Origin of the sequence: Bradyrhizobium sp. 164 (assembly GCF_023073715.1) — a bacterium.
Taxonomy (GTDB): domain Bacteria; phylum Pseudomonadota; class Alphaproteobacteria; order Rhizobiales; family Xanthobacteraceae; genus Bradyrhizobium.
In genome coordinates this window covers 109,224-164,934 of sequence record NZ_JADPKA010000046.1, presented here as the reverse complement: position 1 = coordinate 164,934, position 55,711 = coordinate 109,224, and the positions used below count along the sequence as shown (strand labels likewise).

54 protein-coding genes and 1 tRNA gene (1 of these 55 running past the window's edge) are annotated in these 55,711 nt (G+C 64.4%); 28 read left to right on the top strand and 27 right to left on the bottom strand.

From position 1 onward, the window contains the following. Nucleotides 1-214 precede the first annotated feature (214 nt). Both IVB01_RS16995 and cysE read right to left on the bottom strand, forming a co-directional pair. On the bottom strand, nucleotides 215-433 hold the full coding sequence (locus IVB01_RS16995) for a DUF3126 family protein (protein WP_007602550.1): 219 nt from the start codon (nucleotides 431-433) through the stop codon (nucleotides 215-217). A 126-nt stretch (nucleotides 434-559) separates the two neighbouring features. Further along, nucleotides 560-1,384 carry a serine O-acetyltransferase gene (gene cysE / locus IVB01_RS16990; protein WP_247280072.1) on the bottom strand — a complete coding sequence of 275 codons (825 nt, stop codon included), beginning with the start codon at nucleotides 1,382-1,384 and terminating at the stop codon, nucleotides 560-562. A gap of 276 nt (nucleotides 1,385-1,660) precedes the next feature. Here cysE and IVB01_RS16985 point away from each other — a divergent pair, with 276 nt between their 5' ends. Beyond that, entirely contained in the window at nucleotides 1,661-3,037 is a 1,377-nt protein-coding gene (locus IVB01_RS16985) for a hypothetical protein (protein ID WP_247280073.1), read from the top strand. Here the strand turns inward: IVB01_RS16985 and IVB01_RS16980 are convergent. Both IVB01_RS16980 and IVB01_RS16975 read right to left on the bottom strand, forming a co-directional pair. Continuing rightward, nucleotides 3,023-3,778, bottom strand: coding sequence for an alpha/beta hydrolase (locus IVB01_RS16980; protein ID WP_247280110.1), 756 nt, complete (start codon nucleotides 3,776-3,778; stop codon nucleotides 3,023-3,025). The two genes, IVB01_RS16985 and IVB01_RS16980, sit on opposite strands and share 15 nt — an antisense overlap. A gap of 165 nt (nucleotides 3,779-3,943) precedes the next feature. Further along, nucleotides 3,944-5,080: a hypothetical protein gene (locus IVB01_RS16975; RefSeq protein WP_247420733.1), complete on the bottom strand. Its 1,137-nt coding sequence runs from the start codon at nucleotides 5,078-5,080 to the stop codon at nucleotides 3,944-3,946. 305 nt (nucleotides 5,081-5,385) lie between these two features. Between IVB01_RS16975 and IVB01_RS16970 the strand changes: the two genes are divergently transcribed. Both IVB01_RS16970 and IVB01_RS16965 read left to right on the top strand, forming a co-directional pair. Continuing rightward, nucleotides 5,386-5,631 (top strand): zinc-finger domain-containing protein, encoded by a 246-nt coding sequence (locus IVB01_RS16970; RefSeq protein ID WP_007602543.1) that lies wholly within the window; start codon nucleotides 5,386-5,388, stop codon nucleotides 5,629-5,631. 19 nt (nucleotides 5,632-5,650) lie between these two features. Continuing rightward, the gene (locus tag IVB01_RS16965) at nucleotides 5,651-6,853 is read left to right on the top strand and encodes an FAD-dependent monooxygenase (RefSeq protein ID WP_247280075.1); all 1,203 of its coding nucleotides are present in this window, start codon (nucleotides 5,651-5,653) and stop codon (nucleotides 6,851-6,853) included. A gap of 25 nt (nucleotides 6,854-6,878) precedes the next feature. On the opposite strand, the gene IVB01_RS16960 is transcribed toward IVB01_RS16965, so the two are convergent. Next, the gene (locus IVB01_RS16960) at nucleotides 6,879-7,301 is read right to left on the bottom strand and encodes a twin-arginine translocation pathway signal (protein WP_247280076.1); all 423 of its coding nucleotides are present in this window, start codon (nucleotides 7,299-7,301) and stop codon (nucleotides 6,879-6,881) included. A 173-nt stretch (nucleotides 7,302-7,474) separates the two neighbouring features. On the opposite strand from IVB01_RS16960, the gene IVB01_RS16955 reads away from it, so the two are divergent. Further along, a tRNA-Leu gene (locus tag IVB01_RS16955) sits at nucleotides 7,475-7,563 on the top strand. Between the two features lie 114 nt (nucleotides 7,564-7,677). Here IVB01_RS16955 and IVB01_RS16950 read toward each other — a convergent pair. Then, nucleotides 7,678-8,967 carry a hypothetical protein gene (locus tag IVB01_RS16950; protein ID WP_247280077.1) on the bottom strand — a complete coding sequence of 430 codons (1,290 nt, stop codon included), beginning with the start codon at nucleotides 8,965-8,967 and terminating at the stop codon, nucleotides 7,678-7,680. Between the two features lie 370 nt (nucleotides 8,968-9,337). Here IVB01_RS16950 and IVB01_RS16945 point away from each other — a divergent pair, with 370 nt between their 5' ends. Then, nucleotides 9,338-10,588 (top strand): multidrug effflux MFS transporter, encoded by a 1,251-nt coding sequence (locus IVB01_RS16945; RefSeq protein WP_247280078.1) that lies wholly within the window; start codon nucleotides 9,338-9,340, stop codon nucleotides 10,586-10,588. A gap of 181 nt (nucleotides 10,589-10,769) precedes the next feature. Here IVB01_RS16945 and IVB01_RS16940 read toward each other — a convergent pair whose 3' ends face one another. Beyond that, the gene (locus IVB01_RS16940) at nucleotides 10,770-12,410 is read right to left on the bottom strand and encodes a glycosyltransferase family 39 protein (protein ID WP_247280080.1); all 1,641 of its coding nucleotides are present in this window, start codon (nucleotides 12,408-12,410) and stop codon (nucleotides 10,770-10,772) included. A gap of 206 nt (nucleotides 12,411-12,616) precedes the next feature. Next, nucleotides 12,617-14,227 (bottom strand): ABC transporter substrate-binding protein, encoded by a 1,611-nt coding sequence (locus IVB01_RS16935; RefSeq protein ID WP_247280081.1) that lies wholly within the window; start codon nucleotides 14,225-14,227, stop codon nucleotides 12,617-12,619. Between the two features lie 268 nt (nucleotides 14,228-14,495). Between IVB01_RS16935 and IVB01_RS16930 the strand changes: the two genes are divergently transcribed. From IVB01_RS16930 to IVB01_RS16895, 8 genes are all read left to right on the top strand, one after another. Then, nucleotides 14,496-15,626, top strand: a complete 1,131-nt coding sequence (locus IVB01_RS16930) for a M20/M25/M40 family metallo-hydrolase (protein ID WP_247280082.1) — start codon at nucleotides 14,496-14,498, stop codon at nucleotides 15,624-15,626. Nucleotides 15,627-15,858: 232 nt separating this feature from the next. Further along, the gene (locus IVB01_RS16925) at nucleotides 15,859-16,800 is read left to right on the top strand and encodes an ABC transporter permease (protein ID WP_247280083.1); all 942 of its coding nucleotides are present in this window, start codon (nucleotides 15,859-15,861) and stop codon (nucleotides 16,798-16,800) included. 19 nt (nucleotides 16,801-16,819) lie between these two features. Beyond that, on the top strand, nucleotides 16,820-17,707 hold the full coding sequence (locus tag IVB01_RS16920) for an ABC transporter permease (RefSeq protein ID WP_247280084.1): 888 nt from the start codon (nucleotides 16,820-16,822) through the stop codon (nucleotides 17,705-17,707). 129 nt (nucleotides 17,708-17,836) lie between these two features. After that, nucleotides 17,837-19,486, top strand: coding sequence for an ABC transporter ATP-binding protein (locus tag IVB01_RS16915; protein ID WP_247280085.1), 1,650 nt, complete (start codon nucleotides 17,837-17,839; stop codon nucleotides 19,484-19,486). Between the two features lie 276 nt (nucleotides 19,487-19,762). Further along, nucleotides 19,763-21,268 (top strand): M81 family metallopeptidase, encoded by a 1,506-nt coding sequence (locus IVB01_RS16910; RefSeq protein ID WP_247420734.1) that lies wholly within the window; start codon nucleotides 19,763-19,765, stop codon nucleotides 21,266-21,268. Nucleotides 21,269-21,281: 13 nt separating this feature from the next. Then, complete coding sequence (locus tag IVB01_RS16905; RefSeq protein ID WP_247280086.1) at nucleotides 21,282-22,454, top strand: M20 aminoacylase family protein; 1,173 nt, start codon at nucleotides 21,282-21,284, stop codon at nucleotides 22,452-22,454. Then, nucleotides 22,447-23,868 (top strand): amidase, encoded by a 1,422-nt coding sequence (locus IVB01_RS16900; protein ID WP_247280087.1) that lies wholly within the window; start codon nucleotides 22,447-22,449, stop codon nucleotides 23,866-23,868. The genes IVB01_RS16905 and IVB01_RS16900 overlap by 8 nt, the downstream gene beginning before the upstream one ends. 139 nt (nucleotides 23,869-24,007) lie before the next feature. Next, nucleotides 24,008-24,898 (top strand): crotonase/enoyl-CoA hydratase family protein, encoded by an 891-nt coding sequence (locus tag IVB01_RS16895; RefSeq protein WP_247280088.1) that lies wholly within the window; start codon nucleotides 24,008-24,010, stop codon nucleotides 24,896-24,898. Nucleotides 24,899-24,989: 91 nt separating this feature from the next. Here IVB01_RS16895 and IVB01_RS16890 read toward each other — a convergent pair whose 3' ends face one another. Beyond that, nucleotides 24,990-25,967, bottom strand: a complete 978-nt coding sequence (locus tag IVB01_RS16890; RefSeq protein WP_247280089.1) for an NADPH:quinone oxidoreductase family protein — start codon at nucleotides 25,965-25,967, stop codon at nucleotides 24,990-24,992. Beyond that, on the bottom strand, nucleotides 25,967-26,575 hold the full coding sequence (locus IVB01_RS16885) for a 2-hydroxychromene-2-carboxylate isomerase (protein WP_247280090.1): 609 nt from the start codon (nucleotides 26,573-26,575) through the stop codon (nucleotides 25,967-25,969). Before IVB01_RS16885 ends, IVB01_RS16890 begins: the two co-directional genes overlap by 1 nt. 105 nt (nucleotides 26,576-26,680) lie before the next feature. On the opposite strand from IVB01_RS16885, the gene IVB01_RS16880 reads away from it, so the two are divergent. Continuing rightward, nucleotides 26,681-27,703, top strand: coding sequence for a methionine synthase (locus tag IVB01_RS16880; RefSeq protein ID WP_247494697.1), 1,023 nt, complete (start codon nucleotides 26,681-26,683; stop codon nucleotides 27,701-27,703). Nucleotides 27,704-27,721: 18 nt separating this feature from the next. On the opposite strand, the gene IVB01_RS16875 is transcribed toward IVB01_RS16880, so the two are convergent. The 3 genes from IVB01_RS16875 to IVB01_RS16865 form a co-directional block, all read right to left on the bottom strand. Continuing rightward, entirely contained in the window at nucleotides 27,722-28,339 is a 618-nt protein-coding gene (locus IVB01_RS16875) for a hypothetical protein (protein WP_247280092.1), read from the bottom strand. A gap of 113 nt (nucleotides 28,340-28,452) precedes the next feature. Further along, a complete protein-coding gene (gene gpt / locus IVB01_RS16870) occupies nucleotides 28,453-28,980 on the bottom strand; it encodes a xanthine phosphoribosyltransferase (RefSeq protein WP_247280093.1) in 528 nt (175 codons plus the stop codon). Nucleotides 28,981-29,022: 42 nt separating this feature from the next. Then, a complete protein-coding gene (locus IVB01_RS16865; protein WP_247280094.1) occupies nucleotides 29,023-29,760 on the bottom strand; it encodes a molybdopterin-binding protein in 738 nt (245 codons plus the stop codon). 277 nt (nucleotides 29,761-30,037) lie between these two features. Between IVB01_RS16865 and IVB01_RS16860 the strand changes: the two genes are divergently transcribed. From IVB01_RS16860 to IVB01_RS16840, 5 genes are all read left to right on the top strand, one after another. Continuing rightward, a complete protein-coding gene (locus IVB01_RS16860) occupies nucleotides 30,038-31,456 on the top strand; it encodes a circularly permuted type 2 ATP-grasp protein (RefSeq protein WP_247280095.1) in 1,419 nt (472 codons plus the stop codon). A 2-nt stretch (nucleotides 31,457-31,458) separates the two neighbouring features. Next, nucleotides 31,459-32,403, top strand: coding sequence for an alpha-E domain-containing protein (locus tag IVB01_RS16855; RefSeq protein ID WP_247280096.1), 945 nt, complete (start codon nucleotides 31,459-31,461; stop codon nucleotides 32,401-32,403). A gap of 124 nt (nucleotides 32,404-32,527) precedes the next feature. Then, the gene (locus tag IVB01_RS16850; RefSeq protein WP_247449060.1) at nucleotides 32,528-33,376 is read left to right on the top strand and encodes a transglutaminase family protein; all 849 of its coding nucleotides are present in this window, start codon (nucleotides 32,528-32,530) and stop codon (nucleotides 33,374-33,376) included. A gap of 171 nt (nucleotides 33,377-33,547) precedes the next feature. Beyond that, a complete protein-coding gene (locus tag IVB01_RS16845) occupies nucleotides 33,548-34,306 on the top strand; it encodes a proteasome-type protease (protein ID WP_247280098.1) in 759 nt (252 codons plus the stop codon). Between the two features lie 24 nt (nucleotides 34,307-34,330). Next, a complete protein-coding gene (locus tag IVB01_RS16840) occupies nucleotides 34,331-35,089 on the top strand; it encodes an SDR family oxidoreductase (RefSeq protein WP_247280099.1) in 759 nt (252 codons plus the stop codon). A gap of 159 nt (nucleotides 35,090-35,248) precedes the next feature. Here IVB01_RS16840 and IVB01_RS16835 read toward each other — a convergent pair whose 3' ends face one another. Then, entirely contained in the window at nucleotides 35,249-36,487 is a 1,239-nt protein-coding gene (locus IVB01_RS16835; RefSeq protein WP_247280100.1) for an MFS transporter, read from the bottom strand. Between the two features lie 184 nt (nucleotides 36,488-36,671). Here IVB01_RS16835 and IVB01_RS16830 point away from each other — a divergent pair, with 184 nt between their 5' ends. Then, entirely contained in the window at nucleotides 36,672-37,922 is a 1,251-nt protein-coding gene (locus IVB01_RS16830) for a nucleoside transporter C-terminal domain-containing protein (protein ID WP_247280101.1), read from the top strand. Nucleotides 37,923-38,056: 134 nt separating this feature from the next. On the opposite strand, the gene IVB01_RS16825 is transcribed toward IVB01_RS16830, so the two are convergent. Then, nucleotides 38,057-38,584 carry a cupin domain-containing protein gene (locus tag IVB01_RS16825; RefSeq protein WP_247280102.1) on the bottom strand — a complete coding sequence of 176 codons (528 nt, stop codon included), beginning with the start codon at nucleotides 38,582-38,584 and terminating at the stop codon, nucleotides 38,057-38,059. Nucleotides 38,585-38,748: 164 nt separating this feature from the next. Next, nucleotides 38,749-39,036: an usg protein gene (locus IVB01_RS16820; protein WP_247280103.1), complete on the bottom strand. Its 288-nt coding sequence runs from the start codon at nucleotides 39,034-39,036 to the stop codon at nucleotides 38,749-38,751. A gap of 379 nt (nucleotides 39,037-39,415) precedes the next feature. On the opposite strand from IVB01_RS16820, the gene IVB01_RS16815 reads away from it, so the two are divergent. Together IVB01_RS16815 and groL are read left to right on the top strand one after the other, a co-directional pair. Then, nucleotides 39,416-39,730, top strand: a complete 315-nt coding sequence (locus IVB01_RS16815) for a co-chaperone GroES (protein WP_247280104.1) — start codon at nucleotides 39,416-39,418, stop codon at nucleotides 39,728-39,730. Between the two features lie 42 nt (nucleotides 39,731-39,772). After that, nucleotides 39,773-41,413 carry a chaperonin GroEL gene (gene groL, locus IVB01_RS16810; RefSeq protein WP_247458406.1) on the top strand — a complete coding sequence of 547 codons (1,641 nt, stop codon included), beginning with the start codon at nucleotides 39,773-39,775 and terminating at the stop codon, nucleotides 41,411-41,413. 175 nt (nucleotides 41,414-41,588) lie between these two features. On the opposite strand, the gene lepB is transcribed toward groL, so the two are convergent. The 4 genes from lepB to IVB01_RS16800 all read right to left on the bottom strand — a co-directional run bounded on the left by lepB (nucleotide 41,589) and on the right by IVB01_RS16800 (nucleotide 43,339). Then, nucleotides 41,589-41,882, bottom strand: coding sequence for a signal peptidase I (lepB, locus tag IVB01_RS35370; protein WP_346015466.1), 294 nt, complete (start codon nucleotides 41,880-41,882; stop codon nucleotides 41,589-41,591). After that, nucleotides 41,812-41,994: a S26 family signal peptidase gene (locus IVB01_RS35365; RefSeq protein ID WP_253075131.1), complete on the bottom strand. Its 183-nt coding sequence runs from the start codon at nucleotides 41,992-41,994 to the stop codon at nucleotides 41,812-41,814. Before IVB01_RS35365 ends, lepB begins: the two co-directional genes overlap by 71 nt. Then, nucleotides 41,925-42,335 carry a S26 family signal peptidase gene (locus IVB01_RS35360; RefSeq protein WP_253075130.1) on the bottom strand — a complete coding sequence of 137 codons (411 nt, stop codon included), beginning with the start codon at nucleotides 42,333-42,335 and terminating at the stop codon, nucleotides 41,925-41,927. The genes IVB01_RS35365 and IVB01_RS35360 overlap by 70 nt, the downstream gene beginning before the upstream one ends. Nucleotides 42,336-42,505: 170 nt before the next feature. After that, nucleotides 42,506-43,339, bottom strand: coding sequence for a LysR family transcriptional regulator (locus tag IVB01_RS16800; RefSeq protein WP_247280760.1), 834 nt, complete (start codon nucleotides 43,337-43,339; stop codon nucleotides 42,506-42,508). A 128-nt stretch (nucleotides 43,340-43,467) separates the two neighbouring features. Between IVB01_RS16800 and IVB01_RS16795 the strand changes: the two genes are divergently transcribed. Both IVB01_RS16795 and IVB01_RS16790 read left to right on the top strand, forming a co-directional pair. After that, on the top strand, nucleotides 43,468-44,061 hold the full coding sequence (locus IVB01_RS16795; protein ID WP_247280759.1) for a cysteine hydrolase family protein: 594 nt from the start codon (nucleotides 43,468-43,470) through the stop codon (nucleotides 44,059-44,061). A gap of 11 nt (nucleotides 44,062-44,072) precedes the next feature. Next, nucleotides 44,073-44,702, top strand: a complete 630-nt coding sequence (locus IVB01_RS16790) for a glutathione S-transferase N-terminal domain-containing protein (protein WP_247280758.1) — start codon at nucleotides 44,073-44,075, stop codon at nucleotides 44,700-44,702. A gap of 7 nt (nucleotides 44,703-44,709) precedes the next feature. Here the strand turns inward: IVB01_RS16790 and IVB01_RS16785 are convergent, their stop codons facing one another. Continuing rightward, nucleotides 44,710-45,816 carry a DUF2778 domain-containing protein gene (locus IVB01_RS16785; RefSeq protein WP_247280757.1) on the bottom strand — a complete coding sequence of 369 codons (1,107 nt, stop codon included), beginning with the start codon at nucleotides 45,814-45,816 and terminating at the stop codon, nucleotides 44,710-44,712. Between the two features lie 671 nt (nucleotides 45,817-46,487). Here IVB01_RS16785 and IVB01_RS16780 point away from each other — a divergent pair. Both IVB01_RS16780 and IVB01_RS16775 read left to right on the top strand, forming a co-directional pair. Continuing rightward, nucleotides 46,488-47,012, top strand: a complete 525-nt coding sequence (locus IVB01_RS16780) for a FecR domain-containing protein (RefSeq protein WP_247280756.1) — start codon at nucleotides 46,488-46,490, stop codon at nucleotides 47,010-47,012. Nucleotides 47,013-47,073: 61 nt separating this feature from the next. Next, a complete protein-coding gene (locus IVB01_RS16775; RefSeq protein ID WP_247280755.1) occupies nucleotides 47,074-48,963 on the top strand; it encodes an adenylate/guanylate cyclase domain-containing protein in 1,890 nt (629 codons plus the stop codon). Nucleotides 48,964-48,968: 5 nt separating this feature from the next. Here IVB01_RS16775 and IVB01_RS16770 read toward each other — a convergent pair whose 3' ends face one another. The 4 genes from IVB01_RS16770 to IVB01_RS16755 all read right to left on the bottom strand — a co-directional run bounded on the left by IVB01_RS16770 (nucleotide 48,969) and on the right by IVB01_RS16755 (nucleotide 52,543). Continuing rightward, entirely contained in the window at nucleotides 48,969-50,471 is a 1,503-nt protein-coding gene (locus IVB01_RS16770; protein WP_247280754.1) for a glycosyltransferase family 39 protein, read from the bottom strand. A 6-nt stretch (nucleotides 50,472-50,477) separates the two neighbouring features. Further along, nucleotides 50,478-51,611, bottom strand: coding sequence for a glycosyltransferase family 2 protein (locus tag IVB01_RS16765; RefSeq protein ID WP_247280753.1), 1,134 nt, complete (start codon nucleotides 51,609-51,611; stop codon nucleotides 50,478-50,480). Between the two features lie 259 nt (nucleotides 51,612-51,870). Next, nucleotides 51,871-52,074: a hypothetical protein gene (locus IVB01_RS16760; protein ID WP_247280752.1), complete on the bottom strand. Its 204-nt coding sequence runs from the start codon at nucleotides 52,072-52,074 to the stop codon at nucleotides 51,871-51,873. 88 nt (nucleotides 52,075-52,162) lie between these two features. Then, on the bottom strand, nucleotides 52,163-52,543 hold the full coding sequence (locus IVB01_RS16755; protein WP_247280751.1) for a hypothetical protein: 381 nt from the start codon (nucleotides 52,541-52,543) through the stop codon (nucleotides 52,163-52,165). 100 nt (nucleotides 52,544-52,643) lie between these two features. Between IVB01_RS16755 and IVB01_RS16750 the strand changes: the two genes are divergently transcribed. Beyond that, on the top strand, nucleotides 52,644-53,480 hold the full coding sequence (locus IVB01_RS16750) for a DUF72 domain-containing protein (protein ID WP_247280750.1): 837 nt from the start codon (nucleotides 52,644-52,646) through the stop codon (nucleotides 53,478-53,480). Between the two features lie 8 nt (nucleotides 53,481-53,488). Continuing rightward, on the top strand, nucleotides 53,489-53,950 hold the full coding sequence (locus IVB01_RS16745; RefSeq protein ID WP_247280749.1) for a DUF488 domain-containing protein: 462 nt from the start codon (nucleotides 53,489-53,491) through the stop codon (nucleotides 53,948-53,950). Between the two features lie 130 nt (nucleotides 53,951-54,080). Here the strand turns inward: IVB01_RS16745 and IVB01_RS16740 are convergent, their stop codons facing one another. Together IVB01_RS16740 and IVB01_RS16735 are read right to left on the bottom strand one after the other, a co-directional pair. After that, a complete protein-coding gene (locus IVB01_RS16740; RefSeq protein ID WP_247418795.1) occupies nucleotides 54,081-54,986 on the bottom strand; it encodes a PhzF family phenazine biosynthesis protein in 906 nt (301 codons plus the stop codon). A 158-nt stretch (nucleotides 54,987-55,144) separates the two neighbouring features. Beyond that, nucleotides 55,145-55,711: the end of an adenylate/guanylate cyclase domain-containing protein gene (locus tag IVB01_RS16735; RefSeq protein ID WP_247451544.1), read on the bottom strand. The gene runs 741 nt beyond the window's last position; only the last 567 of its 1,308 coding nucleotides appear in the window; its start codon lies off the right edge, out of view — the gene reads right to left on this strand; its stop codon occupies nucleotides 55,145-55,147.

Here is a 55,711-nt window from a genome sequence, read left to right as displayed (position 1 = left end):
GAACGGCGGCGAAACAATCACGACATATTGGGGCGCTGCATTCGCAGCTCGCGTGTCCCGGACGCGCTGCAGCGTTCTTACGCTGCTGCGACGCCGAGCCGGGATCCAGAAGGCACCGCACTCCGCTGCTGCATGGGGCCCCGGCTCTGCAGCGCATCGCCGAAGAGGCGCTGCGCTGCGTCCGGGGCACGAAGCCGAAGTCTCCGTGTCACCACTATTCCTGATCGACGAGATCGTCCTCGAGGATCGCCATCTGGAACTGGAACGAGCGATCGTCGTCCTCATCGTCGACGAAGAGCACGCCGATGAACTCCTCGCCGATATAGACCTCGGCGGAATCGTCCTTCTTCGGCCGCGGCACGACGCGAATCTTGGGATTGCCGAATACGCGCTTCAGATACGCATCGAGCTTTCTCACTTCCTTGACGTCCACGGCAAGTCTCCAATCGAAATCTAACGTGGCGGGGTTTACGACGAGACGCGACGAACCGCCAGCATGAATTGCCAACGAAATTTGGGAGGGAAAGGGTCGGAAAATCCTGTTCCGATCAAACGAAGATCAAAGTCCCATGGCGTTGATCATCTGATCCATGGTGCGCGACGGCTCGGCGCAGCCGGCTTCACCGACGATCTTGGCGGGGACGCCCGCAACCGTGACGTTGTGCGGTACCGGCTTGACCACGACCGAGCCGGCGGCGATGCGTGCGCAATGGCCGATCTCGATGTTGCCGAGGATCTTTGCGCCGGCGCCGATCAGCACGCCATGGCGGATCTTCGGATGACGGTCCTCGTTCTCCTTGCCGGTGCCGCCGAGCGTGACACCGTGCAGGATCGAGACGTCGTCCTCGATGACAGCCGTCTCACCGCAGACGAAACCGGTGGCGTGGTCGAGGAAGATGCCGCGGCCGATGCGCGCTGCGGGATTGATATCGGTCTGGAACACCGCCGAGGCGCGGCTCTGGAGGTAGTATGCGAAATCCTTGCGGCCCTTTAGATAGAGCCAATGCGCCAGGCGATGGGTCTGGATCGCATGAAAGCCCTTGAAGTAGAGCAAGGGATCGATGAAGCGCGAAGTCGCGGGATCGCGGTCGTAGACGGCAACGAGATCGGCGCGGAAGGCGTTGCCGAGATCGGGATCGTCGCGCAGCGCCTCGTCATAGGTCTGGCGCACAAGATCGCCCGACAGCGCGGAGTGATCGAGCCGGTCGGCGAGACGGTGAATCACGGAATCTTCCAGGCGACTGTGATGCAGCACCGTCGAATAGATGAAGGTCGCAAGCTCGGGCTCGCGATGGACGATGTCTTCCGCCTCGCTCCGGATCCGGTCCCAGATCGGATCGAGCGATGCGAGCTTTCCTCCCGGATTGACCTGATGCACTGACATGGGATCTGCTCTTTCGAATGGGCTCGTTTTGTTGGTTCTATAGCACAGTCTAGGCGACAAAGTCCTGACCGGCTTGCCTGAGAGTGAACAGTGCCTTGCCTCGACACACCAAGCCAAAGTACTGATATACAAGACTTTCTTCTGACGCCCCCAAGCGGCAAGGTCGGCTCAAGGTGGCCAGAGTTTTGCCAAATTCAAGCCGGGCCGCGTCAAACTATTGGTGAATTCTCCCCCAACCGTTATTGCGGGCATGGTCCGAGCGAGGACGGAGCAGATTTGAGCATCACCACCGACCAATTGCGCGCGCGCGCCGCTGACACGTTCTGGCTGCGGCTGGCCGCAATGGCCCTGCCCCTCCTGATGATCGCGCCGGCGTTCTGGAACGGCTATCCCTTGTTGCAATGGGATACCGGCGGCTATCTGGCCCGCTGGTACGAGGGCTATCTCGTCCCCAGCCGCTCCACCGTGTTCGGCCTCTATCTGCACTATGGCGAGGGTTTTGATTTTTGGATCAACCTCGCGGTCCAGTCGCTGGCGACGCTGTGGCTGTTGCAGCTCAGCTTGCGCGTGCTCGGCCTGATGCAGACCTTCCGCTTCGTCCCGATCAGTCTGCTCCTGATCCTGTCGACCGCCCTGCCCTGGCTGGCCAGCATGCTGCTTACCGACATCTTTGCGGGACTGTCGGTGCTGTCGCTGTTCCTCCTGGTCATCGGACGACACCGCACCTCGGTGCCCGAAAAAATCGCGCTGTTCGTCCTCACCGCCTTTGCCGCAGCGACCCACAGCGCAACGCTCGGCGTGCTGCTCGGTCTGTGCGCCGCCGGCTGGATGGCGCGGCCGCTCCTTGGGCCTCGCCTTCCGTTTGCGGGACTGGCGCTGGCGAGTCTCAGCATCGTCGCGGGCGGCCTGATGCTGACGTCGGCGAATTATGCGCTGTCGGGCAAATGGACCTGGACGCCCGGCGGCTATGGCGTCGCCTTCGGTCGCATGATGCAGGACGGCATCGTGGCGCGCTATCTCAACGACCATTGCCCGCGCGAACACTACAAGCTCTGCCCTTATCGCAACGAGCTGCCGGCGAGCGCCGACGAATTTCTGTGGGGCAAGAGCATGTTCAACACCCTCGGCCGCTTCGATGGGCTGAACGAGGAGATGGGCTACATCGTCGTGCATTCACTCGCGGACTATCCGGCCTGGCAGGCCGGCGCGGCGCTGCGGGCGATCGGGCAACAATTGCTCCATGTCGCAACCGGCGAAGGCACCAACGGCTGGATCCCGCACACCTACGGCATCATCGAACGTTACGTGCCTTCGCAAGTCGCGCCGATGCGCGCGGCGCGACAGCAGCACTGGGCCGTCAATTTCGACGGCGTCAACTGGCTGCACGTCCCCGCCGCGCTGGCCTCGATGGCGGCACTCGTCGTGCTGCTGGTGCATGCGCTTGCCAAGCGTCGGCTTGACGATCTGACGCTGCTGGCAGCAACCGTGTCGCTGGCGCTGCTCGGTAATGCCTTCATCTGCGGCGTGATCTCGGGCCCGCACGACCGCTATGGCGCGCGGATGGCGTGGCTTGCGACCTTCGTGGTGCTGACGGCCCTGTTTCGCTCATTCGGCGACGACGCGCTGGCGGATGAGATCTCAACCGCGGCGTGAGAGGAAATCGAGCACGCCGGTCTTGTAGACCTTATCGCCGACCGCCCGCATGTGATCGCGGCCCGGGATATCGAGCACTTGCGCGCCCGGGATGATCGCACCGAGTGCGCCGGCAGAGCCTGCGACGTCGTCGGCGGTGCCGACCGCGATCAGCACCGGCACCTCGATGCGTGCAGCCTGCTGCCTCGTCATGAGGTCACGCGTGCCGCGGAGGCAGGCGGCGAGTGCACGACGGTCCGAGCGGGTCTGATCGGCGAAGGCGCGGAAGGTGCGCCCAACGGGATCGGTGACGTCGTCGAGCGAGGGCGCCTCCAGCGCCTTGGCGACGTTCTCACCGGGGCCGGTGCCCTCGATCAGACCGCCGATGCCGATGCCGCCGAGGATCGCCGAGCGCAGGCGCTGCGGCTCGTGGAGCGCAAGCCACGCCGCCATCCGTCCACCCATCGAATAGCCCATAATGTCGGCCTGCGGGATCGCGAGATGATCCATCAGTGCCAGCACGTCGCCGGCCATTATTGGGATCGAGTATTGCTGGGACTCGTAGAGCTTCGCACTCTCGCCGTGGCCGCGATTGTCGAGTGCGATGACACGGCGGCCGTTCTTGCGCAGTTCCGAGACCCAGGTCGGATAGACCCAGTTCACGTTCTTGCTGGAGGCAAAGCCGTGCACGAGAATGATCGGGTCGCCCTCACCTTCGTCGAGATAGGCAATTTCAACGGCGCCGTTGTGGAAGCTCGGCATCATCAGTTCCGCAGGTCTTGAGGGGAAAAGTCGATCTTAGAGCACGATCCGGACAAGTGTGCAGCGGGTTTTTCCGCTCCACAAACGCGGAACGCGTTTGCGCGGAGATCATGCTCAAACAATAGCCTCTATCGCGGCTACGAATGACCTCAATCTCATCGCGCTTCAGACCCTGAGGGCTGCATCCGCCAGAGCGGCCTCGGCGGCCCCCTGCGCCCGGCGGAGCCGCCGCGCGCGCCTGCGATCACACCAGGCCTGGGTCAGGCGCTCGGTGGTCGCCTTGATCGAGGACAGCAGTCCCAACAGGGTCAGTGCCGCGCCGAATAGCCAGAGCGTCAGATCGAACGCACCGCCAATGAGGAGCAGCGCGCCGCGGCCAAGCAGTTTCATGATGGCGCGGGTCTTGCCGCCCTGCGCTTCCGCGAGCCGCGCCGCGCGCGCCACATCTTTCGGGCCTTCGGCGATCCGCAACGTGTCCATCGCCCCGCGCGTGCCGGTCTTTCCGGCGACGCGCGTGACGTCCTTGCCGAGCCGAACCAGCGCGCCGGCCTTTTCGGCGCGGAACGCAGCCTTGATCGCACTCACGGTCTCGCCCGGGCGCAGCACCGAACCCTTGGCGACCGCGTTCTGAAGCATCGGCGCGTCGACGATCTCGCGCGCGGACCGGCCGGCCCACACGGCCAGCCCCTCGCCGAGCCGCCCCACCTTGCGCGCGTCCTTCACCAGCGTCAGCCCGGCGCGCACCGGCGCGGCACCACCGACGGTGACGTAGGTCGCCGCCGTCACCGCAAGGCCTGCCGCCGCCAGCCCCAGCACGAGGCGGTCGGTATCCTCGCCCATGGCGAGGTGCTTGCCTTCGCGGACGACGTCCCTGATGTCGCCGATTACGAAGAGATCGCCGGCCACCGTTCCCGACAGGCTCGCGACGTCGTCGGCATTGCCGGTGACGAGACCGGTGGCAAATCGTTTGGCGAAATGGGGGGTGGAATTCTCGGCTTTGACCGCATCGCTGACGCGGTTCAGGAGGTCGTCCGGCAGCGCGATGTTGCGGTCACGCGCGAGCGCGACGAAACTGTCGGCGAGATCGGCGTCGCCTGCGGCGAGCGCAGCCTCGATGTTGTCCTGAACAAGGCGATCGTTCTGCCGCAGCAGCGCATCGAGCTTGAGCTCGGAGAGCACCGCGGGATCATCCTGGGCGGCGAGAAGCGCGCCGGCCTCGCGGGCATGCGGCGCAACCTGCGCGAGCAGGAACGCGCATGCCGCGACACCGGTCAACGCTGTGCTGATTCGCAGCCATTTCATGCGGAAAGCCTGGACGGTCCTAAAATCGTTGACGCCTGACGCTTCGTCTGTCGTCGCAATTGCGCTCGCCCACAGACATAGTACGCCGAAATTGCGACACAACGTCCCCGACGAAAGAAGGGCTTCTCTCAAGCCGCAAGATTGTGTCGAATTTGCATGAGCAAATGAGCATGGGGCAATTGCGGAGCTTTCGGTTCCGCTGGACTAGCAATCATCTACACCCGCCAGTATGGTCCGCGGCGCCTTACTAATGCCGCGTCAGTTTGATTGTATCTGCCGCCATTGCCACTCCAGGATGAACTACGATGTCCGACCATGTCGTCCCGCACTTCCATAACGATGCCGGTGTTCCCGTCATCGAGATCGGCTCGCAAGAGTTCATGTGCGTGGGCGCCAATCCTCCGTTCGATCATCCGCACGTCTTCCTCGATCTCGGCAACGACAACGAGATCATCTGCCCCTATTGCTCGACGCTGTACCGCTTCGCGGCCGACCTGAAGGCGGGCGAGGCCCGTCCGCCGGAATGCGTGCTGAAGGACAAGGTGGCCTGACCGCTCTCATCGGTCAGGGGTGGCGCTCTCCCGAACGATTGTCATCGCCGGTGCCGGCATCGGTGGCCTGACGGCCGCGCTGACGCTCGCGGCCTGCGGCTTCCGCATCGTCGTGCTGGAAAAAGCCGAGCGCCTCGAGGAAGCCGGCGCCGGTCTGCAACTCTCCCCCAATGCCAGCCGCGTGCTGGTCGAGCTCGGCCTGACCGAACGCCTCAAGCTGGGCGCCGTGACCCCGGAGGCGGTCTCGATCATGAGCGCGCGGGCCGGCGGCGAGCTGCTGCGCATGCCGCTTGGCGAGGCAGCCTCCGCGCGCGCCGGCGCTCCCTATTGGGTGGTGCACCGCGCCGATCTGCAATCGGCGCTCGCCGGCGCGGTGTCCGACCATCCTGATATCGACCTGAAGCTGGGCGCAACCTTCGAGGACGTCGCGCCTCACACCAAGGGGCTGACGGTGGTCCATCGCAGCGGCACGATCCGCCGCAGCGATCTTGCGAGCGCATTGATCGGCGCCGACGGCATCTGGTCGACGGTCCGCCAGCATCTGTTTCCCGACGTGCAGCCGCGCTTTTCAGGCCTGATCGCCTGGCGCGGCACGCTCGATGCGACGCAACTGCCGAAGGACTACACCGCGCGCCGGGTGCAGCTCTGGATGGGCCCGAACGCCCATCTCGTGGCCTATCCGATCGCGGGCGGACGCCAGATCAACGTGGTCGCGGTGCTGCCGGGCACGTGGAACAGGCCGGGCTGGAGCACGCCCGGCGATCCTCCCGAGGTCATGGAGGCTTTCGCCGCACCGCGCTGGCCGCCACCGGCGCGGATGATGCTCGCCGCGGTCGAAGCCTGGCGAAAATGGGCGCTGTTCGGCGTGCCTGACGGCTGCCCCTGGAGCAAGGGTCCCGTCGGGCTGCTCGGCGATGCCGTGCATGCGATGCTGCCGTTCGCAGCGCAGGGCGCCGGCATGGCGATCGAGGATGCCGCCGTGCTCGCCCGGCATTTGAGCGTCGAGGCGGCCGAGAGCACCGCCGGCATCACAGCCGCGCTGACGCAATATGGCCGCGCGCGCCAAGCGCGCGTGCGGCGGGTGCAGCGGACCGCGCGACAGCAGGGCCGCATCTATCATTTCAGCGGGCCGCTCGCGATCGCGCGCGATCTTGCGATCCGCGCACTCGGACCGGACCGCATGCTGGCGCGGCAGGACTGGATCTACAACTGGCGGCCCTGAAGCGAGGCACCGCCGGCGCGGTGCCTCAGCGGATCGCTTTTCCGGATTTCGACGCCGGCTTGGCAGCGGATGACGGTGACGTGGCGGGCGGTGTCGGCTCGGGCGGTGTGTCCCGGCACCTGTTGCGGCGCCAGGCCTCGTCGGCAAGTTGGGCCTGGCCCCGCACCGCGATGTAGTCGTTGCGATAGGCAAGCTCGGACACGACCGCGCCGCCAGCGCCGGTCTCCGCCTTGTCCATCAGCCTCTGCAAATCGGCCGTGCGGTTGGCGAGCGCCTTGCGCTCGGTCTCGAGCTGCTTGCAGTCGTACAACTCGTATTTGCCGGGATCGGCGAAGGCCGGCGCGACCGTCTCGCTCATGCCGGCGCAGCCGGACAGCGCGACGCCGGCCGCAAGCGGCGCGAGGAGCGCGCCGAAGCCGCGCAGGAGACAGGAAAACGAAGCAGCCATGTCGGATAAATAGCCCCCGTGGATTGAGAATGCCTAAAGCAACAACAGATGTCCGGATTGAGGCTTTGCCTTGTGCGCCCGGCTCGCTTAAGGAAGGACCGACCATCCGGCCGGCAAGACGCCAATTCCAGACGGCCGGGAGTGGCCTTAAGTGATTGATCTCGTTGGATCAAGCGGGCATGGCGGAATTGGTAGACGCAAGGGACTTAAAATCCCTCGGCGCGCAAGCGCTGTGCCGGTTCGACCCCGGCTGCCCGCACCATCGGTGCTGATGACGCTCGCCTGCGTGCAGATCCGCAAAGCAGGCAACCGAACCGGCTGGAGCGCGGCGGCAAAGCGCCCTTGTTCTGACGCACTGCGGACGCGGCGACGTTGCTCATGGTTGCGCGCCTTCCGTCTCAAGGCGCTTCGGCTCGGCGCGAAAATCGAGCAGCAGGATCCAGAAGCATGACAGGGAAACGACGAGAAGGGCGAAAGTGCCCTCGATCATCGCTCCCAAAAGCGACATCAGCGCCGGAACGAGGAGTCCGATCGAGAGACATGCGGCAAGCGCCAGGGCCGGAAGATCGACGATGAGGATGGCAGCATAGAGCGCAAGCTCGAAGAAGGCATATTCCTTGAGACGCGGCGAGCTGAGATAGAGCGCAAACATGGCGAGCATCGTGACGCGCATGGCCGCGCGGGGATGATCCATCAACCAGCGATCCAGCCGCTTCAGAACCGATGCCCCTTCCCGCGCAGGTTGGCTTACGGCCACGCGGAAGATGGACAAAGCGAACGGCACGAGCACGAGCGCTAACGCGGCGCACGCATATGTCGCGAATATGACCGGCTTGCTTTCACCGAGGCCGGCATGATCCATGAGGTTTCGCGCTAGCAGCAGCAGCGACGGATTGATCTCGAAGAGATCGACGACGTGTTGGTCGGGGATTTCTCGGGCCATCGCAAGCCGCCAGCTTGCGAACAGATCGGGATATTCCAGCCCCGATATCAGGATCGGCAATGCGAAGCTGAATGTCGCCACCGCGATCAGCGCCAGCTTGCGGCCGCACGGCAGAGGCAGGAAGTAAAGCGCGGCCAGAACGGGAAAGAACACCAACTTGAACGACATCACGAAACCGAGCAACGCAGCGCCCGCGACGCGGAGCAAAGAGTTGCGGCCCTCCAACGCTCCGGAGGATGGCGGAGGAAGCAGGAGCCTCAGCGCGATCGCGGTCAGCAGTCCGCTCAGGATCGCGAAGTTGCCCGAGGCCTGCACCCATTCGAAACCGACGAACGCGCCGAGCGCGCACAGCACCTTGAGCGCAGCATCGCGCGCGCTCGGGCCCCTTCGGCCGAGCCTGGGTAAGAGGAGGCCGCAGAGCACGGCGAGGACGAGAAAGATTCCTCTGTAGTGATCGAGCAGAAAGCCGCCCGCGCACAGGGGGCGAAAGACGTCCAGCGTCACCGGCAGATAGGGGTAGGAGAGCTTGGTGCCCTTCAGGTTCTTGACGAAATAAGGATCGAGTCCGCCGACATACGCGTCGACCGCAGCGCAATTCACGCGAATGTCCCAACCATAGCCATATTTCAAATCGAGCCTGGCGTCGTTAGCGAGATTGCCGAGCACCAGCAGCGTCGTCAGCGCGATCAGGCCGGCAAGCCAGACGTTGCGCCTCGTGGCCATGTTGGCCGTGGGCTCCAACCATCGTGCTGCACCTGACATCTGGGACATCGGCGGATACCTTGTTTGGCTTGTTTCTCTCGGCGCCGCTGCGGCGCGTCATCATCTCAGCCGCACTCTGGGCAGGATGCGTTTCGGTTTTATCCTGCCAGAGGGACAGGCCACGCCGGACGCCAATCTTTAGGACGGGATGGTGAATCACTGGTTTTCCGGCCGGCGTGAGATTGCGCGATCCGCGGGATCCAGCGGCAGGGAACACTGGTCTCTCACCAATTCTTGTCCGCTCCGGCTGCGCCTGACAGCTATCCCGAAACGGGGGTTGTGCAACGCAACATCGGACTAAATAAAGCTCTCAATTTCAGAGGTGAGCTTCTTGTCCGACGTCAATGCCGATGATTGGGTGTCCTCCGGGCACCGTCCCATGGGTTTTCCCGAATTCGTCATCGTGATCGCGTCCATCATGGCGCTGAATCCGCTTGCGATGGACATGATGCTGCCGGCGCTGCCCAACATCGGCGCCGCCTTCCAGATTCCTATCGCCAACCATCTTCAACTGGTGCTGTCGACCTTCCTGGTCGGCTTCGGCGCGGGCCAGTTCGTCATGGGCCCGTTGTCGGACCGTTTCGGCCGCCGCCCCGTGCTGCTCGGCGGCATGGCGGTCTATGCGGTGGCGAGCGTGCTGGCAGTGGCAGCACCCTCGTTCGAGACGTTGCTGCTGGCGCGCGCGCTGCAAGGGCTCGGCACCTCGGCGACGCGCGTGATCGCGACCTCGATCGTGCGCGACTGCTACGTCGGCCGCCGCATGGCGAGCGTGATGTCGCTCGCGATGATGGTATTCATCGCGGTGCCCGTGGTCGCCCCCTCGTTCGGACAGGCGGTGCTGCTGGTGACGGCCTGGCGCGGCATTTTCGTCGTGCTGATGCTCTACGGCCTGCTCGCGCTCGCATGGTGCGTGCTGCGGCTGCCTGAAACCCTTCCCGAGTCCGAGCGCAGATCGCTGGCGCCCGCCGACGTGCTCTCGGCGTTCCGCCAGACCGTGACGAATCGCCAGACCATTGGCTACGCCACGGCGGCCGGCAGCGTCATCGGCGCCCTGTTTGCCTACGTCTTCTGCGCCCAACAGGTCTTCTCCGGCATCTATCACCTCGGCCATTACTTCCCGCTCGCCTTCGCGGCGATTGCGGCTGGCACCGCCATCGCCGGCTTCCTCAATGCGAGGCTGGTCGGTCGGCTCGGCATGCGCGTGATCTCGCACGGGGCACTCATGCTCTACACCGCGGTCGCGGGCGTGATGCTGCTCACCGAAAGCCTCGGCGTGCTGCCGCTATCCTTGTTCATGGCGCTCTCCGCCCTGATGATGTTCTCGTTCGGCATGATGATCGCCAACTTCACCGCGCTCGCGATGGAGCCGCAGGGCCACATCGCCGGCACCGCGTCCTCGCTCTACGGCTCGATCACGACACTGATCGGAATCGCGGTCGGCATGGCGATCGGACAGAGCTTCGACGGCACGCTGCTGCCGTTCTCGGTCGGCTTCTTCCTGTCGACCCTTGCGGCGCTTGCGATCGTGCTGGTGGTGGAGAAGGGGCGGCTGTTCAAGCCGCATCATCGCCCTGCCATCTGAGGAACTTCCCGCTCCCCTCGATGTTGTACCGCAGCAATTCGAGAGGATGACGAGATGGGACTGAAACACCGCGAAGACCGCGAGCCGGACAGCAGGAGCAGGAGCGTTCAGAGCCGGCCGCTGAGCGGACCACGTCCACGACGCCTTTGGCGAGCGAAGGGCTCGAACAGTTGCGCGACAGTCACTGCTGATCACGAAGTCTGGTCGGTCGCCGCCTGCTGGCGCTGAAATCATCCGCAGCGGCCTCGTGCGCCGGCCCGCTTCCCCGCGGGGGCACCATCAGCACGACCACGTGCCACGCCAGACCGCGCCGGCCCCACAAATTGGCCTGTACCGTGAACTCGCGTCGGACGACGTGTTCGGCTTTCGAGGACGCCCATTCCATCCAGCGGCCGCAATAGTCCTGGCCGCGGAAACACGCCGCGGCCCAGCCTCGGTCGGGCGTCGTCTTGCGCTGCAAGCCCGAACCGTATTCAGACTCGAACGGTCGTGCATAATACGGATGATCGGGGCTGTAGAACGCCGTCGCAAAGGCCAGCGAATCATCACCACTCACGGCGCTGAGCGGCGTACCGGTCAGCTCGCGCCACTCGCGCGTCAATTCGCTAGCCAGCTGCGCGTAGAAATTCCTGCCTTCTTCGTAGCCGTGATCGTTACGATAGACGGCATGGATCGGCGCGGCGACCAGGACGGCGGCGAGCGCGACGCCAGCCACGATCACGGTGAGATTGACGGTGTAGAAGCGCTCGATCGGATAGCGCGCGCCGCAGACCACGAGAACGGCGAACAGGAACAGCCCCTGCAAGGCCCACAGCGAGGGCAGATCGGTGCCCATCATGAGGGATGTCATTATCGGCAGCGCGATCGTGCCTATGGCAACGTGGAACAGAAGTCGCAGTCCCGGACCCATTGCGGCGAAGTCGGCCGGAAACTGCTTCAATCGCGTGCCGGCGATGAATACCCACGTCACAGCCGACACGATCATCGCCGCCGCCAGCCCGAGCAGGAAGTTCCTGGCTTCGCCGAGCGAGCTTAGGACATTGCCGTTAGCGTGCGCCAACGCATAGCTGAAAGTCGGCGCCCCCGTCGTCGCCAGCCAATAAACGTGTGGTGATAGCGCCGCCAGGCCGACGACCACCGATATCCAGGGCGAAGCGGAGGTAAAATAGGCGCGCCGCGCCGGGTGCGCCAGCGCGGCAAACGCGAAGCTCGCGACGAGAAAGATCGAATAATACTTGCCGACCATTGCCAGCGCTGTCGTGCATCCTAGCGCGACCGCCCACGATACTGCGCGCGTCTCGAACGCACGCAGGAAGCACCAGGTCGCCAGCGGCCAGACCGCGAGCAGCACGGCATTGGCATTGAAGCGCTGAGCATGGAACTGATAGGCCGGCGTCAGCATCAGGAGCAGCAGCACCAGGACGCGCTTGTGTCCGGTCACGAATTGCCGTGCGATCCGGTCGACGAAGTACAGTGCAAGCCCGGCATTGGCCATTGCCATCAATTGCAGCGACCAGTCGCTGAGCGGGAACACGGAAGTCCAGCCAGCGGCAATCCAGCCCATCAAGGGCGGATGCTTGTGATAGCCCCAGGCGAAATGCCGCCCCAGCGTGCAGGCCTCGAGCGTATCAGGGTGCAGACCGCCTCCGGCATAGGCGATCGCCAGATAGAGCGTCCAGATCGCAACGAAGCAGGCGATGAGAAGCGGCACGGCCCAACCCGCCTCGACGCCATCCAGCCAACGCAGGAACGGTCGCCGCCAACGCGCCGGCGCGCGATCGGACCGTTCGGCCCTCGCCTGGAATGCAAAATCGATCGGCACAGGAACTAAATTCGAGAGGAAAAGTGATGCGTGAGGACAAGGACATCTATTTCAGGATTGAAACAAATAGCAATGATTGGAAGTCAGAAGGGTTAAGAGCTCCACCGGTTTCAAACTGACGCGAGGCTGACAAACGACAACGGCGCCGCTCATGACAGCGGCGCCGCAGGATCATCGAGCCAATGGCGCGAGGATACGTCTTCCGCTCACTCCGACTTGTCGACGTTCCAGAACAGCGGCGTCGCCGGGCCGTCGAGCACGCCGGTCAGCGATTTGCGCCAGCCGCTCGGCAGGAGATACTGCCCCAGCGGGATGTAGATCACCTGTTCATAGGCTTCCTTCTGGATGTCCGCGGCGATCTTCTTCTGCTCGTCGATCGAGGACGCGCGGACGAAGGCATCCTTGAGCTGCTCGATCTTGGCGTCTTCCGCCCAGCCGAACCAGCCGCCCTTCTTGCCCTGGCCGCCGATCGAGAGATTGGCAATCGGGTTGGAGACGTCGGCCGCGACCCAGTTGGTGAAGAACATGTTCCAGCCACCCTCCTTCGGGGGCTTCTGGCTGGCGCGGCGGCTTACCACCGTCTGCCAATCGGTCGCTTGCAGATCGACCTTGAAGCCGGCCTCGCGCAGTAGCTGGGCCGCAACGATAGGCTGCGCCTTGAGCGTCGTGACATCGCCTGGGGCCATGATCACGACCGGGGTGCCGTCATAGCCGGACTCGGCGAGCGCCTTCTTGGCCTCCGCCATGCCGTTGCCCTTCACCAGGGTCTCGGCGCCCACCTCGGTTGCGAGCGGCGTATCGCACACGAAGAAGGCACCACAGATCTTCTGATATTTCGGGTTTCCGACCAGCGCGTCGAGCACGTCCTTCTGGTTTATCGCCAGGAAGGCTGCGCGGCGTATTTTGACGTTGTCGAACGGCGGATGCAGGAAGTTCATGCGGCCGAGCGTCTGAAAACCGAACTTGTTCGAGACCTCGATCGTGAGCTCCTTGTTCGCCTCCAGTATCGGCAGCATGTCGTAGGGCAGATTCTCCATGAAATCGATGTCGCCCGATTGCAGCGCGTTCACCGCAGTCTGCGAGTCCGGCATGGTGATCCATTCGACGCGGTCGACCTTCACCACCTTGCCGCCCGAGGTCCAACTCGCCGGCTCCTTGCGCGGCACGTAATCGGTGTTCTTGACGTAGACCGCCTTCACGCCCGGCTGGAATTCCGACTGCACGAACTTGAAGGGACCCGAGCCGATCTGCTCCGGGATCTGCTTGTCCGGCGGTGTCTCGGCGAGGCGCTTCGGCATCATGAAGGCGACGCGCGAAGAGGGTTTTCCGATGGAGTCCAGCACGAGGCCGTACGGCTCCTTCAGCTTCAACGTGATGGTCTTGGCGTCGGTCGCCTCGATGCTCGCGGTGAAATCCATGAGCTTCTGGCCCATGCCGTCGACCGCGGCCCAACGCTTCAGCGAGGCGACGCAGTCTTCCGCCGTCACAGGCGCGCCGTCATGCCACTTCAGGCCGTCGCGCAGCGTAAAGGTGTAAGTGAGCTTGTCATCGGAAATCTTCCAATCCGCCATCTGCGGCTGGATCTTGAAGTTTGAATCGGTGGCGACCAGCGTGTCGTAGACCATGTAGCCATGGTCCCGCGTGATGTACGCGGTGGTGAAGATCGGATCGATGATGCGCAGATCCGAATGCATCACCGCCGTAAGAGTCTTGCCGGCGGCAAGCACGGGCGAGGCCAAGCCGACCGAAAGCGCGACCACCGACAGCGCAAGTTTGGAGGCGAACGCGCGAGGCCCCCGGCGCATGAAGTTGAACATGGAAAGTTTCTCCTGACGTGAAACTGTTCAAAGGCAGATTATTGATTGAGCATCCGGTTCGTTCTTTGGGCGAACTAACCTCATGCAATGCCTTTATCTTTCGAGACTTGCAGACAGTGCCGAGCGCGTCAATCCGGTTTCGGTGCAAGCCGTCGCGGCGTGTGCAAGGGCTCCAAAAAGATCGGTTTGGCTTTACAACGCTCTCGGCCCGTCCTCCCCTGCGCCAATGCAATGCGCGTTCCAGCTTTGAAGCTTGAGAGACATTGAGATGAACCCAGCCAATCTTCCCTTCGATTCCGAGGCGATGCTCCAGGGCCTGCGCGGCTGGGTGGAATGCGAGAGTCCGACCTGGGACGCAGGCGCCGTGAACCGCATGCTCGATATCGCAGCGCGGGATATGGCGATCATGGGTGCGACGATCGAGCGCATCGCCGGCCGCCAGGGTTTTGGCGGCGTGATCCGCGCGCGCTTCCCCCATCCAAAGCAGGGCGGGCCGGGCATCCTGATCGCCGGGCACATGGATACCGTGCACCCGGTCGGCACCATCGAGAAGCTGAAATGGCGGCGCGAGGGCAACAAGTGCTACGGCCCCGGCATCTACGACATGAAGGGCGGCAATTATCTCTCGCTGGAGGCGATCCGGCAGCTGGCGCGCGCCGCCTTCACTACGCCGCTGCCGATCACCGTGCTGTTCACGCCGGATGAGGAAGTCGGCACGCCCGCCACCCGCGACATCATCGAGGCGGAGGCCGCGCGCAACAAATACGTGCTGGTGCCCGAGCCTGGCCGCGCCGACAATGGCGTCACCACCGGACGATACGCCATCGCGCGTTTCAATCTCGAGGCGACGGGCCGCCCGAGCCACGCCGGCGCGACGCTGTCGGCGGGACGCTCGGCGATCCGTGAGATGGCCCGGCAGATCCTCGCGATCGACGCGATGACCACGGACGACTGCACCTTCTCGGTCGGCGTCGTGCATGGCGGCCAATGGGTCAATTGCGTTGCCACGACGGCCACAGGCGAAGCGCTCTCGATGGCCAAGCGCCAGGCCGATCTCGACCGCGGCGTCGAGAGGATGCTGGCGCTGTCGGGCACAACCAATGATGTCACCTTCAAGGTCACCCGTGGCGTAACGCGGCCGGTGTGGGAACCGGACGCCGGCACCATGGCGCTGTATGAAAAAGCCCGCGGCATCGCCAAGTCGCTCGGCGCCGAGCTGCCGCATGCGAGTGCCGGCGGCGGCTCCGACGGCAATTTCACCGGCGCAATGGGAATCCCGACGCTCGACGGCCTGGGCGTGCGCGGCGGTAACGGCCACACGCTCGAAGAGTATATCGAGGTCGAAAGCCTGGTCGAACGCGGCCGGCTGATGGCGGGGCTGCTGGCAACGCTGGAGTGACTGTCTGAGTCCGTCATTCCGGGGCGGTCCGAAGGACCGAGCCCGGAATCTCGAGATTCCGGGTTCGCGTCTTCGACGCGCCCCGGAATGACGACGGGCAAAGAGAGCACGCCACGACAGGCCGCCCTGTAAAAGCTGTGGCCCGGATGGCACGGGAATTGCTGAAATGTTAGGCTAATGGCAGGCTTGCCGAAGGCCCTGCCCGATTTGACTCTAATCTGACGGATCCAACTTGCTCGGATATCTCGTTCGCCGAATCTTCGCCGCCGTGCCCGTAATGGGCGTCGTCGCGCTGTTCGTCTTCCTGCTGCTCCGCCTCACCCCCGGCGATCCCGCCGCGATTCTTGCCGGCGACAACGCGACGCCGGAACGGCTGGAGCGCATCCGCGCCTCGCTCGGCCTCAACGAGCCCCTGATCGTGCAGTTCGTCACCTGGGTGAACAAGCTGCTGCACGGCGATCTCGGGACGTCGCTGATTTCCAACCTGCCGGTGATGAAGATGATCGGCCAGCGTGTCGAGCCGTCGATCTCGATCGCGCTGTCGACCATCATCCTCGCCGTCGTCGTCGCCGTGCCCCTGGGCGTAATCGCGGCGTGGAAGCATGGCACCTGGATCGACCGTTTCGTGATGGGCCTGTCCGTGCTGGGCTTCTCCGTCCCGGTGTTCGTCGTCGGCTATGTCCTGATCGAAATCTTCGCGATCAATCTGCGCTGGGTCCCGGTGCAGGGCTTCAAGAGCATCTCGAGTGGTTTTGGGCCCTTCTTCGAACGCATCATCTTGCCGACCTGCGCGCTCTCCTTCATCTACATCGCGCTGATCGCGCGCATGACGCGTGCGGCGATGCTCGACGTGCTCGGCGAAGATTATGTCCGCACGGCGCGCGCCAAGGGCATCAACGAGGTCGCGGTGATGATGCGGCATGCGCTGCGCAACGCGGCCGTGCCCGTGATCACCGTGATCGGCACCGGCTTTGCGCTGCTGATCTCCGGCGTCGTCGTCACCGAGAGCGTGTTCAACATTCCCGGCATCGGCCGCCTCACCGTGGATGCGGTGCTGGCGCGCGACTATCCGGTGATCCAGGCGATGATCCTGCTGACGTCGCTGATCTATGTCGTCGTCAATCTCCTGATCGACGTCGCCTATACGCTGCTCGATCCCCGGATTCGGTACTGAGGCAAGGGTAACAACAATAATGTCGGTCGATAGCCTTCCCCAGTCATCCATTCCGATCACGTCGCCGCTGCGGCCGCGCTTCGGATTTCTCACCTCGACGCCAATCATCGCGACGGCCACGGTCTTGCTCGGGCTGGTCGTGGTGATCTCGATTCTCGCGCCGCTGATCGCGCCGCATGATCCGATCCAGCTTGCGCCGTCGCAGCGGCTGAAGCCGTCGTCGGCGCAGTTCCTGCTCGGCACCGACGCCTACGGCCGCGACCTGCTGTCGCGTGTCATCTATGGCGGCCGCATCTCACTCCTGATCGGCATCGGTTCGGCGATTCTCTCGGTCGCCATTGGGCTTGCAATCGGTCTCGTGTCCGGCTTCTTCAAGCTGGTCGATGCCGTGATGATGCGGATCATGGACGGCCTGATGGCGATGCCGAGCATCCTGCTCGCGATCGCCGTGGTGTCACTCTCTGGCGCCAGCCTCTGGACCGTGCTGATCGCGATCACCATTCCGGAAATCCCGCGCGTGGCGCGCCTGGTGCGCTCGGTGGTGCTGTCGGCGCGCGAGGAGCCCTACGTCGAGGCAGCGATTTCGGTCGGCTCCAGCCTGCCGAAGATCATGTGGCGGCATCTGATGCCGAACACGATTGCACCGCTGATCGTCCAGGGCACCTATGTTTGCGCCTCCGCGATCCTGACCGAGGCCATCCTCTCCTTCCTGGGCGCCGGCATTTCGCCGGAGACGCCGACCTGGGGCAACATCATGGCCGAGGGCCGCCAGTACTTCCAGCTCAAGCCGTCGCTGATCTTCTGGCCGGGCCTGCTGCTCTCGATCGCCATTCTCAGCATCAATTTGATCGGCGATGCCGCCCGCGACGCCCTCGATCCGCGCATGAAGCAGCGGGAGGGGAAGTGAAACAGGTAATAGTGTCATTCCGGGGCGCGCCTCTTGGCGCGAACCCGGAATCCATTTCACCGCTTGGACTGACGCCCGGTGGATTCCGGGTTCGCGCTGCGCGCGCCCCGGAATGACGAAAGACCCTGCATGACCAGCACCATCCTCGACATCAACAACCTCGTCGTCTCCATCGGCAAGAAGCCGGGTGGGCCGAAGATCATCGACGGCATCTCGATCCAGGTACGCGAGCGCGAGACGCTGTGCCTCGTCGGCGAAAGCGGCTCGGGCAAGTCGGTGACCTCCCTCACCACGATGGGCCTGTTGCCGAAGGGCACGCTGGTGCCGACCGGCGGCAGCATCAAGCTGGTCGGCGAGGAGCTGCTGACCGCGACCGACCGCCGCCTGCGCCAGCTCCGCGCGACGCAGATGGCGATGATCTTCCAGGAGCCGATGACCGCGCTCAATCCGGTGGTGCCGGTCGGCCGCCAGATCGACGAGGTGCTGCGCGCCCATACCGATCTTGACGCCAAAGCGCGCAAGAAGCGCATCCTCGACATGATGGAGCAGGTCCGCCTGCCCCAGGTCGAGCGCATCTTCGCCTCTTACCCGCACCGCCTCTCCGGCGGCCAGCGCCAGCGCATCATGATCGCAATGGCGCTCGTGCTCGAGCCGAAGCTGCTGATCGCGGACGAGCCCACCACCGCGCTCGACGTCACCACGCAGAAGCAGATTTTGACCCTGATCCGCGACCTCCAGCGCGATCACGGCACCGCCGTGCTGTTCATCACTCACGATATGGGCGTGGTGGCCGAGATCGCCGACCGGGTCGCGGTGATGCGGCAGGGCCGCCTCGTCGAGACCGGCGCGCTCGATACCGTGCTGCGCAATCCCACCATGGAATACACCCGCAATTTGCTCGCCGCAGTGCCGAGCTTGGTGCCGCGCGCGGCGCGGGACGAGACCAAGGAGCCGGTGGTGCTGGAAGCCAACGAGCTCAGCAAGGTCTATAAGGAGCGCGCCTTCTTCGGCAAAGGCCGTGAGGTCGTCGCCGCCGACAAGGTGACGCTGACACTGCGCAAGGGCCGTACGCTCGGCATCGTCGGTGAGAGCGGTTCCGGCAAGTCGACGGTCGCGCGCTGCATCGTCCGCTTGATCGATCCGACCTCCGGCGGCGTGCGCCTCGCCGGCCGCGAGATTGCCGATATCTCGCGCCGCCTGCTCCAGCCGCACCGGCAAAAGATTCAGATCGTGTTCCAGGATCCCTATCGCTCGCTCAATCCGCGCGTCACCGTCGGCGAGAGCATCGCCGAAGGCCCGATCAACTACGGCGTCTCGCACACCGAGGCGATGAAGCGGGCGCGCGATCTGCTCGAGTTGGTCGGCCTGCCGGTCGATGCGGTGTCGCGCTATCCGCACCAGTTCTCCGGCGGACAGCGCCAGCGCATCGCCATTGCCCGGGCGCTCGCGCTCGATCCCGATGTGCTGGTCGCGGACGAAGCGGTCTCCGCGCTCGACGTCTCCGTGCAGGCGCAAGTGCTGGAGCTGCTCGACGAGATCCAGAAGCGGCTCGGCATCGCGATCCTGTTCATCACCCATGATTTGCGCGTCGCCGCGCAAATCTGCGACGAGGTCGTGGTGATGCAGCACGGCCGCGTCGTCGAACAGGGCCCCGCCGCCGAAGTGCTGACGCATCCGAAGGAGGCCTACACCAAGGCACTGCTGGATGCGGCTCCGGGGCGAGGCTGGGACTTTGCGAACTTCCGGCCGGTGTCGGAGGGCGTGGCGGCGAGCGCCTGACGTCGTTCTGGCGAAAGCCAGAACCCATTACGGGAGACGTTTGGCGAGGCTCATCACTCGGGACTACAGCGCACACGACAGATGGACCTCGCGGTGGCTCCTGGTCTTCGCCAGGACGACTCCGCGGTGTGGCAGATGGCTCCTCTCACACCCCACCGCATCCGCAGCATTCCCAAAACGATCTGACCCCATGCATGGCGCGATTGCTTCCCACCTTGCTCTTGCAGCAAGGCCAAGGCTAACTTCGCGCACTCTTGATCGATTGGACTGGATCGAATGACACGTATCGCCGTCGGCGGCTTCCTGCACGAGACCAACACCTTCGCGCCGACGAAGGCGACGTTCGCGGACTTCCAGCATGGCGGCGGCTGGCCGGCGATGACGCAGGGCGCCGACGTGTTGAAGGTGATGCGGCGCATCAATGTCGGTCTCGCGGGCTTCGTCGACGGCGCTGAAATGAACGATTGGGAACTCATCCCAACGATCGCCTGCGGTGCGAGCCCGTCGGCGCATGTCACCAAAGATGCTTTCGAGCGCATCGTGAAGGTGATGATCGACGGCATCGCAGCCGCCGGTCCGCTCGATGCCGTCTATCTCGACCTGCACGGCGCGATGGTGGCCGAGCACCTCGACGATGGCGAAGGCGAGATCCTGGCGCGCGTGCGCCGGATCATCGGCAAAGATATTCCGCTGGTCGCGAGCCTCGACCTGCACGCCAACGTCACGCCCGAGATGATCGAGCATGCCGACGCGCTGATCGCCTACCGCACCTATCCGCATGTCGACATGGCCGCAACCGGCCGCGCCTGTGCGCGCCATCTCGCACTGCTCCTGAAGTCCAGGCAACGCTTCGCAAAGGCGTTCCGGCAATTGCCATTCCTGATCCCGATCAGCTGGCAGTGCACGAGCGACCAGCCGACCAAAAGCATCTACGAGAAGCTCGCCGCGCTGGAGGGTGACGCGGTTCCGACGCTGTCCTTCGCGCCCGGCTTCCCCGCCGCCGATTTCCGCGATTGCGGGCCGAGCGTGTTCGCCTATGGCAAGACGCAAGCGGACGCCGACCGCGCGGCCGATGCGCTTCTCAAGCTGATCGAAAGCCACGAGGACGACTTCGACGGCAAGATCTGGTCGCCCGACGACGGCGTGCGCCATGCGATGGAGCTTTCCAAGGGTGCGAGCAAGCCGATCGTCATCGCCGACACCCAGGACAATCCCGGCGCGGGCGGCGATTCCGATACCACCGGTATGCTGCGCGCACTGGTGCGCAACAAGGCAAGTGCCGCGACGGGGGTGATCTACGATCCGGAATCGGCCAGAGCCGCGCATGCAGCCGGCGTCGGGGCCGCCGTCACGCTGTCGCTCGGCGGCAAGTCCGGCATTCCGGGCGACGAGCCCTATCGCGAGACCTTCGTGGTCGAAAAACTCTCCGACGGCCGCTTCATCGCGTCCGGCCCTTATTATGGCGGCCGCGAGATGGAGATGGGCCCCTCCGCAGCCTTGCGCATCGGCGACGTCCGCGTCGTCGTCTCCTCGCACAAGGCGCAGCTCGCCGATCAGGCAATGTACCGCTATGTCGGCATCGAGCCGACGCGAGAGAAGATTTTGGTCAACAAGAGCTCGGTGCACTTCCGCGCCGATTTCGAGCCGATCGCGGAAAAGCTGCTGATTTGCGCCGCACCGGGCGCGATGCCGGCCGACACCGCCTGCCTGCCCTGGACGCGCCTGCGGCCGGGCATCCGCATCAAGCCGAACGGACCCGCCTTCACCCCTTCCTCACGCTAACCGGACAGGACACATGCCCACGATCGACCGCATCGACGGCTATGCCGACGAACTCACCGCTATCAGGCGCGACCTCCACGCCCATCCCGAGATCGGCTTTGAGGAAGTGCGCACCTCCGGTATCGTCGCCGACAAGCTGAAGAGCTGGGGCATCGAGGTGCATCGCGGTCTCGGCGGCACCGGCGTGATCGGCGTCATCAAGGGTAAGGGCACGAGCGGCAAGCGCATCGGCCTGCGCGCCGATATGGACGCGCTGCCGATGGAAGAGAACACCAATCTGAAATGGAGCTCGAAAATTCCCGGCCGCTTCCACGGCTGCGGCCACGACGGCCACACCACCATGCTGCTCGGCACCGCGCGCTATCTCGCCGAGACCCGCAATTTCGACGGCACCGTGCACCTGATCTTCCAGCCGGCCGAGGAAGGCCTCGGCGGCGCCCGTGCCATGATCAAGGACGGACTGTTCGAAAAATTTCCCTGCGACGAGCTCTACGGCCTGCACAACGCGCCCGATCTCAACCACGGCGAGATCGCGATTCTGCCGGGCCCGGCGATGGCCGGCGCCGACTTCTTCGACCTCCGCATCACGGGCTACGGCGCGCATGGCGCGATGCCCGAGCGATCCAAGGACGCGGTGATCATCGCGACCACGCTGGCGCAGGCGATCCAGACCATCGTCAGCCGCAACGTCGAGCCGCTGCAATCCGCCGTCATCTCGATCACCCAGATCCATGCGGGCTCCGCCTATAACGTCATCCCAGGCGAAGCGCATCTTTGCGGCACCATCCGCACCTTCTCCAACGAAGTCCGCGCCATGATCAGCGAGCGCATCCGCACGATCTGCGCTGGTATCGCCGCCGCATTCCAGTGCGAGATCGCGGCCGACATCCGCGACACGTTCGGCGTGCTGGTCAACCAGGTTGAGCAGTCCAAGGTGGTCGAGGAGGTCGCGCGCACCGTGGTCGATCCTGCCAACGTGATCACCCGCGCCCAACCGAAGATGGGCAGCGAGGATTTTGCCGACATGCTGCAGACCATCCCCGGCGCCTATTTCTGGGTCGGCCATGACGGCTCGGTGCCTGTGCACAATCCCGGTTTCGTGCTCGACGACAAGATCCTGCCGATCGGCGCCAGCATGTTTGCCCGCATCATCGAAACCCGCATGCCGGTGGGTGGCAATGCATAAAGAGAGCGTCGAAGAGACGGTCACCTCGCTGCATGATCTGTCGGCGGTCGATCTGATCGCGGGCTATCGCGCCAAGCAGTTCTCGCCGAGCGAGGTGCTTGAAGACGTGCTTGCGCATGTCGCGGCGTGGGAACCGCATCTGAAGGCGCTCTATGCATTCGATCCCGACGGCGCGCGCGAGGTCGCAAAGGCCTCGACCGCGCGCTGGAGCGGCGGCGAGCCGTGCGGCGCACTGGACGGCGTGCCTGTTACGGTGAAGGACAACATCGCGACCAAGGGCGTGCCGGTGCCGCTGGGTGCTGCCAGCGTCAAGCTGGTGCCGGCCGAGAAGGACGCACCGCCCGCCGCGCGGCTGCGCGAGGCCGGCGCCATCATCTTCGCCAAGACCACCATGCCCGATTACGGCATGCTGTCCTCCGGTCTCTCCAGCTTTCACGCGCTCGCGCGCAATCCCTGGGACCTCTCCAAGAATCCCGGCGGCTCCAGCGCGGGTGCGGGCGCCGCCGCTGCCGCCGGCTATGGTCCCTTGCATCTCGGGACCGATATCGGTGGCTCGGTGCGCCTGCCCGCCGCTTGGTGTGGCCTCGTCGGATTGAAGCCGAGCTTCGGCCGCGTGCCGATCGATCCCGCCTATGTCGGCCGCGTCGCAGGTCCCATGACCCGCACGGTCGACGATTGTGCGCTGATGATGAGCGTGATCGCCAAGCCCGATCGCCGCGACGGGATGAGCCTGCCGGCCGAGCCGCTCAACTGGAAGGGGCTGGAGAAGTCTCCGCGCAAACTGCGCATCGGCCTGATGCTCGATCCCGGCGTCGGCCTGCCGCTGGACAAGCCGGTGCGCGAGGTCGCCGTGAAGGCGGCCAAGGCGTTCGAATCCGCCGGCGCGATCGTGACCGAGGTCGACGGCATTCTCACACGCGACATGCTCGACGGCCTCGACAATTTCTGGCGTGCGCGCATGTGGGACGATCTGTCCAAGCTGACGCCGGCCGAGCAGGCCAAGGTGCTGCCCTACATCTTCAAATGGGGCGAGTCCGGCGCAAAGCTGTCAGGCGTCGACGTCATCCGCGGCTTCAATCAGACCATGGCGATCCGCGCAGCAGCAGGAAAGCTGTTCTGCGAGATCGACTATGTGATCTCGCCGACCGCGCCGAATGTGAACTATCCGGCGGAATGGGCCTCGCCCACCAACGATCCCATGAAGCCGTTCGAGCACATCGCCTATACCGTGCCGTGGAATATGTCGGAGAATCCCGCGATCTCCGTCAACGGCGGCTTCGACGCCAAGGGTTTTCCCATTGGCGTGCAGATCGTCGGCCGTCGCTTCGACGATATCGGCGTGCTCGGCATGGCCAAGACTTTTGAAGGTCTACGCGGCCCGCAGCGGCCTTGGCCGAGCCCGCCGGCGGGTTAGAATCGCATCTAGCGTCTGCGCACAACTCGTCATGCGCGGGCTCGACCCGCGTATCCATCCTCTCCGAAAAAGATGGATTGCCGGGTCAAGCCCGGCAATGACAGAATTGATTCAACAATGACAAGGGAAGGAAACCACCATGGCCTATGAGACGATCAAGTACGAGGTCGCCGAGCAGATCCTCACCATCACGCTGAACCGGCCCGACAAGCTCAACGCCTTCAACGCACAGATGCAAGCAGAGCTGATCGACGCGTTCGACGCCGCCGACAAGGACGACAATATCCGCGCCATCATCGTCACCGGCGCGGGCCGCGGCTTTTGCGCGGGCGCCGATCTTTCGTCCGGCGCGGATACGTTCGACCGCGACGCGCGCCGCGGGCCGGTGAAGCGGCTCGCCGACGGCAAGGTCGATTACAGCGATCCGCAGGTGCGCGACGGCGGCGGCCAGGTGACGCTACGCATATTCAAATGCTTGAAGCCCGTCATCGCTGCCGTGAACGGCCCTGCCGTCGGCATCGGCGTCACCATGCAGCTCGCGATGGACATCCGCATCGCCTCGGATGCCGCTCGCTTCGGCTTCGTGTTCTCCCAGCGCGGCATCGTGCCGGAGGCCGCCTCGAGCTGGTTCCTGCCGCGCATCGTCGGCATCTCGCAGGCGCTGGAATGGTGCTATTCCGGCCGCGTCTTCCCGGCACAGGAAGCGCTCTCCGGCCGTCTCGTCAGCAAGGTCGTGCCGCCCGATGATCTCCTGCCGACGGCGCGCGCGCTTGCCCAGGAATTTGCCGCCAAGACCGCGCCGGTCTCGATCGCCCTGATCCGCCAGATGATGTGGCGCATGATGGGCGCGGACGATCCGATGGAGGCGCACAAGATCGACAGCCGCGGCATATACGCCCGCGGCCGCTCCGACGATGTGAAGGAAGGCGTGGTGTCGTTCCTGGAAAAGCGTCCGGCGCAATTCAAGAACAAGGTGTCCAGCGATATGCCGGACTATTTCCCGTGGTGGACCGAGCGGGAATATAAATAGTTCACGGTCATTCCGGGGCTCGCGAAGCGAGAACCCGGAATCTCGATTCCGGGTTCGCCCTTCGGGCGCCCCGGAATGACGGTGGTAAAACTCAATCCATCACCAGCGCCACGCGGCCGATCGCCTTGCGCTCGATCAGCAATCGCATCGCCTTTGCATAGTCTTCCAGCGGCAGGCGATGCGAGACGTTGGGACGCAGCTTGCCCTCCTCCGCCCATTGCAGCAGCGCCTTCAGGCGCACGTCGCCGAGTGCGGGATTCCTTCGAACCGCTTCGCCGGCGCGCACGCCTAACACGCTCGCGCCCTTGATCAACAGGAGATTGGTCTTGGCCGAACCGATGCCGCCGGTAAAGCCAATCACCAGCAATCGCGCGCCCCAGGCGATGCAACGCATCGAATCCTCGAACACCTGGCCGCCGACGGGATCGAACACCACATCCGCGCCGCGGCCGTCGGTGATGTGCTTGACAGCATCGCGAAACGGCTCACGATCGTAGCGGACGAGATGATCGGCGCCGCGCGATTTCGCGATCGCCAGCTTCTCGTCGCTGGAGGCGGTTGCGATCACGGTCGCACCCAGCATCTTGCCGATCTCGACGGCCGCGAGACCGACGCCGCCGCCGGCGCCATGCACCAGCAGCACCTCGCCCGGCGCGACCCGGCCGCGATCGATCAGTGCATGATAGGCCGTGCCATGACCAGCGAGATAGGTCGCGGCCTCAGCATAGTCGAAAGTGGACGGCTTAGGGGTGAGTTGCGATGGCGTCACCACCGCTTCATCCGTGAAGGCGCCGTGGCGCATCTTCACGATGACCTTGTCGCCGACGGCAACGCCCCTCGCCTCCGCACCCACCTCGATGACGTCCCCGGCAGCTTCCATGCCGGGCGTGAACGGCAGCTCCGGCTTGAGCTGATATTCGCCAGCCGCCATCAGCACGTCGGGAAAGTTCAGGCCGGCAGCGCGGATCGCAACGCGCACTTCGCCGGGCTTTAGCGGCGGCGACGGAAACTCCTCCAGCCGCAACGTCTCGGGCGCGCCGAGTTCGCGGCAGATGACGGCCCGCACCATCAGGCCGCACTCGCCTTTTGACGCTGCAGCGCCTCGCGGATCAGCGGCAGGCGGTCGTTGCCAAAGTACATGTCGGTCTTGCCGACGAAGATCGTCGGCGAGCCGAAACCGCCACGCGCCACGACCTCTTCGGTATTGGCCTTGAGCTGGTCTTTGATGCCCTGCTCTGCGATGCCGGCGAAAAATTTCTGCTCGTCGATGCCGACCTTCTTGCAGATGTCGGCGAGCACCGCGTCCTGCGAGATGTCCCTGTCCTCGCCCCAGTAGGTCTCGAACACGGCCGCGGCGAACGGCACCATGTGATTGCCGAGCCAGATGCAGCCGCGCATCGCCTTGACGCTGTTCACGGGAAACACGGTCGGCGGCATCTTGATCGACAGGCCTGCCGAGCGCGCCCAATCGGCGAGATCCTTCTTCATGTAACGCGCCTTGAGCGGCACCGGCTTTTCGCGCTGCGCGTAGACGCTCGGATTGACCGTGTTGAAGATGCCGCCGACCAGGATCGGCCGCCAGATGATCTCCGCGCCGAGCTCCTTCGCCAGCGGCTGGATGTTGTGAAAGGCGAGATAGGTCCAGGGGCTGGAACAGTCGAAGAAGAATTCGATCATGGCGTTTCCGGTCCGGCGTCGCGGGGTTGACGACTTTTGTCGTTCTGTACCTCGACGTTAAGACATGGCAGGAAGAGGCGCAACATAACCCGCCGGGAGGCCGCCATGCTGTTTCCAACCACGATCGCCGGCTCCTTGCCGAAGCCGGAATGGCTCGCCGAGCCCAACATGCTGTGGGCGCCCTGGAAATCGCAGGGCGAGGAGCTCTTGCGCGCCAAGCGCGACGCGACGCTGATCTGGCTGAAGATCCAGGAGGACGCCGGCATGGACATCGTCACCGAGGGCGAGCAGGCCCGCCAGCATTTCGTGCACGGCTTCCTGGAGAAGGTCGAAGGCATCGACTTCGCGCACAAGGTCGAGATGGGCATTCGCAAGGACCGCTACAAGGCGATGGTGCCGCAGGTAGTCGCTCCGCTCCGGCTCAAGGGCCGCGTTCATGCCGACGAGGCGCGCGTCGCGCGCTCGCACACGAAAAAGAAGCTGAAATTCACGCTGCCCGGCCCCATGACCATCATCGACACGATTGCGGACCGCTATTACGGCGACCGCGTGAAGATGGCGTTCGCTTTCGCCGAGCTGCTGAACGAAGAGGCCAAGGCGCTCCAGGCCGACGGCGTCGATCTCGTGCAGTTCGACGAGCCCGCCTTCAACGTCTATATGGACGAGGTCAACGACTGGGGCATCAAGGCGCTGGAGCACGCGGCGCAGGGTCTCACCTGCGCCACCGCCGTGCACATCTGCTATGGCTACGGCATCAAGGCCAACACTGACTGGAAGGCGACGCTCGGCAGCCAATGGCGGCAGTATGAGCAGATCTTCCCGGCAATCGATGCCAGCCCGATCCAGCAGGTCGCGATCGAGTGCCGCAATTCGAAGGTGCCGCTCGACCTGCTGGCGCTGCTCAAGACCAAGATTGTGCAGGCCGGCGTGATCGACGTAGCCAGCGACACGGTGGAGACGGCGGACGACGTCGTGAAGGTGATCGAGGCAGTGTCGAAATTCGTCCCGAAGAGCAACATCATCGCCACCACCAATTGCGGCATGGCGCCGATGCGGCGGGAGATCGCCGAAGCCAAGCTGATGGCGCTCGGCGCCGGCGCGGCGCTGGCGCGCGAGAAACTCGGGTAATGGCAAGGGCGCGCTGTGCTAAGGCAGCGCCGTCGGATGCAACACGGGCGCGTAGCCGGAGTTCAATGTGCGCAGCGTCGAGGGCGGCGTCAGTAACGTCGCTTCGCCAAGCTGACGCTCGACCGCGGTATAACCCGCCGGCGACCACAACAGCGCCCTGCCCCGCATCACCAGAAAACTCTCCTCGCCCTGCTGAACCATTGCGCCGTCGGGGAGCTGGTCGAGCGGCACCAGCAGTACGTGCAGTCGTTTGCTGCCGTGATCGAGCCGCTCATGATGCAGCACCGTGTCGATGTCGTGCATGCGGACGCCGTGCACGCGATTGCCCTTTTCCCACGCAGCCCGGAAGCGATTGGCATCGTCGCGGCGGCAATAGAAGCAGGGGCGATGGCCGGCGGCGAGCGCAGTGGCCTCGTCCAGGAAGAACAGCTCGGTCCAGCTTCGCTGTGCCATCACCTCGCGGCGCCGTCCGCGGAATTCGCAAGTGCAGGTGAGCCAGGCCGGCGACGACCACCGCTTCCGAAGCAGCGTCTTCGTCGCGGGATCATGGATGATGCCGCGATTGCCGGTGAACAGGCCGCGATGGGGCGTGGCAATGATCTCACCAGTCGGCGTGACGCGATTTTGCAGGGGCATGGCTGCCTCCGCCCGTTAAACCGACGTCATTCCGGGGCGGTCCGCAGGACCGATCCCGGAATCTCGAGATTCCGGGTTCGATGCTTCGCATCGCTCCGGAATGACTTCGTCTCTCACGCGGCCCCGTCGCGAAGCGGCGGGTGGTAGGACAGCGCAGTGTCCCAGGGGAAGAAGATCCAGGTATCCTGCGACACTTCCGTGATGAAGGTATCAACCAGCGGACGCCCCATCGGCTTGGCGTAGACGGTGGCGAAATGCGCATTGGGCAGCATCTCGCGCACCAGCTTGCCGGTCTTTCCGGTATCGACAAGGTCGTCGACGATTAGAAGCCCCTTTCCGGTGCCGCCGCCGAGCTTCATCGCCGCCTCGGAAATACTCTTGAGGACCTGAAGCTCGCCCTGCTTGTTGTGGTCGTAGCTGGCGATGCAGACCGTATCGATCACGCGCACGCCGAGCTCGCGCGCCACGATCGCGGCCGGCACCAGGCCGCCGCGGGTGATCGCGATCACTGCATGGAACGGACCGACCTCGTTGAGACGCCAGCTCAGCGCCCGGCAATCCCGGTGGAATTGGTCCCAGGAGACCGGGAAGGCCTTGCCCGCCCGCTCCTGCGCGCTCAGTTCCGGTGATTCACCCGCCATTGTCGTCTCCTGCTTCGTAAAACGTCCGGCAAGCCGGGCGCTTTAGCGGGTGATGTTCAATCCCGCCAGCATTTCCTTCACCGCCGACATCGCCGCCGCGAGCTTATCCGCATCGCGCGAGCGCACCACCAGATTGGTGTTCGGCCTTTGCTCCTCATCCATGAAGGGATAGCTGCCGATGATGGTGTCGGGATGGGCGGCCGCGATCGCGCGCAGCGGGCTGCCGATGTCGCCCTCGCGCGCATTGGCGCGGACCGATTCGGAAAGCATGCGTACGCCGGATTTCAGCTTGGGCGAGACGATGTCCATCATCGCCTGCATGATCGAGGGCACGCCGGCCATCACGATGACATTGCCGATCTTGAAGCCCGGAGCGAGGATGGTCGCGCTCTGGATCAGCTCAGCACCGTCAGGGATGCGAGCCATGCGCAAGCGGGCCTCGTTGAGGTCCTGCTCGCTCCAGCGCTCGCGGAAGCGGGCGACCACCTCCGGGTGATGGTCGATGCCGACGCCGAAGGCCTTGGCGACGCTGTCGGCAGTAATGTCGTCATGGGTCGGGCCGATGCCGCCGGTGGTGAAGACATAGGTGTAGCGCTGCCGCAGTGCATTCAACGCGGCGATGATGTCGTCCTCGTCGTCGGAGACGATCCGGACTTCCTTGAGGTCGATGCCGATATTGGTCAGGTATTCGGCGATGAACCCGATGTTCTTGTCCTTGGTTCGGCCGGACAGGATTTCGTCCCCAATGACCAGAATGCCCGCCGTGACGATCTCGCTCATAAAACTGTCCCTCACCTGTGGCGCCAACTTTGCCGAGGTAACGCGTTGAAGTCACGCGGTTTTGCCGCCGAAATAAGCAGTCCTCAGCCATTTTTTCAGGCAAGCCGCCGGCCATCCTCGGCAAATGCCCATCCTCCATGCTTATCGCGCTGGCCCGCCCCTTGCTACCACATGAAAGTCATGCACTCTTGCCGCATGGCCACAGGACGTTGCGGTCTCCACCAAGGCCGGCGCGACTTGGCTCATGCCGCAACGCCTGGGAGAACAGTCGGGATCTATGGCAGTCGCGTTTGATGAAATGAATATTCCCGGCGGCGACCTGCGGCCTGCTTATCAGGAGCTGGCGCGCTGGCTCAAGGAGACGCCTCCCGAGGCCCTCGAATATCGCCGCCAGGAGGCGGAGTTGCTGTTCCGCCGCATCGGCATCACCTTTGCGGTCTATGGCGAAGCCGAGTCGACCGAGCGCCTGATCCCATTCGACGTGATCCCGCGGATCATGTCCGGCAAGGAATGGGCGCTGCTGGAGAAGGGCCTGAAGCAGCGCGTGCGTGCGCTCAACATGTTTTTGCGCGACATCTATCACGGCCGCGATATCCTTCGCGCCGAAATCGTGCCCGACGACCTGATCTTCCAGAACCCGGTGTTCCGGCCCGAGATGAACGGCCAGCAGGTGCCGCACGATGTCTATGTGCACATCGCCGGCATCGACATCGTCCGGACCGACGCTGAAGACTTCATCGTGCTGGAGGATAATGCGCGGACGCCTTCGGGCGTGTCCTACATGCTGGAAAACCGCGAGATCATGATGCGGCTGTTTCCGGATCTGTTCGCCCGCCACAGGGTGGCGCCGGTCGAACGCTATCCGGACGAGCTTCTCGCGGCGCTGCGCTCGGTCGCGCCGCAAAGCGCCTCCGGCGAGCCGACGGTCGCCCTGCTCACGCCCGGCGTCTACAACTCCGCCTATTACGAGCACTCGTTCTTGGCCGACAAGCTCGGCATCGAGCTGGTCGAGGGCCGCGACCTCATTGTCAAGAACAACGAAGTGTTCATGCGGACGACGGAGGGGTTGAAGCGGGTCGACGTGATCTACCGCCGCGTCGACGACGATTTCCTCGATCCGCTCACCTTCCGCCCCGACTCCGTGCTCGGCGTGCCGGGCCTGATGTCGGCCTATGCGGCCGGCAACATCACGCTCGCCAATGCTGTCGGCACCGGCATCGCCGACGACAAGGCGATCTACTCCTACATGCCCGACATCGTAAAATTCTATCTTGGCGAGGAGCCGATCCTGAAGAACGTGCCGACCTGGCGCTGCCGCGAGCCGAAGGATCTCGCCTATGTGCTGGACAATCTGGGCGAACTCGTCGTCAAGGAAGTCCATGGCTCCGGCGGCTACGGCATGCTGATCGGCCCCGCCGCGACGAAAGCCACGATCGAGGCCTTCCGCGAAAAACTGAAGCGTGAGCCGGAAGGCTTCATCGCGCAACCGACGCTGGCGCTCTCCACCTGCCCGACCTGTACCGCAAGCGGCCTCGCCCCGCGCCATGTCGACCTGCGGCCTTTCGTGCTCACGGGCAGCAAGCGCACCACGATCGTGCCGGGCGGGCTGACACGCGTTGCACTGAAGGAAGGCTCTCTGGTCGTCAATTCCAGCCAGGGCGGCGGCACCAAGGACACCTGGATTTTGGACGAGTAGAGATGCTGTCGCGTACCGCCGAAAACCTCTACTGGCTCGCTCGCTACGTCGAACGGGCCGAGTACCTCGCGCGCACCATCGATGCGACGCTGCGCGTCACCGCGCTTCCCGCCGCCTATATCGGCAAGACCAATGAATGGGACTCGGCGCTGCTCACCGCCGGTGTCGCCGGCAGTTTCTATCAGCAATATGAGGAAGCCAACGAGCACAACGTCGTCGATTACCTCTCGTTCTCGGCGGCAAACCCGTCCTCGATCAAGAACTGCATCGAGGCGGCCCGCCTCAACTCGCGCTCGGTGCGCACCGCGCTCACCAGCGAGATGTGGGACACCATCAACTCGGCCTGGATCGAGCTTCAGGCGGTCTGGAGCAAGGGCACCTCCACGCGGGAGGACCTCGCAAAATTCCTGCGCTTCGTGCAGGAGACCTCGCTGCGCTTCGACGGGTCGGCCTACCGGACCATGCTGCGCAACGACGCCTACTGGTTCTCGCGGATGGGCGTGCATCTCGAACGCGCCGACAACACCGCGCGCATCCTCGATGTGAAGTATCACGTGCTCTTGCCCGAGAAAGAGCATGTCGGCGGCCCGCTCGACTTCTATCAGTGGAGCTCGATTCTGCGCTCGGTCTCGGCGCTGACGGCCTATCACTGGGTCTATCGCGAGACGCTTAAACCGTGGCTGATCGCAGACCTGCTCATCCTCAACGACACGCTGCCGCGCTCGCTGGCAAGCTGCTACGGCAATCTCGTGCGCAACCTCGACCAGATCGGCGTCGCCTATGGCCGCCAGGGCCCCGCTCAGCGCCACGCCCGCGGCATCCGCAACCGGCTGGAACACAGCAATATGAACGACATTTTCCAGCACGGCGTGCATGAATTCATTCAGGAATTCATTACGGACAATTCAAGGCTGGGCGAAATCATCACGAAGCAGTATTTGATCTGATACAGGCTGTCATTCCGGGGCGCCCGAAGGGCGAACTATGGTGCGCAATTGCGCACCTGAGAATCTCGAGATTCCGGGTCTGGTCCTTCGGGCCATCCCGGAATGACGGAGCAAGTTAATCACCATGCGCCTGCGAATCCAGCACAGCACGACCTATCGCTACGAGCCGCCGGCGACCAGCGTGATCCAGATCCTGCGCATGACGCCCGGCAGCCATGACGGGCAATACGTGGCGGAATGGCAGATCGACGTCTCGACGGACACCAAGCTCGACACGCACGAGGACGCGTTCGGCAACGTCACCCATGTGCTGTCCTGCGGTCCCGTCGGCGACATCAAGATCACCGCCGAAGGCCTGATCGAGACCCACGACACCGGCGGCGTGCTGCGCGGCACGGACGAGCGCTTTCCGGCCGGCATGTTTCTGCGCTCAACCGACCTCACCTCCGTCAATCCAGCGATGATGGCGGTTGCGCGCCAGTTGCGCAGCGAGGCCGAGAGCGACACGCTCGGCTTCCTGCACACGTTGATGACCGAGATCGGCGATCACATGACCTTCGACGAGGACCCGACCAACAGCGGCACCTCGGCGGCGGAGGCGTTCACGCTCAAGCGCGGGGTCTGCCAGGACTACGCGCACATCTTCATCGCCTGCGCACGCAGCGGCGGCGTGCCGGCGCGCTTCGTCTCCGGACACTTCCTGCGCTCTGACGGTACGGTGCACCAGGAGGCCGGCCACGCCTGGGCGGAGGCCTACGTGCCCGATCTCGGCTGGGTCGGCTTCGATCCCGCCAACAGCATCTGCGCCACCGACGCCCATGTCCGCGTCGCGATCGGACTCGATTATCTCGGCGCAGCCCCCGTGCGCGGTACCCGCTATGGCGGCGGCACGGAGACTCTGGCGGTGGCGGTCAAGGTCGAGCAGGCCGGCCGCGGCGGGCAGTCGCAATCGCAGTCACAGCGGCAAAGCTAACTCGTCGTTCCGGGCGTGCCTCAGCACGAGCCCGAAATCCATTGGCCGCAGAGTTAGCGGAGGAATGGATTTCCGGCGCCCCGGAATGACGACATGATCCCTAGGAATCGGGGTTGGAGCGGCTCCCGAAATTGGCTAGTAATTCCGCGCAAACGCGTTCGGGGACTGGAAATGACCTATTGTTGCGGAATCCTGGTTCGGGACGGTCTGGTGATGATCGCCGACACCCGCACCAATGCCGGCCTCGACAACGTCTCGACCTTCCGCAAGCTGCACATCTTCTCCAAGCCCGGCGAGCGCATCATGGCGATCGCCAGCGCCGGCAACCTCGCCATCAGCCAGTCGGTGCTGTCGACGCTGACGGAAGGCCTGGAGGACCCCGACACGGGCGAGATCGAGACGCTGATGAACGCGCCGACCATGTTCCAGGCCGCCCAGCGCATCGGCCGGGCGATCCGGGCCGTGCACGCGACCGAAGGTCCGGCGCTGAAGTCCGAGGACGTTTCCTTCGACGTCTCCTTCCTGTTCGGCGGCCAGATCAAGGGTTCCCGGATGCGCCTGTTCATGATCTACACCGCGGGCAATTTCATCGAGTGCACCACAGATACGCCGTACTTGCAGATCGGCGAGCACAAATACGGCAAGCCGGTGCTCGACCGCGCCATGCACTACGACGTCGAGCTTTACGAGGCGCTGAAGACCGGCCTGATCTCGATGGACTCCACCATGCGCTCGAACCTCGGCGTCGGCCTGCCGATCGACGTGCTGGTGGTGCGCAACGATGCCTGCGAGGCCGATCTCAATCACCGCATCGAGGCGGGCGAGCCCTATTTCCACGATTTGCGCTCGCGCTGGTCGGCGGCGTTGCGCGCCGCACATCAGAACATTCCGCGCCCGCCCTACAAGAACGAAAAAGAACCCAAAACCTGACAGCATGACAAAAGGCAGGAAACGATGAGTGAAGCAAAAAAGATCGCAGTGGTGACGGGCGCCGGCACCGGTGTCGGGCGTGCGGCGTCGCTGGCGCTGATGAACACCGGCTTCACCGTGGTGCTGGTCGGGCGCAGGCTCGACATGCTCGAGGAGACCGCAAAGCTCGGCCCCGCAGGAAAAAGCCTGTGTGTCACCGCCGACATGACCAAACCGGACTCGATCGCGGCGCTGTTTGCCAAGGTGAAGGAGACCTATGGCCGCCTCGACCTGCTCTTCAACAACGCCGGCATGGGCGCGCCGGCCGTCAACTTCGAGGATCTCAGCCTTGAGCAGTGGCAGGCGGTAGTGAACACCAACCTCACCGGCCCGTTCCTGTGCACTCAGCACGCCTTCCGCATCATGAAGGACCAGACCCCGCGCGGCGGCCGTATCATCAACAATGGTTCGATCTCGGCACACGCGCCGCGGCCGTTCTCTGCCGCCTACACCTCGACCAAGCACGCCATCACGGGTCTCACCAAGGCGTCCAATCTTGACGGCCGCATGTATGACATCGCGGTCGGCCAGGTTGATATCGGCAATGCCGCCACCCCGATGACCGACCGCATGGTCAACGGTCCCGGCGTGCTCCAGCCCGACGGCACCACCAAGCACGAGCCGCGCATGGATGCCAAGGCGGTCGGCGATGCCGTCGCCTACATGGCGAGTTTGCCGCTCGACGCCAATGTGCTGACCATGACGGTGATGGCGACCAAGATGCCGTTCGTGGGGCGGGGGTAAACAAAGAACGCAGCGCCTCCACAATCATCCTTGCGAGCGCGGCGAACCAATCCAGGATTTCTCTGCGGAGGGATTCTGGCTTGCTTCGTCGCATCAGCGCAAAATTGCTTCGCAATTTTGTCGCGAGCTCCTCGCAATCACGCGTCGAAGGGCGGAGTGTTACTCCAAACTCTCCACCTGGCGCAGGCTCGGGAACAGCTTCATCCACAGGAGCGCCACCGCGACGGTGGCGACGCCGCCGAGCGCAGCGGCGGGCATGGCGCCGAACAGGGCGGCGGTGAGGCCGCTCTCGAACTGGCCGAGCTGGTTCGAGGCATTGATGAAGAGGAAATTCACCGCTCCGACCCGGCCGCGCATCTCGTCGGGCGTGGACAGCTGCACCAGTGAGAAACGGATCACGACGCTAATCGTGTCGGCGGCGCCGAGAACGGCGAGCGCGAGCACCGAGAGCCACATCCAGGACGACAGCGCGAATACGATCGTGGCGACACCGAACACGATCACGGCCTGAAACATGCGCAGGCCCACATGCCGCGAGACGGCGTGACGCGCCAGCACCATGGTCATCAAGAGCGCGCCAACCGCAGGTGCCGCACGCAGCACGCCGAGCCCGACTGGCCCGGTCTGGAGGACGTCGCGGGCATAGATCGGCAGCAGCGCCGTCACGCCGCCGAACAACACTGCGAACAGATCAAGCGAGATGGTGCCGAGGATCGCAGGATTACTGCGGATGAAGCGGACACCGGCAAAGATGTTGTCCGAGTTCGTCCCTTCCTTGGCGACCGCCTGCGGACGCGGCCGGATGAAGCCGGTCAAGATCATCCCAAGGATCCAGAACAGCACCATCACTGCATAGGCGAGATGCGGCGCCACCGCATAGGCAAAGCCGCCGAGCGCGGGCCCCGTAATGGTCGCGACCTGCGCCGCGCCGCTGGAGACCGCGGTGGCGCGCTGGAGAGAACCTTGCGGTGCGATCAGCGGCAGCAGCGCCGCCGTGGTCGGGCTCTCGAAGGCGCCGGCAATGCCGAGCACGAAGGTTGCGACGAAGATCTGCACCTCGCCGACCGCGCCGAGATAGGTGATCACAGCGAGATAGAGTGCGGTTGCCGCTTCCACGAGCTGACAGAGCTGGACGACGCGCTTGCGCTCGTAGCGGTCGGCGGCATGGCCGGCGACGAACACGAGCAGCGCGGTGGGCAGAAACTGCACGAGGCCGACCATGCCGAGATCGAAGGCCGAGCCGGTGAGATCGTAGATCTGCCAGCCGATCGCGACCGCCGCGATCTGGCTGGAGAAACGCGACAGGCTGCGCGAGAGCAGGAAGAACAGGAAGGCGCGGTGGGCGAGGAGCGCGCGGGCACTGACCGGCGGATTACCGGATATTGACTGCTCTGGCATCGCCGCTTCGACCACCTCTTGGATCGTCTTTTGGGTCACCCTCGGACCGTCCGTGCCCTGATCTCGACGCGCCCCCGCGTGACTGAGGGGGACCGGCTTGTCAACAGCGGGACGCCTCCCGCATGTCCCGGCATTGCCTTTGCAACGCAGGCGCGGCCATAATCATTGAGGCTTTGGGGACATCATGCTGCGCTTGCAATCGGCACTCGGCATTTTCGCATTGCTGCTGATCGCCTTCGCGCTCGCAGAGAATCGCCGCGCCGTATCGCTGCGGCAGGCGGCGATCGGCCTCTTCGTCACCTTCGTCACCGCCATCGTCCTCCTGAAGTTACCCGCGGTCGCGCGCGCCTTCGGCGCCATCAACGACGCGGTCGGCGCGATCTCCGCGGCCTCGCGCGCCGGCTCCTCGTTCGTGTTCGGCTATATCGGTGGCGGCGCCCTGCCCTTCGAGGTCAAAGTGCCCGGTGCGGATTTCATCCTGGCGTTCCAGGCGCTGCCGATCGTGCTGGTGATGAGCGTGCTGACGACGCTGCTGTTCTATTGGCGGGTGCTGCCGCCGATCGTGCGGGGCATGGCCTGGCTGCTGGAGCGCACCTTAGGGGTCGGCGGCGCCGTGGGGCTGTCGACCGCCGCCAACATCTTTCTCGGCATGGTCGAGGCGCCCCTGTTCGTGCGGCCGTATCTGAAGCAGATGACCCGCAGCGAATTGTTCCTGGTGATGACCGGCGGCATGGCCGGCATCGCCGGCACCGTGCTGGTGCTCTATGCGACGCTGCTGGCACCCCTTATCCCCGATGCCGCCGCGCACTTCGTCATTGCCTCCGTGCTGGGCGCGCCGGCCGCGATCCTCGTCAGTCTGATCATGGTGCCCGAGACATCCGACAGACGCACCGGCGGCGCGCTGGAAAATCCCGAGATGGAGGTCTCCGGCACGATGGACGCGATCGTGAAGGGCACCACCGCGGGCCTCGAGCTGCTGCTCAACATCGTCGCAATGCTGCTGGTGCTGGTGGCTCTGGTCTATCTCGTCAACGCCATCCTTGGCCTGCTGCCCGATATCGGCGGCGCCGCGATCTCGTTGCAGCGCCTGCTGGGCCTCGCGATGGCGCCGGTGTGCTGGCTGATGGGATTGCCATGGGACCAGGCGGTCACCGCCGGCAGCTTGATGGGCACGAAAACCGTGCTCAACGAATTGATTGCCTATGTCGACTTCTCAAAACTGCCGCCCGACGCGCTCGATCCGCGCTCGCGCCTGATCATGCTCTACGCGATGTGCGGCTTCGCCAATTTCGCCAGCCTCGGCATCATGATCGGCGGCTTAGGGGTGATGGCGCCGGAGCGGCGCGAGGAGATCAACGCGCTGGGGCTGAAGTCGATCGTGTCGGGGACGCTGACGACGTGCCTGATGGGAGCGGTGGTGGGGGTATTGAACTAGACTTCTCTCCGCTTGTCATTGCGAGCGAAGCGAAGCAATGCAGTCTGCATCCGCGGAGAGATTCTGGATTGCTTCGTCGCAAGGGCTCCTCGCAATGACGAGTTGAGAGGCCTGCGCCCCTCCAACAATAGCGCCTACGCCTTCAACTCCACCGTCTTGAACTCCGCCGGCAGGATCACCTCCAGCAATTCCACATCGTCCGAGTAATCCAGAATCATGTGCTTGATCTTCGGCGGCTGGGTCCAGGCGCTGCCCTCTTTCATCAAGGTCTCGCCCTGCCCGTCCATATAAGTCTTCACCCAGCCCTTGAGCACGTAAACCATCTGGAATTCGACATCGTGATAGTGAAGCTTTGAGACCTCGGCCGGATTACACGGGCCTTGCAGACGGATGACATGCGCTTGCGCCAGGCCATGGGTCGCATCGGCGATGCCAAGGTCGCGATATTTGGCATAGGCGCGCAGGCCGTCGGCTTTGAAATCCTCTTCGCGGTGATGGCTGATGGCGATGCGCTGCTTGGGCCGGGCGGGTTTGCTCTGAGCGAGCATACGCGCCTTCGCCTTCACTGCCTTGCGCGCCGCGGATCGAGCTGCGGCCTTGGCTCCACTCCGCTTCTTCACCGCGGCTTGCGCTGCGCTGCGCGATCTTACTTTTTTGACCATCGGCCCGCCTCCCGTTGCTTGTTATTATGCGGCGAGACTAGCACAGAACGAGATGATGTAGCGGGGGCAAAGCGAAACGTGCCCACCATTGCGAGAAGCAGTCGCGGAGACGGTGGGCGCGGCGCGAGCGCGCCTTTGCTCGCCTACGAAGCCGGTGCTCGATCTCAATGCAGCCGGAACACGCCGTCGACAGCGCGGAGTTCGGCCGGCTTGATCAGCTTGCAATGCGCCACGGTAACCGAGTGCAGGGGGCCGTCGAGCCTTTCCTGCCAGAACGCCAGGAAATCCTTCAGCGCCGGAAATTTCGGAAACATGTCGTAATTCTGCCAGACGTAAGTCTGGAGCAGCGACGGATGATCCGGCATCCGATAGAGAATTTGCGCCGTCGTCAGCCCGTAACCCAGCATCTGCTTCCGGAAATCCTCGGAAACGCCCCCACTCTGCAGTCCCATGCCAAACCTCCTTTGCAGGAGCGCATTCAAGGGGCGGCCTGGTCGGTGTGCGCCTTACGAGCCACCCGGTACTGATGCGCTCACATGTGAGAAATGTGACGCAAACTGACAATTCATCTCAAGCCCAAAAGTTTAACAAGCTGTTGAAATTCAATGCGTTAGCAGCAGATGCGGCTCCGTGCTAATACGGCCCGGCGCACCGTTAACGATGTGAAAGAGATTCTGGCAGTCCGCGCTTCCGGGTGCTAATTTTCTGCTAGAAGCCCTTGCCCCCGCAAAATTCCTGTCCTATTTCTTCCTCGCCTGTGCTAGCACTCGCGGGCAACGACTGCTAACAACCTCGAATTCCTCAACTCTTGCAATTGCTTAGGAGGACTGCATGAAATTCCGTCCGCTTCACGACCGCGTCGTGGTCAAGCGCATCGACGCAGAAGAGAAGACCGCTGGCGGCATCATCATTCCCGACACTGCCAAGGAAAAGCCCTCCCAGGGCGAAGTCATCGCCGTCGGCCCCGGTGGCCGCGACGAGTCCGGCAAGCTGATCCCGATCGACCTCAAGGTCGGCGACCGCGTGCTGTTCGGCAAGTGGTCCGGCACCGAGGTCAAGATCGACGGACAGGATCTGCTGATCATGAAGGAGAGCGACGTTATGGGCGTTCTCGAAGTCAGCGAGTCCAAGAAGAAGGCGGCTTAAGAGCCCCGCTCCCTTCCCTTTAAATTTCAAGGAAAAATCCAGATGGCAGCCAAAGAAGTCAAATTCTCGGTTGAGGCGCGCGACAAGATGCTGCGCGGCGTCGACATCCTCGCCAACGCGGTGAAGGTCACGCTCGGTCCCAAGGGCCGCAACGTCGTGCTCGACAAGTCGTTCGGCGCTCCCCGCATCACCAAGGACGGCGTCACCGTCGCCAAGGAGATCGAGCTCGAGGACAAGTTCGAGAACATGGGCGCCCAGATGGTGCGCGAAGTTGCCTCCAAGTCCGCTGACGCGGCCGGCGACGGCACCACTACCGCGACCGTGCTCGCGGCCGCGATCGTGAAGGAAGGCGCCAAGTCTGTCGCCGCCGGCATGAACCCGATGGATCTCAAGCGCGGTATCGACCTCGCGGTCGAAGCCGTGGTGGCAGACCTCGAGAAGAACTCGAAGAAGGTTACCTCGAACGACGAAATCGCCCAGGTCGGCACCATTTCCGCCAACGGCGACGCCGAAATCGGCAAGTTCCTCTCCGACGCCATGAAGAAGGTCGGCAACGAGGGCGTGATCACCGTCGAGGAAGCCAAGTCGCTGGAGACCGAGCTCGACGTCGTCGAGGGCATGCAGTTCGACCGCGGTTACATCTCGCCCTACTTTGTCACCAACGCCGACAAGATGCGCGTTGAGATGGACGACGCCTACATCCTCATCAACGAGAAGAAGCTCTCCTCGCTGAACGAGCTGCTGCCGCTGCTCGAGGCCGTTGTGCAGACCGGCAAGCCGCTGGTCATCGTCGCCGAGGACGTGGAAGGCGAAGCGCTCGCGACCCTGGTCGTGAACCGCCTCCGCGGCGGCCTCAAGGTCGCGGCCGTCAAGGCTCCGGGCTTCGGCGATCGCCGCAAGGCCATGCTCCAGGACATCGCGATCCTGACCGGCGGCCAGGCGATCTCGGAAGACCTCGGCATCAAGCTCGAGAACGTCACGCTCAACATGCTCGGTCGCGCCAAGAAGGTGATGATCGACAAGGAGAACACCACCATCGTCAACGGCGCCGGCAAGAAGGCCGACATCGAGGCGCGCGTGGCCCAGATCAAGGCGCAGATCGAGGAGACCACCTCGGACTACGATCGTGAGAAGCTCCAGGAGCGTCTGGCCAAGCTCGCCGGCGGCGTCGCGGTGATCCGCGTCGGCGGCGCGACCGAGGTCGAGGTGAAGGAGCGCAAGGATCGCGTTGATGACGCGATGCATGCGACCCGCGCGGCCGTGGAAGAAGGCATCGTCCCCGGCGGCGGCGTCGCCCTGCTCCGTGCCTCCGAGCAGCTCAAGGGCCTGCGCACCAAGAACGACGACCAGAAGACCGGCGTCGAGATCGTGCGCAAGGCGCTGTCGGCGCCCGCTCGCCAGATCGCTATCAACGCCGGCGAAGACGGCTCGGTGATCGTCGGCAAGATCCTGGAGAACAAGGCCTATAATTACGGCTTCGATTCCCAGACCGGCGAATATGCCGACCTCGTCAAGAAGGGCATCATCGACCCGACCAAGGTGGTCCGCACCGCGATCCAGAACGCAGCCTCGGTGGCCGCGCTCCTGATCACCACGGAAGCCATGGTCGCCGAGCTGCCCAAGAAGGGCGGCGCCGGCCCGGCGATGCCCCCCGGCGGCGGCATGGGCGGCATGGACTTCTGATCCAGCCATCTCAAGGAGTACGAAACCCCGGCAGCAATGCCGGGGTTTTTGTTTTGGGCAACCTTCCCGCCACCGCCATTCCGGGGCGCGCCCTCTTGGGCGCGAGCCCCGGAATGACGAGCGGACGGAGCGCAGCGCAATCCGGCCACGCACACCGCCTGGATGACGAGACCATTCACCGCACCTTCCCCAGCCGCTCCATGTGCGGCTCGCCGTCTTCGTCGAACGACCAGAAGATCCGCGTCACCTTCCCGACGAGATTGTCCATCGGCACGAAACCGAATGTCGACGTCATGCGGCTGTCGGTGGAATTGTCCCGGTTGTCGCCGAGCACGAAGAAGTGGCCCGGCGGCACCGTGAAGACATCCGTATTGTCCAGGAAGCCGTTATCGATGCAGTCATAGGTCACATAGGACACGCCGCTCGGCAGCGTCTCGCGCCACCGCTTGACCTTGAAGCTGCCATCCACACCGCAGGCGATGCCTGCGAGCCCGTGCTCGAGCGGCGCGCGTCACTGGACGGTCGTTGAGCATGAGCTGGCCCTGCCGCACCTGGATGCGGTCGCCGGGCAGCCCGACCATGCGCTTGACGTAATCGACCGAACTGTCCTTCGCCGTCCGGAACACGACGATTCGCCATATTCCGGTTCGGCGGCGAACAGGCGGCCCGAGATCCAGGACGGCGCGAAAGGAAAGGAATAGCGGCCGTAGCCATAGGCATATTTCGCGACGAAGACGTAGTCGCCGACCATCAGCGTCGGCGCCATCGAACGAGAAGGGATGTTGAACGGCTGATACAGCAAGAAGCGAAACAGGAACGGCGGCGACCACAGCAGCGGAATCAACAGGATCAGGATGACAATCGCCTTCCATTCACGCGACTGCGCCGACGACCGCGGCCGGAATGTTTCCTGAATGGTCATGCACCTGCCCTGATCAAATCCGTAGCCGTCGCGAGATTACGCAACTTTCGCGCGCGTGCAATCCCGGCTCCGTGATCTCGGTCGCATAGGTTCGGCCATTCATGGCAAGGGCGACACAACGGATATGTGAAGGCCGCCCATGGGCCTTCGGGTTTTCACGCGCTCTCGGGTTATCCCCGCGCAAGTTCGCTGAAACACGCTCGCAGCCAGTCGATCGTCACACGTGTCGCGGCGTCGCGCTTGAGATGGTTTTGCACGAGCAGCCAGACGTCGCGGCGTTTCGGCAGCAGCGTGGCGCGCAGGCGGCGATCGCCGAGCAGCTCGGTGCAGCTGTGCTCCGGCAACACGCCAGCGGCCTGATGCGAGCGGATCAGGGTGCGGATGATGCGGACATTGTCGGTCACGCAGCGAGGGCGGATTTTCTTCGTCCGCAGGAATTGCATCTCGGGAATGGCGCCGAGCTCGTCCGGATAAGCGCATAGCACCGGCTCGCCTTCAGTCGCGTCCGGTTCAAAATAGTAGATGCGGATGTCGCCGAGCCTGGAGATCGAAAAGTCGCCCTTGTCGGGCTTGCGCAGGCGGATCGCGAGATCGGCCTCCCAGCGCGAGAACCTGACGTTCTCGCTCGAGGTCAGGAATTGCAGCGTCAGGCCGGGATTGGCGCGCAGGAACTCGCTCGCATGCGGGGACAGCACCTCCTCGGCGACCGCATTGGTCGCGGCGATGCGCAGCCGCCCCACGGGGCCGGGCATGCTCTCACTGATGCGACCGATCTCGGCGGCATGCGCGGCCATGGCTTGGACGTGCGCCAGCACCGCCTCGCACTGACGCGTCGGCTTGCGGACACCGTCGGCAGCCTCAAACAGGCGCAGGCCGAGCGCATATTCGATGCGCGCCAGCCGACGTCCGACCGTGGTCTCGTCGATGCGCAGCCGCGCGCTGGCGCCGGCATAGGTGCCCTCGTCTCTGACCGCGGCGATGATGCGAAGATCGTCCCAATTCATGGTTTCAAGGCTACATCGGCTGGCATTGGCCTGCAATATCGCAGCCGTCGGCTGCAATATCCCTGCATATCGGCAGGCTACCGACGAGCTATGCTCGGCCAACCTTACGCTTGGAGATTCTGAAGATCATGATGCCCGCAAAGACCCTGCTGCAGCTCGCCGGTGCCGACCTCACTCCGCCGCGTCTTGACGACGCCGCGCTGGTGCTGATCGACATCCAGAACGAATATCTCGCAGGTCCCCTCGCCCTGCCGGACGCCAAGCCTGCGATCGCGCGGGCGACCGTCCTGCTGGCGCGGGCGCGCGAGCGCGGATCTGCGATCATCCATATCGCCCATCGCGGCAAGCCCGGCGGCCTGTTCGATCGCTCCGCCGATCGCGGCGCCATCGTCGCCGAGCTCGCGCCGCTTGCGGACGAGCTCGTGATCGAGAAGGAGTTGCCGAACGCTTTCGCCGGCACCGGCCTGCAGGCGCAGCTCGCCGCCAGCGGACGCAACAACATCGTGTTGGCCGGATTCATGACGCACATGTGCGTCAGCTCCACCGCCCGCGCCGCGCTCGATCTCGGGTTTCGCACGACCATCGATGCCGATTCCTGCGCCACGCGTGATCTGCCCGACGGCCGCGGCGGCACGCTGGATGCCCGGACCATCCACGAGGTCGCGCTGGCCGAGCTCTCGGACCGCTTCGCGATCATCGCGCGCGGCGATGCGCTGGCGTGAAGGAGTTCAGGATGCTGCAGCTCTATTTCTTCCCGATGGCCTGCTCGCTCTCGAGCCGTATCGCGCTGATGGAGGCGGGCGTCGAGGCTCAGTATCACCTTGCCCATATCTGGACGAAGAAGGTCGTGGACGACGACACCGATTTCCGCGATGTGTCGCCGAAGGGCGCGGTGCCGGTCCTCGTCCTGGAGAACGGCGAGCGGTTGACCGAAAGCGCGGCAGTGCTGCAATACATCGCCGATGTGAGGCCGCAGGCGGGCCTTGCGCCCCGGTTTGGCGATCCCGACCGCTATCGCCTCCAGGAATGGCTGAGCTTCATCGGCGCCGAGATCCACAAGGCGTTCCTGTTTCCGGCCTTCTGGTACAAGGACGACGGCTCGCTCGCCAAGCCGCGCGCTAGAATTGTGCAGACATTGTCGGCGCCATCAGCGCATCTGGCGGACCGCGAATTCCTGGTCGGTCACGGCTTCACCGTTGCGGATGCGCATCTCACCTGGGCGTTGCTGCTGCTCCGTCATGCAGGAATCGATATCGCGCAGTGGCCATCGTTGGCCGCCTATCTCGAGCGCATGCAGGCGCGGCCCGCCGTGCGTGAGGCGATCGCGACCGAGATGGCGCTGCGCAAGACGATGGCGAGTTGAGCGCGTCTCACTCCACCCGCGCCAGCACCGCGAGCTTGCGGATGCCCTTGTTGCGGTAGGCGTCCAGGAACGCGTAATAATCCTTGAACGACACGCAGCCGTTGGAATCGCCGTTCGGACCGAGCATGAAGGTGTGCGCGAGCAGGCCGTCGCGGCCGTAGATCGCGCTCTCGCCGCCGAGCGGGGTCAGGCGCAGCGCCGGCACGCCGTGGAACAGCGCCTCGCGCGGCTTCAGCGTGTAGATGTGCGGCGGCGTCACACCGCGCATACGCTGGCGCTGGGAGCGCGGATCGTCGAGATTGGAGCCGAGGCCGGAATGCGCCTCGAGCTTGGTGCCATCGGGCAGATAAACCGTCTTGGCGGTGATGTCGTAGACCGCGGTGTCGCGCTCATAGGGCGGCGCACCGCCGAACATCGGATTCTGCTCCTTCGGCGCGATGGACGCTGTGATGCTGGCATCGGCCGAGGCATACGCCAAGAGCCCGCCGGACGGCTCACGCTTGCCCCAGAGTTTCTCGACCATCGATTGGCGCGGACCGGTGATCGACATCACCGCAGCCTTGGCGCGATCGGCGAAGGATTTTGGTTTAGCCTCGGGCGCCGGCACGATCTCGGCCGGATCGGCCGAGGCCAGCTGCACACCGGCGTCAGCGCGCTTGGCCTTGGCAGCGTCCACGATCTTGGCCGAGCCTTGCGGCTTCAGCGCGTCCGCGACCTTCGCGATCACGTTGGGCTTCGCGGCTTCCTTCGACGCATCCTTGATAGCGTCCTTGGCCTCGGCAACGCTGATTGCCGGCGCTGCAGGCGCGGCGCTGGCCGCGCTCGAGGCCACGCCTTGCGTCGCAGCCGCGGCAAAGCGCTCGTTGAACATCTCGCGCGAGATCGGCGCGGTCACCTGCAACCGGTCCGGCAGGAGCGCGAAGGTTTCCTTGACCGCCTCGCCCGCCTCGCGCAGCACCACCTTGGGTGCGCGCTTGATCACGGGCTCGTCGTAGCCGCTGTTGCCGACGGTCGGATAGACGCTGGCGCCAAGGATGTTGTGGTAGATGGTCCAGCCGGCGCCAATCACGACGCAGCCGATCGCCGTGGCGCCGAGCCAATTACGGGTGGTCATTTTCCGGGAAGATTTCCGCGAATAATTCTTCGAGAATTTCTTGGACTTCCGTGCCGCGTTACTCTGCGCAGCGATACTCGTACTCATTCGCCTTGCGTCCAGGACGGTGTCACTCAGTCCCCCTTCGAAGCGCCGCTGGTCACGATCCGGGACCAGCATCTCGCAGAGGGTCGGAGCGTCATTAAGGCGACTTTTAGTTAAATGCAGATTAAGTTCAGGCGGATATGGGGCAACTCGTTAACGTCGTCCCATTTCGGGAAAAAAGCCCGCAGAATTACGGCCTTAGCCGAAACTGTTAACCATGAATTCTCGACCGGTTCAGGCCGGCCACCCGACGCCTCCGCCCGCAGCCAAGACGCACCCAACAGCGCCTTTTTCGTGATCATCAAACTGGGCCTGACCACAGCGCCGAGGGGTTGCGAGGCTGGTGGACTCCAGCCGCCCTGCCGCGCGCCGGGCGGTCGCGGCAACAGCTCATGCAGGTCACGCACCGCGGGACGGAAGTGCTCACGCGGCACGGCGCTGTGACTGAAAGTTGATCGCGCCGGCCTGGAAATCGCCGCGACGAGAAAATAGCTCCTGAGTCAGTACTTTTCGGCAGCCTCTGCGTGTGATACGGTACCGTATCAACATCGCCTTGAACTGTGCCGAGCACGCAAACGGAGGCAGGCATGAGAGGCTTTTCGCGCGCCGGGTTTTGCGCCCTGGCGTGTTTATTGTTGTTGATTGGGTTTGCAAGGGCACAGTCTGCTGCCAATGCGGGCTGTACGGCATCGCCGTCGGCCGTGGGCACGCAGGTTTGGCGCTGCGACAACGGCATCACGATCGTTGCGGAAAACGGCGCCAGATTTGAACTAAAGGACGCCAACCGCGACGGACATATAGACTCCGTGGAATTGAGCAGCAAAGCCCTGCTGATCGAGGTGCCCAAGAAGCCCGGCGGCAATCCCTTCAAGGTGTTGACCCCGCAGGCGATCGCGGCGGTGCGCGGCACGAAATGGGCGGTCGATGTCGCGGACGCCAAGACCTCCGTGTTCGTCGCTGACGGCCGCGTCGGCGTGACCCGCAGGGCTCGTGGACGCGGTGTCGTGCTCGGACCCGGCGAAGGGGTCGATGTCGAGGCAACCGGCCCGTTGACCGTCAAGACGTGGGGCCAGCCGCGCGTCGACGCGCTGATGGCACGACTCGGACAATAAGCTGGGTCGATAAGGCTCAGCTCAATAAGATTTGGACAGTAGAAGATTGCAAACCGACCGCATGCGTAGCCGACGCGTTCAGATCCTGGTGGCACTCGTTCTCACCGCGCTATGGGGCGCGGGCATCTTTGCCGCGCACGCCAACGGCCATCTGCGCTTTCTCGACCGCCTCGAAGCGACGTTGACGGATTGGCGGACCCAGGTCCGCGGCGTGCAGCGCCCGCCCGATCTCGTCACCATCGTAGCGATCGACGATACTGTGGTGAAGCGCGGCGGCAGCTATCCGCTGCCCCGGGCCGATCTCGCCCGCGTCGTCGACACCATCGTGCAGTTCAAGCCGAAGGTCATCGCGATCGACTTGCTGCTGGTCGACCGCAGTGCCGCGATCGGCGATGCGACGCTCGCCAACACGCTCGCCACCGGTCCGATGGTGCTCGCGGCGGCGGCGATCTTCCCGACCGACAGCGAGACCGTGGCGCCGAGCAGCGAAGGTCCCCTTGCGGTCCTGCCGCAGGCCGAGCGCTTCCTGCTGCCGCTGCCCGCCTTCGCCGAGCATGCAGAGGTCGGCGTCGTCAACGTCGCGACGGGACAGTCGGGCTCGCCGCTTTCGGTGCCGATGCTGTTCCGGACGGCCGACAAGGTCGAGCTGTCGTTTCCTTTGCGCGTGGCGGCCCGCGCGCTCGACAAGCCGCTGACGATCGCGCCGGATCATCTCAGGCTCGGTGACCGCGTGGTGCCGACCGATACCGACTTCGCGCTGCCGATCACCTATTACGGCCCGCGCCGCACCATCCGCACCGTCAGCGCGCAGAGCATTTTCGACGGCACGCTCAACCGCGCCGCGATCGAGAACCGGATCGTCGTGATCGGCGCCGCGGTCGCCGGCGGCGGCGACTTCTACCCGACGCCGTTCGATTCGCTGATGCCCGGCGTCGAGGTGGTCGCGACCGCAATCACCCACCTCGTCGCTGGCGACGGCATCGTGCGCGACCGCAGGGTGCATACCGCCGACGCATTCGCCGCGATCCTCTTGCCAATGCTGTTGGTCGGCCTGCTTGCCTGGCGGCGCAGTGCACTCGGCATCATGGCGGCGGCCGCGGTGATGATCGCGTGGGCCGGGCTGAACCTGTTCGCGTTCACCCACGGCATCTGGCTGAATGCCGCGACGACGCTCGCCGCGGCCGTGCCGCCGGTTGCGATCTTTGCCGGCGTGCAGCTGTGGGCGGGAGGCCGCCGCACGCAATATCTCGCCGCCAAGAGCAGGTCGCTGGCGCAATTCCAGGCGCCGGCGGTGCAGGACTGGCTGGCGCGCGATCCGAATTTCCTGTCCAAGCCCATTCGGCAAGACGCCGCCGTGGTTTTCATCGATCTCTCTGGCTTCACAGGCTTGAGCGAACGGACCGATCCGGACGCGCTCCAGGACATCCTGAAGGCGTTCCACGCGCTGCTGGACAAGACCGCAGCCGATTGCGGCGGCTTGATCACCGGCTTTCTCGGCGATGGCGCCATGATCCTGTTCGGACTGCCGCGCGCAATACCCGATGACGCGGCGCGCGCGCTGAAATGCGCGATCGACCTGCATCGCGGAGTCGAGCGCTGGATCGCCTCGTTGCCGCCTGCCATCGGACATCAGCTCGGCTTCAAGATCGGCGCGCATTTCGGCGAGATCGTCGCCTCCCGCCTCGGCGAAAGCCACCAGCACATCACGGCGACCGGCGACACCGTCAACGTCGCGAGCCGGCTGATGGAGGTCGCCGCCCGGAACGGCGCGCGGCTTGCGCTGAGCGATACGCTGCTGGACACCGCCGACTTCCACGGCGCTCCCGACGGCATCCTGTCAGGCCCCCTGCTCACGCAAGTCCGCGGCCGCTCCGGCGTCGTGACCGTCTGGTTCTGGCGCGATCGGGACGTACCGGACCAGGCCGCCACCAAGGCCGAGATGATCGGCTGAAGCCCTTACCGCGCTTCCGGCGGCGGGGAGCGGTCGAGCACGTCGCCCTTGGCGCCTTCCAAGAGATCGATGCCGTAGGTCTCGACCACGAGCGGCCCGCGCTTGCGCTGCAATTGCGCAATCTGCGTCACCTTCTCAAAGAGGTCGTTGAGGGCAGGATGACCATCGCTGCGCAGCTCGTCGACATAGAGCAGCTTGCCGGCGAGCAGCTTGGGATCGGGGTCGGGCATGTTGACCCAGCGGATGCGCTGGGTCTGCTGGGCCACGCAGGTGCCGCGCGGCAAATAAAAGGCGAGCCAGCCCGTGGTGCCATAGTCCTGCGCGAGCACACAGGTCGCGCCACTGCGCGCGCGCACCGCTTCGATCTGCGCGGCAAGCTCACGCCAGCCGACGCCGACGCTGCGCACAGTGGCATCGCGGCGATAGCCGGACAGCCAGCCGGTATTGGCCTGCACGATCAGGACCGCAAACATCACGATGCTGACCGGCGCGGCCCACCGCAGGCAGAAATCCACCAGGCGCCGCTGGCGCGGCTTCCACTGCACGAGGTTGGCGGCGGCGGCCGCGGCGACGACGAAGGGTGGGTAGACCGGCGCAAACCAGTTGGCCTCGACGCGGGCGTGTAGCGAATGCCAGACGAAATAAGCAACGACGGTCCAGAACATCGTCGCGATCAGCACGCGCGAGGCCAGCGCGCCGGCCCGGTGCCAGGTCAGCGCATGCAGCCCCATCGCGCCCAGGATGAAGACGAGCGGGGTCGCAAACGCGATCTGGGTCGGGATCAGCTCGGCGATGAAGACGGGACGGAAGTCCTCGATTCTGGCGCGGCCGAGCTGCTTTGCGAACGACACCCAGTGATGGTCCGCATTCCAGAGGATCACCGGCGAGAACAGCGCGAGGGCCACGAGACCGCCGAGATAGGGCCAGGGCGAGAGAAACCAGTGCCGCAGCTTCGGGACGGAAGCGAGCCAGATCAGGATCGCCAGCCCAAAGAACATCGCGGTGTATTTCGACAGCAGCGCCGCACCGACGGCCGCGCCGGCCGCAAGCCACCATGCTCCGCGTCCGGTCTCCAGCACCTTTGCGAGGAAGAACAGCACGAAACTGGAGGCGACCAGCAGCGGCGCATCAGGCGTGACGATCAGCGTGCCAACCGCGGCCATCATCGTCACGTTGAGCAGGATGGCGCTGGTGGCGGCCACGCGCGCGCTGCCGAACAGGATCGCGGCCGAGCGGTAGACCGCATAGCTCATCGGCAGCGCCAGCAGGATCGAGACAAGGCGGACGCCGAGCTCAGTGTCGCCGGCAATCATGGTGCCGGCGCGGATCACATAGGCCACCATCGGCGGGTGGTCGTAGTAACCGCCCGCCAAATTTTTCGACCACATCCAGTAATAGGCTTCGTCGAAGGTGATCGGCGTGAAAGCCGCGGCGACCAGCCGCAACACGACCAACGCAAGAATCGTGAGCGCGGTGTTGCGGACGATCCGCGCGTCAGCTCCGCCCATATCGCGCTATTTCTTGCGCCAGACGAACAGTCCGGACATCGCGTAGTTCCACACCACGCCCATCAATGCACCGGCCATGCCGGCCAGCCACCAGATCGGCTCCTGGTCGTAGACCGAGAAGGCGACGCCGACATTGGCGAGCAGGCCGACGCTGCACACGATGTAGAAGGCGATCAAGCCGCGCAGCAGCGCAAAGCCCTTCAGCCGCTGGTCGCGATAAGTGAGGAAGTTGTTGAGGATGAAATTGCTGGTCATGGCGACGATGGCGCCGGCGGCCTGCGCCTCCGCGAACGGCGCCTTGAACAGCTGAAGCGCGATGAACAGCGTGGCGAGATGCACCACGAGGCCGATGCCGCCGACCATCGCGAACAAGATAAAGCGCAGCGAGACGATGTCGTTGCTCAGCTTGGCCAGCACGAGGCCAAGGAAGTCCAGCGCGACCATGGAATCGAGCTTGCTCTCGCCGTGCTGCCGGGCGCCAAAGGTGTAGGGAATCTCGACCGCACGTAAGTTGCCATGCGCGGTCGCGACCAGGTCGAGCAGGATCTTGAAACCGTGCACCGACAGCTTTGGCGCGAGCTGCTCGAAACGATCGCGGCGGATCATGAAGAAGCCGCTCATGGGATCGGCGATCTCGACCCGCAGCATCTTCCGGGCGAACTCGGTCGCCAGCGCGCTGGCCCCCGCGCGCTGCTTGTTGAAGCCCTCGCTCTTGTAGCCCTCGATGTAGCGGCTGCCGACCACGATGTCGGCTTGATCGCTCGCGAGCAGCAACAGCATCTTCGGCAGTTGCGTCTCGTCATGCTGCAGGTCGGCGTCGATCACGGCCACATAGGGTGCGCTCGAGGCGAGGATGCCCTCGATGCAGGCGCCTGACAGGCCGCGGCGGCCGATGCGGCGGACACAGCGCACACGGCTGTCGCGCTGCGCCAGCGCACGCACGACGTCCCAGGTGCCGTCGGGCGAATTGTCGTCGACGAACACGACTTCCCAGGCGACGCTGGCGAGCGTCGCCTCCAGCCGCCGGTACAGCACCGTGACGTTGTCGCGCTCGTTGAAAGTCGGGACGATCACCGACAGTTCCGGCCCCTCTTGAGCCTGCGGCAGGTTGTCGGCGCCCGGTCTGATCGCTTCATTCATGACGGAGCGTATATCCGCCGTGTCTTGCGCTGCCAAGTTCTTGCGCTACCAAGCCGAGGTTTGTGTGGGGAACGGCCCAAAAGAGGGCCTAAAATGCCAACGACCCCGGAACGGCGGGCCGCGCGTACATCCGGCGCAGGCCTGAGCTATTCCAAGGTCGTTCCAACGACGGAGAACGTCACTCAACGTCGCCGTTAGAAGCTAGATAGGAATGGCGAGGCCGCTCCGCAAGGCCCCCTTCAGGGCACTTTTCCGCCCCCTATTGGTTGGGCACTTCCCGAATCACAGGCCCTCGCGGCGCCGGCGCGGCAGGGGCGGCGGGTGCCGCGGCAGGGGCTGACTCGACTTTTACCGGCTTGGGCGGCCTGCCGTACTGGCCAATCGGGCCGAATACGACGGCGACCGCAAGCACGGCCGCCGCGACGATCGCGCCCAGAATGCCCCCCACCGACTCAGACGACATGGACCCATCCCTGTTCCAGATGCGCCCAGTGATATCATGGATGACCGCACAGCCGGAAGGGTTCGCCATGCCGCAAAGCTCAATGGAGCTATTTCTGCGGCGGCCGGTGCTTGACGTAGGCCATCACAATGTCCTTCTGCGCCGACTCCACCGCCCTGTTTGCGGTATCGAGATGGGCGCCGGCATCGATGTTGGGGTAATGCGTGGTGAGATAATCGAGCAGCACCACGCGATAATATTGCCGCTCCGATGGACAGGCGCCCGCGACCGAACGGCCAAAATCCTGTTCCGACAGGCCCTGATTAGAGTCGCGGGAATATTCCCGCGCCAGGCAATGCCAGTAATCGTCGCGGCCCTGCTGGGCGAGTTTCTGTGCGCTTTTGGTGTCGTCGTCATCCGCCAAAGCAGAACATGTCATGGCAGCAGATGTCATCATGACGAGCGCGGCTCCCAGCAACAGCATCCGCATCTTGTTCTCCTTTTTTCGCGGGTCCAGGCGCGAGCTTAGACAGGACCGGCCAACTGGCCAATCACAACTGGTTTGATTAGGATGAGGTCCCTCCCCGTCGATGCGAGATCCTTCCGTGGCCAAAGCAAAAACCGCGTCAAAAAAATCCGGCAACATCTTCATCGGCATCGGCGGCTGGACCTTCGAGCCCTGGCGCGGCGTGTTCTATCCGGAGAAGCTGACGCAGGCCAAGGAGCTGTCGTACGCCGCCTCGAAGCTGACCTCGATCGAGATCAACGGCACCTATTACGGCTCACAGAAGCCGGAGAGCTTTCGCAAATGGGCGAGCGAGGTGCCCGAGGGTTTCGTGTTCTCGGTGAAGGGACCGCGCTTCGCCACCAATCGCCGCGTGCTCGCCGAGGCGGGCGATTCCATCAAGCGGTTCTACGATTCCGGCGTGCTGGAGCTCGGCGACCATCTCGGGCCGGTGCTCTGGCAGTTCGCGCCGACGAAAAAATTCGACGGCGCCGATTTCGGCAAGTTTCTGGAGCTGCTGCCGCGCCAGCTCGACGGACGCGCGCTGCGCCATGTCGTGGAAGTGCGCCATGACAGCTTCTGCACGCCGGATTTCGTTGCGCTGATCCGCGAATTCGAGACGCCGGTGGTGTTCGCCGAGCACGGCAAATATCCGGCGATTGCCGACGTCGCCGGCGACTTCGTCTATGCAAGGCTTCAGAAGGGCAATGACGAGATCAAGACCTGCTATCCGCCGAAGCAGCTCGATGCCTGGGCCGCGCGCTTTCAGGCCTGGGCTTCGGGCAGTGAACCCGATGACCTGCCGAAGGTTGACAAAGCCAAGCCGAAGAAGGAGCCGCGCGACGTGTTCGCCTACGTCATCCACGAAGGCAAGGTGCGCGCGCCGCAGGGCGCCATGGAACTGATCGCGCGGGTGAGCTGAGGATGTCCATGGCGAAGGCGAAAAAACTCTTCACCATCGGCTATGAGCAGACACCGCCCAAAGCGGTTCTCGACGAGCTGGAGCAGGCCGGCGTCAAGCTCGTGGTCGACGTGCGCGCGGTGACGTCCTCGCGCCGGCCGGGCTTTTCCAAGAAGCAGCTGTCCGCGGGCCTCGATGAGCGCGGCATCGGCTATGTCCACCTCGCCGCGCTCGGCACTCCGAAGGAAGGCCGGCTCGCCGCGCGCAGCGGGCAATACGACGTGCTGGAGAAGATCTATTCAAAGCACCTGAAGACGCCGCAGGCGAGGGAAGAGATGGACGAGCTCTCGGCGCTGGTGAAGAAGGCCGGCCCGGTGTGCCTGCTCTGCTACGAGCGCGACCACACCCACTGCCACCGCCAGATGATTGCGGAGATCATCGAGGAGCGCGATGGCGTGGCGGTGACGAATCTGGCGGGGCGGCAGGTGTAGCGCTTCGTCATTCCGGAGCCTGCGTCAGCGCGAACTACGGTGCGCAATTGCGCACCTGAGAATCCATCGGGCGGCAGAGTTGGTGGACGGCTTCCGGGCTCAGCGCAACGCGCTGCCCCGGAACGACAAATCAGCCCAGCTTAAACGTCCCTTCCATCATCTGCACGCAGCTGCCACCGACATGGGCGGAGCGGATCTTGCCGTCCTGCTTGCGCACCCGCGTCAGCAGCAGGCTCGGCCGGCCCATGTCAAAACCTTGACCGACGGTGAGCTTGAATTCGCCGTCGCGCGCGGGGTCGAGGTCGGCGAACAGCGCGGCGGCCGCGACCGTGGCGCTGCCGGTGGCAGGATCCTCGGCGAGACCGCCGGCACCGCGCATGAACATCCGCGCTTGAAGCTCGCAGGGCGCCTCCGCCGCGGGCACATCGCGCGTATAGAACCAGGCCGAGGCCGCGCCGTCGCGCGGAAATACCCGGCCAAAGGCCGCCGCATCGGATCTCGCCCGCTTGAGCGCATCGCGCGAATGCAGCTCGATCACCAGAAATGGCGTTCCAACACCGACAACCTGCGGCACGTGACGGTCGACCTTGATATCCTCCGCGCTGAGCGAAATACAGCTCGCGGCATCCAGGGCAGGCAATTGCGACAGCCGGGACAGCGGCTGCGGCGCGGTGAGCTCGGTGCTCACCACCCGGCCCTGCTCCCGCCGGATGTCGACCGGCACGAGTCCGGCCTTCTCTTCGAACAGCAGGCGCGGCTTCGGCTCCTTGGCGATCGTCGCCAGCACGAAGGCCGTGCCGACATTCGGATGACCTGCAAAGGGCATCTCCCTGACGGGGGTGAAGATGCGCACCTCGGCATCATTCGCCTTGTCGCGCGGCGGCAGCACGAAGGTCGTCTCGGAGTAGTTGAATTCGGTGGCGATCGCCTGCATCTGCTCAGTGGAGAGCCCGCCGGCATCGAGCACCACGGCGAGCTGATTGCCGCCAAAGGCGCGGTCGGTGAACACATCGACGGTGATGTAGCGGCGCTGCATCTTTCGTTTCCCCATGCAAGTCGCGGCCGCAACCGGCCGCGTCTTCGGCAACACTACAGGCCGGCAGCATCGCCCGTCATGCCCCAAAATTCGGAGCAATCGGAGCATTCGCGGAAGAGACGGTGAGCGCTTTGCCTACGCCCCGTTCCAGACAGCGCTCACCCCAGCTGAAACACCGCGACCGGCCGCTCATAGCCGCGCACCTCGACCTCGCCCAGCGCCACGGCGTCGCTGCCGTCGTCGCCCAGCACTTCGCGGACGGATGCGGAAATCAGGAGCTGGGAGCCGAACTCCTTGTTCAGCGCCTCCAGCCGCGAGGCGAAGTTCACGGTGTCGCCGATGACCGTGTATTCCTTGCGTCGGGGCGAGCCGATATTGCCGGCGACAACCTCACCGAAATGGATGCCGATGCCGATCCGCAGCGGCCAGCTGGTTTGCGCGTTGATGCGATTCATCGCGGTTAGCATCTCGCGGCCTGCGGCGACAGCGCGATGCGCGGCGTCGGAGGCTTCCAGCGGCGCGCCGAACAGCGCGAGAAAACCGTCACCCAAAAACTTGTTCACGATACCGCCGTGGCGATCGAGAATGTCGACCAATATTGCGAAGGCGCCGTCGAGCCGGTCGACCACCTCCTGGGGCGTGCGGGACTGCGCGCCGGCCGTGAAGCCGCGGAAATCGACGAACATCACCGCGACGCGGCGGAGATCACCGCTGGCGCTCGTTCC

Excerpts from the sequence above, each read along its gene's own strand:
- IVB01_RS16765 (WP_247280753.1), bottom strand. The coding sequence starts at position 51,611 with ATGAATGAAGCGATCAGACCGGGCGCCGACAACCTGCCGCAGGCTCAA.
- IVB01_RS16770 (WP_247280754.1), bottom strand. The coding sequence starts at position 50,471 with ATGGGCGGAGCTGACGCGCGGATCGTCCGCAACACCGCGCTCACGATT.
- IVB01_RS16915 (WP_247280085.1), top strand. The coding sequence starts at position 17,837 with ATGACCAGCACCATCCTCGACATCAACAACCTCGTCGTCTCCATCGGC.
- IVB01_RS16855 (WP_247280096.1), top strand. The coding sequence starts at position 31,459 with ATGCTGTCGCGTACCGCCGAAAACCTCTACTGGCTCGCTCGCTACGTC.
- IVB01_RS16910 (WP_247420734.1), top strand. The coding sequence starts at position 19,763 with ATGACACGTATCGCCGTCGGCGGCTTCCTGCACGAGACCAACACCTTC.
- IVB01_RS16880 (WP_247494697.1), top strand. The coding sequence starts at position 26,681 with ATGCTGTTTCCAACCACGATCGCCGGCTCCTTGCCGAAGCCGGAATGG.
- IVB01_RS16820 (WP_247280103.1), bottom strand. The coding sequence starts at position 39,036 with ATGGGACTGCAGAGTGGGGGCGTTTCCGAGGATTTCCGGAAGCAGATG.
- IVB01_RS16865 (WP_247280094.1), bottom strand. The coding sequence starts at position 29,760 with ATGAGCGAGATCGTCACGGCGGGCATTCTGGTCATTGGGGACGAAATC.
- IVB01_RS16905 (WP_247280086.1), top strand. The coding sequence starts at position 21,282 with ATGCCCACGATCGACCGCATCGACGGCTATGCCGACGAACTCACCGCT.
- IVB01_RS16975 (WP_247420733.1), bottom strand. The coding sequence starts at position 5,080 with ATGAAATGGCTGCGAATCAGCACAGCGTTGACCGGTGTCGCGGCATGC.
- IVB01_RS16970 (WP_007602543.1), top strand. The coding sequence starts at position 5,386 with ATGTCCGACCATGTCGTCCCGCACTTCCATAACGATGCCGGTGTTCCC.
- cysE (WP_247280072.1), bottom strand. The coding sequence starts at position 1,384 with ATGTCAGTGCATCAGGTCAATCCGGGAGGAAAGCTCGCATCGCTCGAT.
- IVB01_RS16930 (WP_247280082.1), top strand. The coding sequence starts at position 14,496 with ATGAACCCAGCCAATCTTCCCTTCGATTCCGAGGCGATGCTCCAGGGC.
- IVB01_RS16950 (WP_247280077.1), bottom strand. The coding sequence starts at position 8,967 with ATGGCCACGAGGCGCAACGTCTGGCTTGCCGGCCTGATCGCGCTGACG.
- groL (WP_247458406.1), top strand. The coding sequence starts at position 39,773 with ATGGCAGCCAAAGAAGTCAAATTCTCGGTTGAGGCGCGCGACAAGATG.
- IVB01_RS35360 (WP_253075130.1), bottom strand. The coding sequence starts at position 42,335 with ATGACCATTCAGGAAACATTCCGGCCGCGGTCGTCGGCGCAGTCGCGT.
- IVB01_RS16935 (WP_247280081.1), bottom strand. The coding sequence starts at position 14,227 with ATGTTCAACTTCATGCGCCGGGGGCCTCGCGCGTTCGCCTCCAAACTT.
- IVB01_RS16850 (WP_247449060.1), top strand. The coding sequence starts at position 32,528 with ATGCGCCTGCGAATCCAGCACAGCACGACCTATCGCTACGAGCCGCCG.
- IVB01_RS16845 (WP_247280098.1), top strand. The coding sequence starts at position 33,548 with ATGACCTATTGTTGCGGAATCCTGGTTCGGGACGGTCTGGTGATGATC.
- IVB01_RS16890 (WP_247280089.1), bottom strand. The coding sequence starts at position 25,967 with ATGGTGCGGGCCGTCATCTGCCGCGAACTCGGCGCGCCCGAGACGTTG.
- IVB01_RS16750 (WP_247280750.1), top strand. The coding sequence starts at position 52,644 with ATGCGAGATCCTTCCGTGGCCAAAGCAAAAACCGCGTCAAAAAAATCC.
- IVB01_RS16815 (WP_247280104.1), top strand. The coding sequence starts at position 39,416 with ATGAAATTCCGTCCGCTTCACGACCGCGTCGTGGTCAAGCGCATCGAC.
- IVB01_RS16830 (WP_247280101.1), top strand. The coding sequence starts at position 36,672 with ATGCTGCGCTTGCAATCGGCACTCGGCATTTTCGCATTGCTGCTGATC.
- IVB01_RS16780 (WP_247280756.1), top strand. The coding sequence starts at position 46,488 with ATGAGAGGCTTTTCGCGCGCCGGGTTTTGCGCCCTGGCGTGTTTATTG.
- IVB01_RS16840 (WP_247280099.1), top strand. The coding sequence starts at position 34,331 with ATGAGTGAAGCAAAAAAGATCGCAGTGGTGACGGGCGCCGGCACCGGT.
- IVB01_RS16895 (WP_247280088.1), top strand. The coding sequence starts at position 24,008 with ATGGCCTATGAGACGATCAAGTACGAGGTCGCCGAGCAGATCCTCACC.
- IVB01_RS35365 (WP_253075131.1), bottom strand. The coding sequence starts at position 41,994 with ATGGTCGGGCTGCCCGGCGACCGCATCCAGGTGCGGCAGGGCCAGCTC.
- IVB01_RS16785 (WP_247280757.1), bottom strand. The coding sequence starts at position 45,816 with ATGACCACCCGTAATTGGCTCGGCGCCACGGCGATCGGCTGCGTCGTG.
- IVB01_RS16790 (WP_247280758.1), top strand. The coding sequence starts at position 44,073 with ATGCTGCAGCTCTATTTCTTCCCGATGGCCTGCTCGCTCTCGAGCCGT.
- IVB01_RS16900 (WP_247280087.1), top strand. The coding sequence starts at position 22,447 with ATGCATAAAGAGAGCGTCGAAGAGACGGTCACCTCGCTGCATGATCTG.
- IVB01_RS16980 (WP_247280110.1), bottom strand. The coding sequence starts at position 3,778 with ATGCCGAGCTTCCACAACGGCGCCGTTGAAATTGCCTATCTCGACGAA.
- IVB01_RS16835 (WP_247280100.1), bottom strand. The coding sequence starts at position 36,487 with ATGCCAGAGCAGTCAATATCCGGTAATCCGCCGGTCAGTGCCCGCGCG.
- IVB01_RS16775 (WP_247280755.1), top strand. The coding sequence starts at position 47,074 with ATGCGTAGCCGACGCGTTCAGATCCTGGTGGCACTCGTTCTCACCGCG.
- IVB01_RS16960 (WP_247280076.1), bottom strand. The coding sequence starts at position 7,301 with ATGGCTGCTTCGTTTTCCTGTCTCCTGCGCGGCTTCGGCGCGCTCCTC.
- IVB01_RS16760 (WP_247280752.1), bottom strand. The coding sequence starts at position 52,074 with ATGTCGTCTGAGTCGGTGGGGGGCATTCTGGGCGCGATCGTCGCGGCG.
- IVB01_RS16875 (WP_247280092.1), bottom strand. The coding sequence starts at position 28,339 with ATGCCCCTGCAAAATCGCGTCACGCCGACTGGTGAGATCATTGCCACG.
- IVB01_RS16825 (WP_247280102.1), bottom strand. The coding sequence starts at position 38,584 with ATGGTCAAAAAAGTAAGATCGCGCAGCGCAGCGCAAGCCGCGGTGAAG.
- IVB01_RS16795 (WP_247280759.1), top strand. The coding sequence starts at position 43,468 with ATGATGCCCGCAAAGACCCTGCTGCAGCTCGCCGGTGCCGACCTCACT.
- IVB01_RS16745 (WP_247280749.1), top strand. The coding sequence starts at position 53,489 with ATGGCGAAGGCGAAAAAACTCTTCACCATCGGCTATGAGCAGACACCG.
- IVB01_RS16740 (WP_247418795.1), bottom strand. The coding sequence starts at position 54,986 with ATGCAGCGCCGCTACATCACCGTCGATGTGTTCACCGACCGCGCCTTT.
- IVB01_RS16885 (WP_247280090.1), bottom strand. The coding sequence starts at position 26,575 with ATGATCGAATTCTTCTTCGACTGTTCCAGCCCCTGGACCTATCTCGCC.
- IVB01_RS16860 (WP_247280095.1), top strand. The coding sequence starts at position 30,038 with ATGGCAGTCGCGTTTGATGAAATGAATATTCCCGGCGGCGACCTGCGG.
- IVB01_RS16920 (WP_247280084.1), top strand. The coding sequence starts at position 16,820 with ATGTCGGTCGATAGCCTTCCCCAGTCATCCATTCCGATCACGTCGCCG.
- IVB01_RS16800 (WP_247280760.1), bottom strand. The coding sequence starts at position 43,339 with ATGAATTGGGACGATCTTCGCATCATCGCCGCGGTCAGAGACGAGGGC.
- gpt (WP_247280093.1), bottom strand. The coding sequence starts at position 28,980 with ATGGCGGGTGAATCACCGGAACTGAGCGCGCAGGAGCGGGCGGGCAAG.
- IVB01_RS16755 (WP_247280751.1), bottom strand. The coding sequence starts at position 52,543 with ATGCGGATGCTGTTGCTGGGAGCCGCGCTCGTCATGATGACATCTGCT.